Annotated in this window: 43 protein-coding genes (1 of these 43 cut by a window edge); 14 read left to right on the top strand and 29 right to left on the bottom strand. The window is 66.0% G+C overall.

The features are described 5' to 3' along the window. The 3 genes in view from FHT09_RS10205 to FHT09_RS10215 are tightly spaced (at most 26 nt apart) and all read left to right on the top strand, a layout consistent with a single transcriptional unit that may run on beyond the window. A protein-coding gene (locus tag FHT09_RS10205; protein ID WP_104538601.1) for an HlyD family secretion protein crosses the window boundary here: on the top strand, positions 1–760 show its 3' portion. The gene continues 329 nt to the left of window position 1, outside the view; 760 of the gene's 1,089 nt are visible here — the last part of the coding sequence; its start codon lies off the left edge, out of view; its stop codon occupies positions 758–760. Positions 761–786: 26 nt separating this feature from the next. Continuing rightward, positions 787–1,284, top strand: coding sequence for a GNAT family N-acetyltransferase (locus FHT09_RS10210; protein WP_104606527.1), 498 nt, complete (start codon positions 787–789; stop codon positions 1,282–1,284). Next, on the top strand, positions 1,281–1,736 hold the full coding sequence (locus FHT09_RS10215; RefSeq protein ID WP_104606528.1) for a nucleoside deaminase: 456 nt from the start codon (positions 1,281–1,283) through the stop codon (positions 1,734–1,736). Before FHT09_RS10210 ends, FHT09_RS10215 begins: the two co-directional genes overlap by 4 nt. Before the next feature lie 810 nt (positions 1,737–2,546). Here FHT09_RS10215 and hslU read toward each other — a convergent pair. From hslU to FHT09_RS10260, 9 genes are all read right to left on the bottom strand, one after another. Beyond that, complete coding sequence (gene hslU, locus FHT09_RS10220) at positions 2,547–3,914, bottom strand: ATP-dependent protease ATPase subunit HslU (RefSeq protein ID WP_104606529.1); 1,368 nt, start codon at positions 3,912–3,914, stop codon at positions 2,547–2,549. 109 nt (positions 3,915–4,023) lie between these two features. After that, positions 4,024–4,575, bottom strand: a complete 552-nt coding sequence (gene hslV / locus FHT09_RS10225; RefSeq protein ID WP_005997221.1) for an ATP-dependent protease subunit HslV — start codon at positions 4,573–4,575, stop codon at positions 4,024–4,026. A 300-nt stretch (positions 4,576–4,875) separates the two neighbouring features. Continuing rightward, positions 4,876–5,445: a DUF1203 domain-containing protein gene (locus FHT09_RS10230; RefSeq protein WP_243849005.1), complete on the bottom strand. Its 570-nt coding sequence runs from the start codon at positions 5,443–5,445 to the stop codon at positions 4,876–4,878. A gap of 162 nt (positions 5,446–5,607) precedes the next feature. Beyond that, entirely contained in the window at positions 5,608–6,495 is an 888-nt protein-coding gene (xerC, locus tag FHT09_RS10235; protein WP_104606574.1) for a tyrosine recombinase XerC, read from the bottom strand. A gap of 78 nt (positions 6,496–6,573) precedes the next feature. Further along, positions 6,574–7,245 (bottom strand): DUF484 family protein, encoded by a 672-nt coding sequence (locus tag FHT09_RS10240; protein WP_166775053.1) that lies wholly within the window; start codon positions 7,243–7,245, stop codon positions 6,574–6,576. Beyond that, the gene (dapF, locus tag FHT09_RS10245; protein WP_104606530.1) at positions 7,245–8,096 is read right to left on the bottom strand and encodes a diaminopimelate epimerase; all 852 of its coding nucleotides are present in this window, start codon (positions 8,094–8,096) and stop codon (positions 7,245–7,247) included. The genes FHT09_RS10240 and dapF overlap by 1 nt, the downstream gene beginning before the upstream one ends. Further along, entirely contained in the window at positions 8,086–8,340 is a 255-nt protein-coding gene (locus tag FHT09_RS10250) for a lipoprotein (protein WP_104606531.1), read from the bottom strand. The genes dapF and FHT09_RS10250 overlap by 11 nt, the downstream gene beginning before the upstream one ends. A gap of 38 nt (positions 8,341–8,378) precedes the next feature. Beyond that, the gene (locus FHT09_RS10255; protein ID WP_104606532.1) at positions 8,379–8,777 is read right to left on the bottom strand and encodes a YbaN family protein; all 399 of its coding nucleotides are present in this window, start codon (positions 8,775–8,777) and stop codon (positions 8,379–8,381) included. A 162-nt stretch (positions 8,778–8,939) separates the two neighbouring features. After that, complete coding sequence (locus FHT09_RS10260; RefSeq protein ID WP_104606533.1) at positions 8,940–11,081, bottom strand: S9 family peptidase; 2,142 nt, start codon at positions 11,079–11,081, stop codon at positions 8,940–8,942. A gap of 109 nt (positions 11,082–11,190) precedes the next feature. Here FHT09_RS10260 and FHT09_RS10265 point away from each other — a divergent pair, with 109 nt between their 5' ends. Continuing rightward, on the top strand, positions 11,191–12,378 hold the full coding sequence (locus FHT09_RS10265) for a pyridoxal phosphate-dependent aminotransferase (RefSeq protein WP_104606534.1): 1,188 nt from the start codon (positions 11,191–11,193) through the stop codon (positions 12,376–12,378). A gap of 61 nt (positions 12,379–12,439) precedes the next feature. Here the strand turns inward: FHT09_RS10265 and FHT09_RS10270 are convergent, their stop codons facing one another. After that, positions 12,440–13,387 (bottom strand): hypothetical protein, encoded by a 948-nt coding sequence (locus FHT09_RS10270; protein ID WP_146096536.1) that lies wholly within the window; start codon positions 13,385–13,387, stop codon positions 12,440–12,442. Between the two features lie 73 nt (positions 13,388–13,460). Beyond that, positions 13,461–13,988 carry a hypothetical protein gene (locus FHT09_RS10275; RefSeq protein ID WP_230620361.1) on the bottom strand — a complete coding sequence of 176 codons (528 nt, stop codon included), beginning with the start codon at positions 13,986–13,988 and terminating at the stop codon, positions 13,461–13,463. Between the two features lie 91 nt (positions 13,989–14,079). Here FHT09_RS10275 and FHT09_RS10280 point away from each other — a divergent pair, with 91 nt between their 5' ends. After that, positions 14,080–14,334, top strand: a complete 255-nt coding sequence (locus FHT09_RS10280; RefSeq protein WP_146094418.1) for a hypothetical protein — start codon at positions 14,080–14,082, stop codon at positions 14,332–14,334. Positions 14,335–14,902: 568 nt separating this feature from the next. Here FHT09_RS10280 and FHT09_RS10285 read toward each other — a convergent pair. Together FHT09_RS10285 and FHT09_RS10290 are read right to left on the bottom strand one after the other, a co-directional pair. Next, positions 14,903–16,996, bottom strand: coding sequence for a prolyl oligopeptidase family serine peptidase (locus FHT09_RS10285; RefSeq protein WP_104606536.1), 2,094 nt, complete (start codon positions 16,994–16,996; stop codon positions 14,903–14,905). Positions 16,997–17,063: 67 nt separating this feature from the next. After that, on the bottom strand, positions 17,064–17,375 hold the full coding sequence (locus FHT09_RS10290) for a hypothetical protein (RefSeq protein ID WP_104538612.1): 312 nt from the start codon (positions 17,373–17,375) through the stop codon (positions 17,064–17,066). Between the two features lie 283 nt (positions 17,376–17,658). Between FHT09_RS10290 and FHT09_RS10295 the strand changes: the two genes are divergently transcribed. Beyond that, the gene (locus FHT09_RS10295; RefSeq protein WP_104606537.1) at positions 17,659–18,228 is read left to right on the top strand and encodes a lipocalin family protein; all 570 of its coding nucleotides are present in this window, start codon (positions 17,659–17,661) and stop codon (positions 18,226–18,228) included. A 101-nt stretch (positions 18,229–18,329) separates the two neighbouring features. Here FHT09_RS10295 and FHT09_RS10300 read toward each other — a convergent pair whose 3' ends face one another. Next, on the bottom strand, positions 18,330–19,295 hold the full coding sequence (locus FHT09_RS10300) for a YafY family protein (RefSeq protein WP_024940221.1): 966 nt from the start codon (positions 19,293–19,295) through the stop codon (positions 18,330–18,332). 298 nt (positions 19,296–19,593) lie between these two features. On the opposite strand from FHT09_RS10300, the gene FHT09_RS10305 reads away from it, so the two are divergent. After that, positions 19,594–20,394 (top strand): DUF481 domain-containing protein, encoded by an 801-nt coding sequence (locus tag FHT09_RS10305; protein WP_104606538.1) that lies wholly within the window; start codon positions 19,594–19,596, stop codon positions 20,392–20,394. Positions 20,395–20,810: 416 nt separating this feature from the next. On the opposite strand, the gene hemC is transcribed toward FHT09_RS10305, so the two are convergent. The 8 genes from hemC to FHT09_RS10345 all read right to left on the bottom strand — a co-directional run bounded on the left by hemC (position 20,811) and on the right by FHT09_RS10345 (position 32,381). Beyond that, positions 20,811–21,725: a hydroxymethylbilane synthase gene (hemC, locus tag FHT09_RS10310; RefSeq protein ID WP_104538615.1), complete on the bottom strand. Its 915-nt coding sequence runs from the start codon at positions 21,723–21,725 to the stop codon at positions 20,811–20,813. Between the two features lie 104 nt (positions 21,726–21,829). Further along, positions 21,830–22,561, bottom strand: a complete 732-nt coding sequence (locus tag FHT09_RS10315) for a LytTR family DNA-binding domain-containing protein (protein ID WP_166775058.1) — start codon at positions 22,559–22,561, stop codon at positions 21,830–21,832. A gap of 32 nt (positions 22,562–22,593) precedes the next feature. Continuing rightward, positions 22,594–23,646, bottom strand: coding sequence for a sensor histidine kinase (locus FHT09_RS10320; RefSeq protein ID WP_104606539.1), 1,053 nt, complete (start codon positions 23,644–23,646; stop codon positions 22,594–22,596). A 4-nt stretch (positions 23,647–23,650) separates the two neighbouring features. Further along, positions 23,651–24,316: an alpha/beta hydrolase gene (locus FHT09_RS10325; RefSeq protein WP_104606540.1), complete on the bottom strand. Its 666-nt coding sequence runs from the start codon at positions 24,314–24,316 to the stop codon at positions 23,651–23,653. Positions 24,317–24,482: 166 nt separating this feature from the next. Further along, entirely contained in the window at positions 24,483–26,420 is a 1,938-nt protein-coding gene (mdoH, locus tag FHT09_RS10330) for a glucans biosynthesis glucosyltransferase MdoH (protein WP_104606541.1), read from the bottom strand. Positions 26,421–27,742: 1,322 nt separating this feature from the next. Further along, positions 27,743–29,371, bottom strand: coding sequence for a M28 family metallopeptidase (locus FHT09_RS10335; RefSeq protein WP_104606542.1), 1,629 nt, complete (start codon positions 29,369–29,371; stop codon positions 27,743–27,745). Positions 29,372–29,673: 302 nt separating this feature from the next. Then, positions 29,674–30,654, bottom strand: a complete 981-nt coding sequence (locus tag FHT09_RS10340) for a GGDEF domain-containing protein (RefSeq protein WP_181141356.1) — start codon at positions 30,652–30,654, stop codon at positions 29,674–29,676. 239 nt (positions 30,655–30,893) lie between these two features. Continuing rightward, positions 30,894–32,381 (bottom strand): SulP family inorganic anion transporter, encoded by a 1,488-nt coding sequence (locus tag FHT09_RS10345; protein ID WP_104606543.1) that lies wholly within the window; start codon positions 32,379–32,381, stop codon positions 30,894–30,896. A gap of 210 nt (positions 32,382–32,591) precedes the next feature. On the opposite strand from FHT09_RS10345, the gene FHT09_RS10350 reads away from it, so the two are divergent. Both FHT09_RS10350 and FHT09_RS10355 read left to right on the top strand, forming a co-directional pair. Then, positions 32,592–34,010 (top strand): glycoside hydrolase family 5 protein, encoded by a 1,419-nt coding sequence (locus FHT09_RS10350; RefSeq protein ID WP_104606544.1) that lies wholly within the window; start codon positions 32,592–32,594, stop codon positions 34,008–34,010. 271 nt (positions 34,011–34,281) lie between these two features. Further along, positions 34,282–36,414 (top strand): methyl-accepting chemotaxis protein, encoded by a 2,133-nt coding sequence (locus tag FHT09_RS10355; protein WP_184416967.1) that lies wholly within the window; start codon positions 34,282–34,284, stop codon positions 36,412–36,414. 1,027 nt (positions 36,415–37,441) lie between these two features. Here the strand turns inward: FHT09_RS10355 and FHT09_RS10360 are convergent. Then, positions 37,442–40,153, bottom strand: a complete 2,712-nt coding sequence (locus FHT09_RS10360; RefSeq protein ID WP_258077239.1) for a PAS domain S-box protein — start codon at positions 40,151–40,153, stop codon at positions 37,442–37,444. A gap of 141 nt (positions 40,154–40,294) precedes the next feature. Here FHT09_RS10360 and FHT09_RS10365 point away from each other — a divergent pair, with 141 nt between their 5' ends. Both FHT09_RS10365 and FHT09_RS10370 read left to right on the top strand, forming a co-directional pair. Continuing rightward, positions 40,295–43,174, top strand: a complete 2,880-nt coding sequence (locus FHT09_RS10365; protein ID WP_104606546.1) for a pitrilysin family protein — start codon at positions 40,295–40,297, stop codon at positions 43,172–43,174. 313 nt (positions 43,175–43,487) lie between these two features. Beyond that, on the top strand, positions 43,488–44,435 hold the full coding sequence (locus tag FHT09_RS10370; protein WP_104606548.1) for a GAF domain-containing protein: 948 nt from the start codon (positions 43,488–43,490) through the stop codon (positions 44,433–44,435). An 826-nt stretch (positions 44,436–45,261) separates the two neighbouring features. On the opposite strand, the gene FHT09_RS10375 is transcribed toward FHT09_RS10370, so the two are convergent. Both FHT09_RS10375 and FHT09_RS10380 read right to left on the bottom strand, forming a co-directional pair. Continuing rightward, the gene (locus FHT09_RS10375; RefSeq protein ID WP_181141357.1) at positions 45,262–46,275 is read right to left on the bottom strand and encodes a hypothetical protein; all 1,014 of its coding nucleotides are present in this window, start codon (positions 46,273–46,275) and stop codon (positions 45,262–45,264) included. Positions 46,276–46,556: 281 nt separating this feature from the next. Then, a complete protein-coding gene (locus FHT09_RS10380) occupies positions 46,557–47,309 on the bottom strand; it encodes a DNA-formamidopyrimidine glycosylase family protein (protein WP_104606549.1) in 753 nt (250 codons plus the stop codon). Positions 47,310–47,416: 107 nt separating this feature from the next. Between FHT09_RS10380 and FHT09_RS10385 the strand changes: the two genes are divergently transcribed. Together FHT09_RS10385 and treA are read left to right on the top strand one after the other, a co-directional pair. Continuing rightward, entirely contained in the window at positions 47,417–48,199 is a 783-nt protein-coding gene (locus tag FHT09_RS10385; RefSeq protein ID WP_104606550.1) for a DUF72 domain-containing protein, read from the top strand. 432 nt (positions 48,200–48,631) lie between these two features. Then, positions 48,632–50,305, top strand: coding sequence for an alpha,alpha-trehalase TreA (treA, locus tag FHT09_RS10390; RefSeq protein WP_047126106.1), 1,674 nt, complete (start codon positions 48,632–48,634; stop codon positions 50,303–50,305). A 146-nt stretch (positions 50,306–50,451) separates the two neighbouring features. On the opposite strand, the gene FHT09_RS10395 is transcribed toward treA, so the two are convergent. Both FHT09_RS10395 and FHT09_RS20410 read right to left on the bottom strand, forming a co-directional pair. Continuing rightward, positions 50,452–51,411, bottom strand: coding sequence for an arabinan endo-1,5-alpha-L-arabinosidase (locus tag FHT09_RS10395; protein WP_104606551.1), 960 nt, complete (start codon positions 51,409–51,411; stop codon positions 50,452–50,454). A 319-nt stretch (positions 51,412–51,730) separates the two neighbouring features. Next, on the bottom strand, positions 51,731–53,830 hold the full coding sequence (locus FHT09_RS20410) for an NHL repeat-containing protein (RefSeq protein ID WP_104606552.1): 2,100 nt from the start codon (positions 53,828–53,830) through the stop codon (positions 51,731–51,733). Positions 53,831–54,034: 204 nt separating this feature from the next. Here FHT09_RS20410 and FHT09_RS10405 point away from each other — a divergent pair, with 204 nt between their 5' ends. Further along, a complete protein-coding gene (locus FHT09_RS10405) occupies positions 54,035–54,730 on the top strand; it encodes an AIM24 family protein (RefSeq protein WP_104606553.1) in 696 nt (231 codons plus the stop codon). 376 nt (positions 54,731–55,106) lie between these two features. Here the strand turns inward: FHT09_RS10405 and FHT09_RS10410 are convergent, their stop codons facing one another. Together FHT09_RS10410 and cycA are read right to left on the bottom strand one after the other, a co-directional pair. Further along, complete coding sequence (locus FHT09_RS10410) at positions 55,107–56,018, bottom strand: CorA family divalent cation transporter (RefSeq protein WP_104606554.1); 912 nt, start codon at positions 56,016–56,018, stop codon at positions 55,107–55,109. A 186-nt stretch (positions 56,019–56,204) separates the two neighbouring features. Continuing rightward, the gene (cycA, locus tag FHT09_RS10415; protein ID WP_104606555.1) at positions 56,205–57,581 is read right to left on the bottom strand and encodes a D-serine/D-alanine/glycine transporter; all 1,377 of its coding nucleotides are present in this window, start codon (positions 57,579–57,581) and stop codon (positions 56,205–56,207) included. Between the last annotated feature and the right edge of the window lie 90 nt (positions 57,582–57,671).

The raw sequence follows: 57,671 nt of genomic DNA on the forward strand, positions 1-57,671 counted from the left end.
GCAGACCGCGCAGGCCAACCTGTCCAACTGGGACCAGCAGCGGCATAGCGCCGATGCCACCATCGCCGAACAACGCGCCGCACTGAACAGCAATCAGGCTCAGCGCGACCGCAGCCGCTCGGCGTATGCGCGCACGCAGCAGCTGGCCGACCAGAAACTGGTATCCGAACAGGATCGCGACACCGCCTTCGCCGCACGTGCGCAGGCCGATGCCGGCGTGGCACAGGCGCGCGCCGCCGTGCAGGCCGCCGAAGAGAATGCACGCAGCGTCACCGTCAACCGCGCCGCCCTGGAAGCGGCGGTGGCCAACGCGCAGGCGGCCGTACAACTGGCGCAGATCAATCTGGACAACACGCGCATCTTGGCCCCGCGCGATGGCCAGCTCGGCCAGCTGGGCGTGCGCCAGGGCGCCTACGTCACCAATGGCACGCAGCTGATGTCGCTGGTGCCGGACACGCTGTGGATTGTGGCCAATTTCAAGGAAACCCAGCTGGCCAAGATCCGCATCGGGCAGCGCGCCAGCTTCACCGTGGATGCGCTGGACAACGCGCGCCTGCACGGACGTGTGCAGGAAATTTCCCCGGCCGCCGGCTCGGAATTCAGCGTATTGCCGGCCGACAACGCCACCGGCAACTTCGTCAAGATCGCCCAGCGCATTCCGCTGCGCATCAGCGTCGATCCCGGCCAGGCGCTGGCTCCGCGACTGCGCCCGGGCATGTCGGTGGTGGTGGCGATCGACACCGACAGCGCGGTCGACTGACGCGACGCAGCCGCTATCATGCGGTGATGTCGTCCCCACCCCCACCTTCGCTGCATTGGCAGTGCCTGCGCTTCGACCAACTGAGCACCACGCAGCTGTACGCGCTGCTGCGGCTGCGCTCGGATGTATTCGTGGTGGAGCAGCAATGCGCGTATTCGGAGCTCGATGGCAAGGACAGCCTGCCGGGTGTGCTGCATCTGCTCGGCAGCACCGACGATGCGCTGGTCGCCTATCTGCGCGTACTGCCGCCCGGTGTGAGTTACCCCGAGCCAAGCATCGGCCGGGTGGTGATTGCCGCCGCGCAGCGCGGCCAAGGTTTTGCACACGTATTGCTGCAGGAAGGCCTGCGGCTGGTGCACCGGCTTTGGCCCGCCAGCGCCGTGCAACTTGGCGCGCAAGCGCACCTGCAGGCGTTCTACGCCGCACACGGTTTCACGCCCTCGTCCGCACCGTATCTGGAAGACGGCATTCCCCACATCGACATGCTGCGTCGCGCCGACGCCGCCACCCAGGAGCCTGCATGATCACCACCCCCGACTACCGCGCGCTGCTCGACACCGCCATTGCCGAAGCCCGCCAGGGCCTGGCCGAAGGCGGCATCCCGATCGGCGCGGCGCTGTACCACAACGACGGACGTCTGCTCGGTTGCGGCCACAACCGCCGCGTGCAGGAGAACGATCCCTCCGTGCATGGCGAAACCGATGCCTTCCGCAAGGCCGGCCGGCAACGCCGCTACAAGGACACCATCATGGTCACCACGCTGGCGCCGTGCTGGTACTGCAGCGGCTTGGTACGCCAGTTCAATATTGGCACCGTGGTGGTCGGCGAGTCGGTCACCTTCCAGGGCGGCGTGTCCTGGCTGCGCGAGCACGGCGTCACTGTCGTCGACCTGCAGAGCCAGGAATGCATCGACCTGCTGGGCGGCTATATCTCGGCCAACCCCGACGTGTGGAACGAGGATATCGGCGAGGACTGAGCGGTTTGTTGCAGGGTGGGCGGGTTGGATGTGCGGTGCAGATGACTGCCGAGGTGCTGCCTCCACCCACTCTTCGGGCGGCTTCCCCGGCACGTGAGGGAAGGAAAGACTGCAACGAGAAGGCCAGCCGCGTGGCGTGATGCTGTTCGCTAGGAGCTGCTGACAGACGACTTCAGGCAGTTGTATTGCAGAGCCGATGATTTGAGGTTATCGCTATAGGCGGCTGATCTGCGGCTCGGCTGCAGCGGTTTGGTCGCAGGGCGGCTGATCTGTCGCTTGGTCGCAGGGCCCCTGCCCGCCCACCATCGCGGGACACGCCGCAAGTACGTCCTTGTAGGCTCTTACGCAGCATCCATGCTGCGTAAGGTCCCGCGACGGTGGGCGGGCACGGACCAAGTCGAGATGGTCGGTGTGCTTACTTAAGAGCAGTGCGCGATGCGCACTGTTCGATACTGATGCGCCGGCAACGTCCGGCGTTAGTCGAGCGATAAGCAGCTTTTTGCGTGACAACAGACCAACTCCCTGGTGCGGTGTCCTCGCCGATTGCGGGACCCTTGGCGGCATGGATGCCGCCAAGGAGCCTCCACGGACGGATTCACGGCGTGTCCCGCGAGCGGTGAGGGCACCGCGCACTCGACCGACTCAGCGTTTGACTGCATCCGGGAGGATGCGGCCAACGACACCGCCGTGCTCACCGCCAGGCGAGCGCGGTCGGAGTCGGAAGCGGCATGTCCCACTCGTACACGCCGGCTCCGGTTACCTCCACATCGACCTGATAACTGTTGGCACCGGCATGCAGGTGTGCTGCGATCAGAGGATGTAGCGACTCAGGTCCGGGTCCTGCACCAGCTCGCCGAGCTGTGCATCGACATAGGCAGCATCGACAGTGACACTCTGCCCGTCGCGATCCGGCGCCTCATAGCTCAGCACATCGAGCAGACGCTCCAGCACCGTGTGCAGGCGGCGCGCGCCGATGTTTTCCTGCCGCTCGTTGACCTGCGCGGCGATCTCGGCCAGGCGCTCCACCGCATCCGCGCCGAAGGTCAGACTCACGCCTTCGGTCTGCAGCAAGGCTTCGTACTGCTTGATCAACGCCGCCTTGGGCTCGGTGAGGATGCGCACGAAATCGGCCTTGGTCAGCGCGGTCAACTCGACACGGATCGGAAAACGGCCCTGCAATTCGGGAATCAGATCGCTGGGCTTGGCCAGATGGAACGCGCCGGAGGCGATGAACAGGATATGGTCGGTCTTGACCGTGCCGTACTTGGTCGACACGTTGGAGCCTTCCACCAGTGGCAGCAGATCGCGTTGCACGCCTTCGCGACTGACATCGCCGCCATTGGAGCCGGCTTCGCCGCGCTTGGCGACCTTGTCGATCTCGTCGATAAACACGATGCCGTGCTGCTCGCAGGCTTCGATCGCCGCCGCGCGTACGTCGTCTTCGTTGACCAGCTTGCCGGCTTCTTCTTCGATCAGCAGCGGGCGCGCGGCCTTGATGGTGAGCTTGCGCTTCTGCGACTTGCCGCTGCCCAGGTTGGAAAACATCTGCCGCAGCTGCTGGCCCATTTCTTCCATGCCCGGCGGGGTCATGATGTCCATGCTGGCGTTGACCGCCACTTCCAGCTCGATCTCGCGCTCGTCCAGCTCGCCGCTGCGCAGCATGCGGCGGAACTTGATGCGGGTGTCGTTGTCCTGCGACGAGGGCTCGTTGCGCGCCGCCTCCGGGTCAAACCCGATGCCGGCCGCACGGCGCGGCAGCAACGCATCCAGGAGGCGGTCTTCGGCGCGTTCTTCGGCCTGGTTGCGCACGCGCACCTTGGCCTGTTCGCGATACAGCTTGACCGAGGTGTCGGCCAGGTCGCGAATGATCTGTTCCACATCCTTGCCGACATAGCCGACCTCGGTAAAGCGCGTGGCTTCGACCTTGACGAACGGTGCGTTGGCCAAGGTGGCCAGACGCCGCGCGATCTCGGTCTTGCCGACGCCGGTCGGGCCGATCATCAGGATGTTCTTGGGCATCACCTCGTTGCGCAGCTCTTCGGGCAGCTGCATGCGGCGCCAGCGATTACGCAGCGCGATGGCAACCGCACGCTTGGCATCGTGCTGGCCAACGATATGACGGTCGAGCTCCTGCACGATTTCGCGCGGAGTCATGGTTGAAGTATCGGAATTTGGCATTGGGGAATCGAGAATGGGGAAAGGGGAATCGCAAGCGCGAAATCAAGAGCCTATGTCGTCGGGGTGGAACCAAAACCGCTGTTGCGATTCCCGATTCCCCACTCCCGATTCACAGCTCTTCGACCACCACGTTGCGATTGGTATAGATGCAGATATCGCCGGCGATGTTGATCGCTTCGGTGGCGATGGTCTTGGCATCGAGTTCGGTGTGCGCCAGCAGCGCGCGGGCGGCCGACAAGGCGTACGAGCCGCCCGAACCGATGGCGATGATGCCGTCTTCCGGTTCGATCACATCGCCGGTCCCGCTGATGATCAACGAGGTTTCCTTATCGGCAACCGCGAGCAGCGCTTCGAGCTTGCCCAGGCGGCGCTCGGTGCGCCAATCCTTGGCCAGCTCCACGGCGGCACGGGTCAGTTGCCCATGCTTGTCCAGCTTGGCCTCGAACAACTCGAACAGGGTGAACGCATCGGCGGCGGCGCCGGCAAAACCGGCAAGCACCTGCCCCTCGCGGCCGAGCCGGCGCACCTTGCGCGCATTGCCCTTCATGACGGTGTGGCCGAGGGTGACCTGGCCATCGCCGGCAACGGCGACATGCCCACCACGCCGAACCGAAATGATGGTGGTGGCGTGAACGATGTTGGGGTTCTGGCTGGGGTCCATGGGTCCTCCGGGGGTTTCCAATGAGGTGGGGACGCCCCTGCCGGGTTCAAGCGCGCTGCGACGATGCGCCGCATCGAGTGGTGGAAACGCGTTCAAGCAGATGGATGAAGCGAGCTCACATGCGAGATAGCCTGCGCTGGTGAGCCAGCTTGACAACGCTTGCTCGAGATCGGCATTTGGCTGCGGAAGCGCTTGCAGGCGTTCCTCGTGCAGGCGTGCTTCTCGTTTCTATATGGTGTGTTGGGTCTGACGTTGCCTGATCCGTTGCCCAGGTCCAACGTCAAACCACACGCCGTCGCCTTACTCGACAATTCCATCAAGATCACCGCCTGCGATGCGATCCGCGCGACACGCATAACAGCCCTGACGTGCGTGATGCAAATGTACGTAGGCGATCTGCGCGTCGTCCAGACGCGCGTGCAGCCACGCTGCGACGTGTTCGCCTGCACACACCTCGGCGGTCACCAGATGATGGCGATGATCGTAAGCCCGTAGCGAGATCAGCCGCGATCGGATCGCAGCCGGCACTGCATCTGGTTCCAGCTGCGCAAGCACCGCTGCGGCACGCACAAAGATCGGCCCGCTCGCACGGTAGGGCGAATCGGCAGCTTGGTGCAGATACGGCAGCAGCAGCAACTGCTCACCTGCGCGCGCATCCTGCAGGCTGACACGACACGGAAATCCGTGATCGGCATCGGCGATCACGCGCACTGCTTGGTGATTGGTCAACGCAACGTCATCGAGTCCGTGCAGATGGGCGAACAAGGCCGGATCGAGTCCTGTCAAACGAAACGAGGTCATGGCGATCTTCCAGAGGTGGAAGCACAGCGTGACGCGCGCATGCCGGCCCTGCTCGCCGTCTTCGGACATGGCAGCGCCCGAGTGCGCTCAAGCCCCTCTCCGGGGGAAGGGCCTTGAGCGTGCGGTGGTCGGTCAGCGAGGTGCATCAACTGCCTGTGGCTGCACATCACGCAATCGGCAAATCCTTACGCTACGCACCAGTCAATCGCAGCATCGGGCACTGCGTGCCACTCACTCGGCAGCCTTCTTGCGCTTGGCCCGCGGATGCGCGGCGTCGTAGACCTTGGCCAGATGCTGGAAGTCCAGGTGCGTGTAGATCTGCGTGGTGGCGATATCCGAATGGCCAAGCAACTCCTGCACGCCGCGCAGGTCACCGGAGGATTCGAGGATGTGGCTGGCAAAGCTGTGGCGCAGCATATGCGGATGCACGTCCTTGAACATGCCCTGGCGCACCGCCAGTTGCTTGATGCGGATCTGCACTGCGCGCTGTGAAATCGCACCGCCGGCGCGGCCAGGGAATACATGCGTGTCGGCACGTCCGCCGCTGTCGCGCAGCCAGTCGCGCAGCGCGCCGATCGCATGCGACCCTACCGGCACCAGGCGCTGCTTGCCGCCCTTGCCGAGCACCATCACCAAGCCGCTGTCCAGATCCAGATCGCGCCAGCGCAGCGCGCAGAGCTCGCTCAGGCGCAGCCCGGACGAATAGAACAGCTCCAGCAAGGCGCGATCGCGCAGGCCCAGCGGCGCGTCGGTCGGCACTTCGACCAGACGCACCGCTTCATCGGCATCGAGCACCTGCGGCAATTTGCGGGGCGCCTTGGGCGCACGCAGCGCCGCCGCCGGGCTTGCGGCAATGCGGCCGTGCTTGAGCAACCAGGCGTAGTAGCTGCGGCATGCCGACAGACGCCGCTGCAGGCTCTTGGGCGACAACCCACGCCGATGCTCGGCCGCGACGAACTGCCGCAACCGTGCGCTATCGAGCTGCGCAACCTCGTCGATGGCCTGTTCCCCGGCCCAGCTCACCAACGCGGCAAGATCGCGGCGATAGGCATCCAGGGTATGCGCAGACACCTGCCGCTCGACCTGCAGGTACGCCAGGAAATCATCAGCCGACGCCACCTCAGACTTCTCGCCGCCGCACCATCTGCGCGGCCGTCCAGCGCAGGCCGCACGCATCGGCGCACCCCGCGCTGCGCATCATGTGTCGAAGCGCTGCAACGCCACGCTCAAGGACTCGCCCATCATGCGCAGGAACAAGGTACCCATGCCGGGATAGAAGCGGTTGGCATCGCCGCTGCCGACCGCAATCAAACCGACGCCCGGCAACGGCAGCAGCGCGGTGGATTGCACCTCGGCAGCCTGGTCGGCATACAGCAGCGCGTGTTTCTCTGCCTGCAGGCGGCCGCAGATCGGCTCGCCGTCGCCCAGGCAATCGCGGAACGGGGCAAGCCGCGCATCATCGGCGGCGATGACCTGCAGCCAGTCGGCATCCAGACCGGCGACCGGTTTGAGCAGCACCAGCCGCACCAGTTCGCCATTGAAATCTTCCGCCAGCGCGGCGGCCATCGCCTTGAGCGTGCCGGCCGCGCTGGTCTGGCGCATCAGCGCCAGGGTCAGTTGATGCGTGCGCACCGCCAGGCGCTCGTTGTCCTGCGCATTGTGGCCAAGCTCGTGCAGGCGCCGCGACAGCTCGCGGTTCTTGTCGCGCAGCACTTCCAGCTGATAGGTGGCCAGCGAGGCGGTGGGGCCGTCGTCGCGCGGCACCAGCAGACTCACCGCCAGATCCGGAAACTGCTTGAGGAAGGTTGGGTGGCGCCGCAACCAGGTTGCCACTTCGTGCGCGCTGAATGTGTCCGTGTTCTCGCTCATCAATTCCACTCTCCATCGAAGACGAACACGGCCGGCCCGGACATCACGACGTCCTGTTGTTCGCCGGCCCAACGGATGCGCAGGTCGCCGCCGGGCAAGGACACCTGCACGTCGCGCTCGACACGGCCGCGCTGCATCAGCACCGCCGCCGCCGCGCATGCACCGCTGCCGCAGGCCAGGGTTTCACCGACGGCGCGCTCGAACACGCGCAAGCGCACGTGCGTCGGGTCGACGACCTGCGCAAAGCCGACATTGACCGAATCGGGGAACGCGGCGTTCTGCTGCAACAAGGCGCCGACGCGCTCCACCGGCGCCGCGTCCACCCGCCCCACTTCCACCACGGCATGCGGGTTGCCCATCGACACCGCGCCAAAGCGCATGGTCTCGCCATGCACCGGCAGCGCGTATTCCTCGCGCGCACGCGCAAAGCCGGCCAGCGGGATCTGCGTGGGCTCGAACTGCGGCACGCCCATCGCCACCGCGTAGGTGCCGGCGTCCAGACGCTGCACGCGGTGTGAGGTGAGCGGACTGTCGATGACGAAATCATCGCCCTGCGCGGTGCCGTCGCGCACCAGCCAGGCCGCCACACAACGCGCGCCGTTACCGCATTGACGCGCGGCCGAGCCGTCGGAATTCCAGATCCCGTACGCGGCCACCGCCTCGCTGCTGCGCGGGGTTTCGATGGTCAGGATCTGGTCGCAGCCCACCCCGAAATGGCGGTCGGCCAGGCGCGCGGCCAGCGCGGCATCCGGCGGCGGCGTACCGTCGCGCAGGTCCAGCACCACGAAATCGTTGCCGGCGCCATGCATTTTGGTGAAACGCAGACGCCCGCTGCGGCCGTCAGAGCTCATTGCCGCTGCTAGCGGGCTGGTCGGTGGTGGGCGCGGGCTGCGTATCGTCGTTCACCGGCGCAGGCGCAGGCGAGGACTCATCCAGCGGTTGCGGCGCGTCCGGCGGCTGCAGCACGGGCTGGGCTTCCACCGGCACCGGCTTCTGCGGCATCACCAGCGGGCCCTTGTTGCCGCAGGCGGCAAGCAGGACAAAGGTCGCACCAACCAGTGCGAGACGAACAGACGGTCGGGACATGATGCTCATGGCCGAAGTATAGCCAGAACACCCTGACTGCCGTGCGCTCAGTGTGCGGGAGGCAGCGCGCGCGGCGGCGGCTCGGGGCGCAGCCACAGCCAGATCGCCACCACCGCCATGCTGCCGATCGACAGGCATTTGACCCAGAACACCGGCACGCACCACAGCATGATGCCGGCGCAGACGGCCATGGTCAGCGTGGCCATCCACTTGGCCTTGCGGCTGACCGCGCGATAGGTCTGCCACTCGACGATCGCCGGGCCGAAGCGCGGGTGCGAGAGCAGCCAGGTGTGCAGCCGCTCGGAGCCGTGCGAGGCGGCCCAGGCGGAAATGAGGATGAACACGGTCGTCGGCAGGCCGGGTACGAAGATACCGACGATGCCGGTCGCCAGGCTGGCGTAGGCCAGCAACCACCAGGCCCAGCGGAATCGAGTCGGTCGCGTCATGGGTAAATGATACGGCCAGCGGGCGCCGAGATGGTCCGGGCATCCCCCTTCTCCCAGCGGGAGAAGGTGCCCGAAGAGCGGATGAGGATACGTCTGCACGCAGGGCTGGGAGGGTCCTGCTTACCAATCCCCAATCCCGCCCCCCCAATCCCCGCCCCTCAACTACTTGACCCCGAGCTGATCCAGCACAAACGCATACGACTCGGCGAGTTCGCGGTAGCGACGGAAGCGGCCGGACTTGCCGCCATGGCCGGCTTCCATGTTGGTGCGGAACACGATCGGCCGGGCGCCGGTGTCGTCGTCACGCAGTTTGGCGACCCACTTGGCCGGCTCCCAGTACTGCACCTGCGAATCCCACAGACCGGTGCCGACGAACAGCGCCGGGTAGGCCTGCCTGGTCACGTTGTCGTACGGGGAGTAGGACAGCATGTAGTCGTAATAGGCCTTCTTTTCCGGGTTGCCCCACTCGTCGTATTCGTTGGTGGTGAGCGGGATGCTGGCATCGAGCATGGTGGTGACCACGTCGACGAACGGCACCTGCGCGACCATCACGCGGTAGTCCTGCGGGGCCATATTGGCCACCGCACCCATCAGCAACCCGCCGGCGCTGCCGCCGGAAGCGGCGACCCGTTCCTTGGCAGCGTAGCCCTGTTCCACCAGGCCGCGGGTGACGTCGATGAAGTCGGTGAAGGTGTTTTTCTTGTGCAGCAGCTTGCCGTCGTCGTACCACTGGCGGCCCATTTCCTGGCCGCCGCGGATGTGCGCGATGGCATACACCACGCCACGGTCCAGCAGGCTGATCGCCGGCAGATTGAACGCCGGGTCCATCGACATGCCGTAGCTGCCGTAGGCGTACTGGAACAACGCCGCAGTGCCGTCCTTCTTGAAGCCGCGCTTGTACACCAGCGACACCGGCACCTTGACGCCGTCGCGCGCGGTCACCCAGACGCGCTCGGTCACGTACTTGCCGGCGTCGTAACCGATCACCGGCTGCTGCTTGAGCAGCTTGCGCTCGCCGGTCCGCGTATTGAGTTCATAGGTGGTGGCCGGCGTGGTCAGCGAGGTGTAGCTGTAGCGCAACCACTCGGTGTCCGGCTCGGAATTGACCGCCAGGCCCATCGAATACGCAGGCTCGTCGGCCTTGACGTATTGCGGCTCCCCCGCAAGAGCCCCCGCATCCATGTGCGGACTGTTGAATTGAAGGCGCACGCGTTCCAGCCCGCCGGAGCGCTCTTCGATCGCAGTAAACCCATCGAACAGCTCGAAGTTTTCGATATAGACCTTGTCATCGTGCGCCACCCAGTCGGTCCACTGCGTGCGCGTGGTGGCATCGGTGGGTGCGGTCACCAGCTTGAAATTCTTGGCGCCATCGGCATTGGTGCGGATCACCCAACGGCCATCGAAATGCTCGGGGTGATACTCGACATCGCGTTCGCGCTTGGCCAGCAAGGTGAACCGCTCGGGATTGTCGGCCGGCGCATAACGCGTCTCCGACGACACCGTGCTTTCCACGCCGATGGTGATGTACTTGTCGTCGCGGGTACGGCCGATGCCCATGTAGAAGCTGTCGTCCTTCTCCTCGTAGACCAGCACGTCGTCCTTGGAGGGCGTGCCCAGCACGTGTTTTTTCACACGTACGGTGAGCAGCGTTTCCGGATCGTTTTCGACATAGAACAGGGTCTTGTTGTCGTCGGCCCAGACCACGTTGGCCGAGACGCCTTCCACCGTATCGGGATAGATCTCGCCAGTATCCAGATTCTTGAAACGGATCGTGTACTGGCGACGGCCCACCGCATCGTCGGCCCAGGCCAGGATGCGATTGTCCTGGCTCACTTCCGCATCGCCGACGCTGAAGTAGCCCTTGCCCTGCGCCATCTGGTTGACGTCGAGCAGGATCTGCTCCGGCGCCTCCATGCTGCCCTTGCGGCGCGCCTGGATCGGGTAGTCCTTGCCGGCCTCGAAGCGCGTGTAATACCAGTAGCCCCGCTCGCGATACGGCACGCTGGCATCGTCCTGCTTGATGCGCCCGACGATCTCGGTATACAGCGCGTCTTCCAGCGGCTTGAGCGGCGCCATCACCGTGTCGGTGTAGGCATTCTCGGCGTTGAGATAGGCCAGCATCGCCTTGTCTTCGCGCTTGTCGTCGCGCAGCCAGTAGTAGTCGTCGTTACGGGTGGCGCCGAACGGGGCCTTGACCACATGCGGACGCTTGGCCACGTCCGGCGGCGACGGGAGAGCTGCGAAAGCGGAAGGAACAGATGTGGTCATCAGGCTGGCGATCAGAAGAGTGAGGACAGGCTTCATCAGATTGGGGTCCGTTGGATGAACGCAATGCCATCCCAGTACCCGAGTGTGGAAGAGCCCGGCCGGGAGCGTCATGTGCCCGAGGTCATGCTGCTCTATCCTCTTCGGCATGGACTCCCTACATTCGCACGTTCCCCGCTACAGCCGCCGCAGCCGGGACATCGCCCCGTTTCATGTGATGGCGCTATTGGCACGCGCCAATGCGCTGGAGCAGGCCGGCCACGATGTGATCCATCTGGAGATCGGCGAGCCGGATTTCACCACCGCCGCACTGATCGTCGCGGCTGGGCAGGCCGCACTGGCGGCGGGACACACCCGCTACACCGCGGCCCGTGGCCTGCCCGCGCTGCGTGCCGCCATTGCAGGTTTTTATGCGCAGCGTTACGGCTGCGCCATCGATCCGGAACGCATCCTGGTCACCCCGGGCGGCTCCGGCGCATTGCTGCTAGCCAGCAGCCTGTTGGTCGACCCGGACAAACACTGGCTGCTCGCCGACCCCGGCTATCCGTGCAACCGGCATTTCCTGCGCCTGGTCGAAGGCACCGCGCAACTGGTGCCGGTCGGCGCAGGCACCGATTACCAACTGACGCCAGGCCTGGTCGAGGCCTGCTGGAACGCCGACAGCGTCGGCGCACTGGTCGCCTCGCCGGCAAATCCCACCGGCAGCGTGCTGTCGGGCGCGCAACTGGCCGGTTTGTCGCAGACGCTGCATGCGCGCGGCGGTCATCTGGTGGTGGACGAGATCTACCACGGCCTGACCTATGGCATGGACGCGCACAGCGTGCTGGAAGTGGATGACAGCGCCTTCGTACTGAACAGTTTTTCCAAGTACTTCGGCATGACCGGCTGGCGCCTGGGCTGGCTGGTCGCTCCGCCCGAAGCGGTGCCGGAGCTGGAAAAACTCGCGCAGAATCTTTACATCAGCGCCTCCACGATCGCCCAGCACGCCGCGCTGGCCTGCTTCACGCCCGACAGCATCGCCATCTTCGAGTCCCGCCGTGCCGAGTTCCAGCGACGCCGCGACTATCTGCTGCCGGCGCTACGCCAGCTCGGCTTCAACATCGCCGTCGAACCGCAGGGCGCGTTCTACCTCTACGCCGACATCAGCGCATTCTCGAACGATGCCCAGGCCTTCTGCGCGCACTTCCTGGAGACCGAACATGTCGCCTTCACCCCCGGCATCGACTTCGGCCACCACCGCGCCAACCAGCACGTGCGTATCGCCTATACGCAAAGCCTGCCGCGCCTGCAGCAGGCGGTGGCACGCATCGCACGCGGACTCGAGAGGTTTGTATAGCGCTTGACGCCGGCAATGGCCATTGTCGGCAGGATGGAGCCATAGGTTCTAGGCGGTGTGTTCACTCGCGAGAACGTTCAGCCAGCAAATCGCGCAAAGCCCGCCAATTGCCAGTCTTTGGCCAGCCGGAAAAGTGCGAGATCACATGACCTTCTCGCAGCAAATAGAAATTGGGGGTGGCCCATTGTTCGATCATGGACCAATCAGCGGTCGATCGGGCCAGCATGATTTCCTGGTCTGGGTGTTCAGCATTCCATTTTTTCAGCACATCATAGTAGATGCGCTGCCCTACCGGAGCCAACCACACGGTGGTGGTCTCTCGCAGCAATGGGCTGTTGCGAAGATCGTGCATCGCTCTCAGCGAAAACCCGCAAAGCGGGTGCACTATCGCCACCAGCACTTCGCCGCGGGTAGAGATATCGATCTCCCGCAACAGATCCTCCTTGGTATCGATTGCATACGCGTTTGATTTACCGCCGGAATCCATCAGTCGCACACCCGGCACGTTTTCCAAGTCGATCCCGGGATGTTCCTGCGCCAGCTTCGCTGCCTCGTGGAAACGGCGGAACTGGACCAGCGTCGTGTGAAATAGCCTCAAATCGTCGGCGCTCGCTGCTGAACGATTTTCCTTCATCACCAGCATCATATCGTCCAGATATCGGGGGTCATTGGTGTAATAAGCGAGACGGTGACTCGCTCGCAACAAGAAATGCAGATCACCCGAGGAGGCTCTGTTGAGACTGGCAGAACGGATGACAGGTAAAAAGTCCCTGGCATAGGCTTCGCTCAAGCGCTTTTGCCGCATATCATCAGAGATAGTGGCGGTCAAATCATCAAGCTGGACCAGATCGCTGTAGGCGTCATCCAGCGATGGTGCAACCTCTTTTGAGACTGCCGCACCCATGCTCGTGCAAAGCATGAGCCCCATTACCACCCCCCTTCGAGACTTCTTCCCATACATCCTGAACACCCTTAATACTTTACATATCAATGCGATGATCACACCCATGGAACAACTGAAAGCGTCAGACTCCATGGCGAGATGAAGCCAGCCCATGAAGCCTGACGCTTCTATCAACAGATCAGCAATTAGTTCCCAGACATATCCTCCCCGTGGCCGGGGAACAGGTGGCGGGAGCCTCACATTTCATATCTCGATAATCTGTGCCATCGTACTTAGGTGACGAAATGGATTTGGCCGAAGATACCGCGGCCTTACTGATTTCGTCTGGCTGCCTGAGCCCGGGAATGACTGCAACCGATGCTTGCTGACCGAAAAGAGCCAACACTTTATAGGCTTCGTATGCGGTCAATTCATACACTAAGTCATCGTAGGAATAGCTCGACAAGCCATTAGGCGAAAACGTCAGGCTACTGATAAATCTCTTGCGTGCTCCGGAAGAAAGCATTCTCAATGGAGAGTCTTGCGGTAGCAGGCGCACATATTTCTGCAGATCTTCGTTACTCCGGATAAGAGCAACGTCCTGATCGAGAATTCGCTGATCCACTTCGCGTGATTCATACCCCGGAGTCAAGGCATCTCGTGCCATGACATCGGCTCCGAAGAATAAAGCAAGTGCGGTGATTGCAGGCATCATCATTTTCTTCATAACAATCCTTATTTATTGTCCATGAGAATGCCGAGATAGCCCCATAGTCATCGGCACCAACGTTTTATGCCAGATAAAATTAGAAGTCAAGTTGAAATCCACCTATGATTCTGATCAGCACGAAGAATGGAATTCCTGCTTGCTGTTCCCGTCTTCGCACAAGGCTAAGCAGCGCGGCTTGAGCATTGAAGCCAGGCCGGAAGGGCGTTTACCTTCGCGCAACTTCATCGAGGACGTCCGGGCTTTTTGCGCGCGTGACTTGGAAAGCTCTGGCCGCACTGAGGCAGGAGCCGCAACCTACATCGGGTTGCAAGACATCAAATCGAGGAATTGCCGCGGTGCGTGATCCCGCGGCTCGGCCCCGTTGCGATACCACGGGGCCTCGTCCATCTCAGGCGGCAGGACGTGCGCTGGTGCCGGTTCGCCGCGCACGGGGACGTGATCGAGTACGTCGTAGCGCGTGTCCGTGGCTAGATAATCGATGTCGCCGAACTCACGGCTTTGCCCGCCATCGGACCCAGCCCCGCCCGGCCGGTCGCCTGGCGCACGGACACCAGGTGCTGACGGCCGTCGCTACCGCCGTTCCAGGGCAACACAGTAGCTGCGGCCCCTCGGAGAGAGGTCGAGACGCGCCACCAGGCTGGATGGCCAGCCTGGTGGCGCGGGCGATGAAATGCAGGGCGATGCCGAATACGCCGCGCAGCCGGTAGTCCGCACGTTCCACCGGGCAGGCTGGCTCGGCCGGATCGTCACGAGGACCAGCGCCGCCAGGGGAGCCATCGGGGTCAGTTTTTTTCCCCAGAGATGGAGCGCCGCGGACCTGCCGGCGCGCGGAGCGCCTGCACCCGGCAACCGACCCGGCGCGCGCTGCCCACCAAAAGCGGTGGTCATCGCTTCATGCCGGGCCCGGACCGTCAATCCGCCAACCGCTCCCACAGGAAGCTGTAGGCCAGCGCTGCCATGTGCGCGGCCTGCGCATTGTTGGCTGCACCGCCATGGCCGCCTTCAATGTTCTCGTAGTAGGTCACGTCCTTGCCGGCCTCGATCATCTTGGCGGCCATCTTGCGTGCGTGGCCCGGATGCACGCGGTCGTCGCGCGTGGAGGTGAGGAAGATCACCGGGGGATAGGTCTTCTTCGGGTCGAACAGGTGATACGGCGAGAAGGTCTGGATGAATTTCCAGTCGTCGGTATCCGGGTTTCCGTATTCGGCCATCCACGAGGCACCGGCCAGCAGATGGCTGTAGCGCTTCATGTCCAGCAGCGGCACCTGCACCACCACCGCGCCGAACAGCTCCGGATACTGGGTCAGCATGTTGCCGGTCATCAGGCCGCCATTGCTGCCGCCCTGTACGCCCAGATGCCTGGTCGAGGTGATCTTGCGCGCGACCAAGTCCCTGGCCACGGCGGCCATGTCTTCATAGGCCTTGTGGCGGTTCTGCTTGAGCGCGGCCTGGTGCCAGCGCGGGCCGTATTCGCCACCGCCGCGGATGTTGGCCACCACGTAGACGCCGCCCTTCTCCAGCCAGGCGCGGCCCAATCCGCCGGAATAATTCGGCGTCATCGAAATCTCGAAACCGCCGTAGCCGTACAGCAGGGTCGGCGCGCTGCCATCGAGCTTCAACGCCTTGGGGCGCACCAGGAAATACGGCACGCGGGTGCCGTCCTTGCTGGTGGCGAAGTGCTGCTCGATGCTGTCCTTGCCGGCATCGAAGAACGCCGGCATGGCCTTGAGCGGCTGCGGCGCGCTGCCCACCTCCACCCACGACAAGGTGGTCGGGGTCAGGTAGTCGGTGACGGTCAACCACAGCGCGTCGCTGTCGTCGCTGTCCACCGCGCCGACATCGACGGTACCGAACGCCGGCGCACCGACGAAGGCGCTCTTCTTCCAGCCATCCTGCCCAGGCGTGATCACGCTCAGGCGGTTCTTGACGTCTTCCAGCACGTTCAACACCAGGTGCGAACGCGTCCAGGCGATACCTGCCAGCGAGGTGCTGTCGGTAGGCTCGAACAGCACATCGAAGCTGCGCTTGCCGGCCATGAAGTCGTCAAAGCGCGTCGCCAGCAGCGAGCCGGCCTTGTAGGTCTTGCCGGCCACGGTCCACGGTTCGCGCAGTTCCAGGGTCAGCCATTGCCGCTTGACCGACTTGCTGGCCGAGTTGGGCGCATCCACCTTGACCAGCTTGCCGTCGGCACCCTTGAGATACAGCTCCTCGTTGTAGAAGGCCAGCGTGCGGCTGACGAAATCGCGCTCGAATCCGGGCGTGTCGTCGTGCATCGCGGCGATGTACATGTCGGTCGGCTTGCCCTCGTACACCACCGTGGCGGCGCTGAGCGGAGTGCCGCGCTTCCACTGCTTGGCGATGCGCGGATAGCCGGAGCTGGTCATCGTGCCGGCACCGAAATCGGTGAACACGTACACGGTGTCCTGGTCGATCCAGCCCAGCCCGCCCTTGGATTCGGGACGGAAGAAGCCGTCCTTGACCCACTGCTTGCCGGCCAGGTCGAACTCGCGGGTGACATCGGCATCGGCGCCGCCGCGCGACAGCGCGATCAGGCAGCGCTGGTAATCCGGGCGCAGGCAGTCGGCACCGTGCCAGACCCAGTTCTCGCCTTCGGCCTTGTTGAGCGCATCCAGGTCCAGCACCGTTTCCCACTTGGGTGCCGGCTTGCGGTATTCGTCCAGCGTGGTGCGACGCCACAGGCCGCGCTCGTGCTGCTTGTCCTTCCAGAAATTGTAGTAGTACTCGCCGATCTTCTGCACACCCGGAATCTTCGCATCCGAATCCAGCACTTCGCGGATGCTGGTTTCCATCTGCCTGAAGGCCGGCGTGGCGGCCAGGCGCGCCTCGGTCCTGGCGTTCTGGGCCTTGACCCAGTCCAGCGGCTTGGCGCCGGAGACCTCTTCCAGCCAGGCGTAGGGATCGTTGGACACGGCGGTTTCCTCTGCAGAGACGGCGCCAGCGGTGATCAGACCGGCAACCAGGCAGATCGAGGCGAGTTTGGACATGAATATTTCCGGGAGAACGAACGCCGGGAACGTAGCATAGCCCTCCGCCGCCCGACCCTGCCGAAGGTCAGGCCGCGCGCGCCTGTGTCGCCGCACGCGAAGTGCTGCGTCGGCGTTGCGCTTGCGGCCCGCGCCGACGTGGCGCGCCACGCCGCGCTCCGGGCCGCACCAGGGTCGGCAACGCAAAACGGTGCAGGCTCCACCAGGCCAGCATCGGCATGCCGACCAGCCACAGCGGCAGCCAGCCGATCCATTCGCTGTGGCCACGCGCGGCCGGCCACACCAGCACCAGGGCCAGGCCGGCCAGGGCGATCTGCCGGACCGGGCGCAGCACGCGTGGGTCGGGACGTTCGGAACGACGGGAAGGACGAATCGACATGGCGGCACTCCGTGGCAGGAAGGATCAGAACAGGCCGGCAGGATTGCCTGCGCCCATCTCACCGACTGCGACCTGGAGGCAAAACCCGAAAGACCGTCTGGCCGGACGACTGCGCCAGCCGCAATGCCGCAACCACCGCCTGGTCACCAAGTTGCGCTCTCCCGGATCCGGGCGCGCGGTTGCCGGCCTGAGGCAGCCGCGTGCGCCAGACCCGACCGTTGACGCGAACTTGCCCCCTGCATGCGGTAGTGTGCTGCTCCAACCGCCCCTTTGTGATGTTGCGATGCGCCTGACCGTTACGATCGCCCTCGCTTTTCTGTTCGTCCTCGGCCTGCCCATGGCATCGGCCAAGGACGCCCCTGCCAGCGAGCCGGCGGTTGATCTGTCCAAGATCATGGGCACCTGGTACGTGATTGCGCGCATGCCCAATCCGGTGGAGCGCGGTCACGTCACCAGCCGCGACGAGTACACCCTGGTCGAAGACGGCAAGGTGGCGGTGCGCTATCTGTACCGCGAGGGCTTCGGCGAGCCGGAGAAAGCGGTCAACGCACGCGCCTCGGTGGACGCCGAGAGCGGCAATCGCGACTGGCGGGTGTGGTTCTACAAGGTCATTCCGGCCAAGCAGCGCATCCTGGAAATCGCACCGGACGGTTCGTGGATGCTGATTTCCTACCCCGGCCGCGACCTGGCCTGGATCTTCGCGCGCAAGCCGGACATGAGCCGCGACCAGTACCGCCAACTGGTCGACAAGATGCGCGACGACTATTCCATCTACACCGACAAGCTCAAGCGCGTGCCGCAGTTGCGCGAGCAGGTGGACCGCCTGGGCTTTGAAGTGCCCAACAAGCGCTGATGTTGGGGTGCCGGCCGGCTGCCGGGCCGGATTCGGCTGTTTCGCACCTCAGCTGACCGGAGGCGCCAGGCGGGAATATTCGGCGCAATGCCCCGCCACGCTCAGTCGTAATTGCTCAACGCCAGCGACAGCAGCGCCTTGGCCTGTTCGCGCAGCGAGACCGGCTCGACGATCTCCGCATCCGAGCCGTAATGCAGCACATCCATCAACAATTCGCGCGAGTTGCTATACGGCACCTTGAGCTCGTAACGGCCATCGGCCAGAAAGCGGCCCTGCTGCTTGGAATGCCAATGCTCGTCGGCCACCCAGCGCGCGGCCTTGGCACTGAACACGATGGTGGCCCAGCCCTTGGGCGCGCCGGAAAAGATGCCGTAGCTGGCTGCCAATTGTTCGTCCAGCTCACTGTCGGGCACATCGCGCGGCACGCTCTCGAGCAGGCGTGCGTGATTGATGCGATCCACTGCAAAGCTGCGCACGCCATCGCGGCCGTGATCCCAGGCGTCCAGATACCAGTTGTCGCGGTAATGGGTGATGCGCTGCGGAGACACCGTGCGCTTGGTCGATTCGTCGGTGGAACGGGCGCGGTAGTCGAAGCTCAGCTGCTTGCGCTCCAGCACGCCGGAAGCGACGGTGCGGAAGCTGGCCTCGTCCAGCTTGCGGCCGCGGTGCGGAATCACCCGCACCCGGTCCACCGGCCATTGCGACACACCGGCCTGGGCGGCCAGCAGCCCTTCGATGCGTTGCTGCAACGGCGCCAGCATCGAGGACAACACCCCGCCGCCGGTGCGCGCGAGCAGTTGCTGTGACGCCAGCAATGCGTGCAGCTCCTCCGAACTCAGCCACAGACCGGGCAGTTCGAAGCGGTCGCTTTCGCCGGAGAGATAGCGGAACCCCGATTCGCCGTCGCCCTCCACCGGCGCCATCAGCGCATCGCGCAGGAACGCCAGATCGCGATACACGGTCGCGCGGGAACAGCTCAGCTCATCCTGCAGCCGCGCCACCGTGACCGGGTAGCGTGCCGACTTGAGCAAGCGATGCAGGGAATTGATGCGTTCGTAGCGGTCCATGCGTCGATTATGTCCGAGTCTTTGCGTGGCGGGGTGAGCGTCGATGCCTAGCGGCGATCATGCCTGCATCCACGCCGCTGCGACGCTGCCCGTTTGGCCCGCGCGTTCGTCTGCACCGCGTGCGGACCGGATCTGCCTGCGACGTGCGCGGCCCGGCCCGTCGCCGCTGTCCCGCAGCCAACGCCCCAACCTCTTCTGAAGCGCGGCATTCACCTGCTCATGACGCAGCCGCTCAGTCCGTTATCATGAAATCGCTTCCATCCTGTTTCGCCCCCTGTCTCTCCAAAGCGAGCCGCCCATGCCCCGCCGTACCCCGTTGTCTGCCCTGCTGCCGCTGTTGTTGATCACGCCCACCGTCTGGGCCCAGGCAGTCGCACCGGCGCCGGTGGACCCCGCAGCCGCCGTGATGCCCTCGCCGTGGAGCGGGAGCAGTGGCGAGCTCGGCTACGCCGCCGCCCATGGCAACAGCACCACCGACAGCCTCAACGGCCGGGTCCGCTTGCGTTATACCGACGGCGACTGGATCCACAGCCTGGATGCCACCGCGCTGCGCTCCAGCTCCGAATACACCAATACCAGCGACGACGGCAGCACCTCGCGCGAGCGCCAGACCACTGCCGAGCGCTACACCGGCAGCGCCGGCAGCGCGCTGCAGTTGGGCGAGCACCGCCAGCTCACCGCCACCGGCCGTTACGAACACGACGATTTTGCCACCTACGATCGCCTGGCCACCTTCGGTATCGGTTACGGCACGCGCCTGATCGACGCCGAGCGCTTCTACCTGGATGCGCAGATCGGCCCGGGTATCCGGCGTGCGCACAACAGCGACGAAGACCGCAACGAGACCGGCCTGATCGGACGCGGGCTGTTCGACCTCAAGTACACCGTCACCGACAACACCGATCTGATCAACACGTTGCTGGTGGAATCGGGCGAATACAACACCTACGCGCAGAACGATTTCGGCGTGCAGGTCAGCATGAACTCGCACTTCGCGCTCAAGGCCGCCTGGCAGATGCGCCACAACAGCGAGGTCAGCGACGGCGACAAGAAGACCGACACGCTGACCACGGTCAACCTGGTCTATACGTTCAAGTAAGCAACCGCGAAGGTAGGAGCGGACCTGGCCGCGAGAGCTTTCCCGGTAGAGCCTCTCGCGGCCGGGGCCGCTCCTACGCAGAGCGCGCCTTGCGGGACAGGCCTTGCGCGACGCGGTGGTCAATCGGGTCTACACGTCCGAATACGCAACCGCGCCCTGTAGGAGCGGACCTGGCCGCGAGGGGCTTTCCCGGTAAAGCCCATCGCGGCCAGGTCCGCTCCTACGAAGAGCGGCGCCTCTGGCGGATAGGTCTGCTCGACGCGGCGCTCGATCGGCCGTCGCGTTCGAATCCGCAACCGCGTCCTGTAGGGCGGGCGTTACGTGAGGGCGGGCATTGCTTGCTTGGTGGCGAGGTCTGGACTTGCACTTGCCGCCGCGCCGATGCCGGTTGCGTTACAGGTGACGCAGCGACGTGTTTACAGCTCGGCCAGCAGCTGCGCGGCGCCCTTGTCGAACAGACCTTGCGCGACCAGGCGGCCGAGTGCTTCGGTGTCGTCGGCGCTGCCGTGCGCGTCGGCGTGGATCAGGCGTCCATCGCTGGCGCTGCCGACCATGCCCTGCAGGAACAGGCCCTGCCCCTCCCAGCGCGCGAACGCCGCCACCGGCACATGACAGCTGCCGTGCAGCGCGCGATTCATCGCCCGCTCCGCTTCCACGCAGGCGCGCGTGCGGCCGGCATCCAGCACCGCCAGCAGGCCGTGGATGCGCGCATCGTCGCCACGGCATTCCACCGCCACCGCGCCCTGGGCCGGCGCCGGCAACCAGTCGGGGGCGTCCAGGCGCGCAGTGATGCGCGCATCCAGGCCCAGCCGCTGCAGGCCGGCGCAGGCCAGCACGATGGCGTCGTAACCGCCGTTGTCGAGCTTGGCCAGGCGGGTGTTGACGTTGCCGCGCAGGTCGATCAATTCCAGATCCGGACGTGCCGCGCGCAACTGCGCCTGACGCCGCAAGGAGGACGTGCCCACGCGTGCGCCCAGCGGCAGCGCCTGCAGGCTGGCATAAAGATTGGACACCAGTGCATCGGCGGCGTCGCCACGCTCCATGATCGCCGGCAGCACGAAGGGCGCGTCCAGCTCCATCGGCACATCCTTGAGCGAATGCACCGCGCAATCGGCCTCGCCGCGCAGCATCGCCAGCTCCAGTTCCTTCAGGAACAGGCCCTTGCCGCCGATCGCGGCCAGCGAGCGGTCCAGCACCTCGTCGCCGCGGGTGCTCATCGGCACCAGCGCGACCTCCAGCCCCGGGTGGTGCTGGCGCAGCGCTGCGGCGACGTGTTCGCTCTGCCAGAGGGCGAGCGGGCTCTTACGGGTAGCGATGCGGAGCGTGGTCATCGGGCCATTATCACGGACCGGGCGCGTAACTCCTACCTGGAGCGCACGTCGGCGCCCGCACCGCCGAGCACCAAGGCGCCCCACCGCACGCGGCATGCCACGCGCTAACGCAATTGCTCGCGCAGGCTGGCCACGCAGCGGCGGCTCACTTCCAGGGGTTGCGGCACATTGCGCAGGACCGCGTGCACCTGGCCATCGCCGCTGCGTCGCAGTTCCACCAGCTCGGCGCGCGCGACCAGACAATTGCGGTGGATGCGCACCAGACGGTCGGCGAATTCGTCTTCCAGCGATTTGAGCGACTCTTCGATCAAGTCCTCGCCACGGGTGTGGTGGACGATGACGTACTTTTCCTCGGCCTGCAGGTAGCGGATGTCGCCGATGGCGATCAGCCGCAGGCTGCCGCGCAGGCGCGCGCACAGGTGCGTGCGCAGCGGTGGCGGCGTGGCGCTGGGAGCGCGCCCGGCCAGAAAGGTGACCACCTTTTCCAGTGCGGCGGTCAGGCGTTCGGGGCGCACCGGTTTCATCAGGTAATCCAGCGCTGCGGCGTCGAAGGCCGACAACGCGTGCTGGTCGTAGGCGGTGCAGAACACCACCGCCGGCTGCGGCTGGCTCTGGCGCAGCAGGCGCGCGGTTTCCAGGCCGTCGACGCCGGGCATGGCGATGTCCAGCAACACCAGATCCGGATGCAGATGGTGGCACTGCTGCAGCACCTGCTGGCCGTTTTCGGCCTCGCCGATCACTTCGACGTGCGGATGTTCGCCCAGCAGCAGGCGCAGGCGCTCGCGCGCCAGCGGCTCGTCGTCGGCGATCAGCACCCGCACTTGCGTGGCCGTCATGGACATCCCCCTTCGCTGCAGCGACTCCCCCGTCACGGCAGCGGCAATGTGATCTCGCAGGCATAGTAGCCTTCGGCCCAGCTGGCCGCCATCCGTGCCCCGGCACCGAACTGGAACGCCAGCCGGTGCGAGATGCTGGCCTGGGCGTGCCCGGCCCCGGCCACCAGCGGCAACTGGGTCCCCGGCTGCGGGGCGGGATTGACGATGCGGATCTGCAACTGGTTGCCGCGCTGGCGCAGCGACAGGTACAGCGTGCCGCCCTCGGGCATGCGCGAGACGCCGTGCAGCACGGCGTTTTCCACCAGCGGCTGCAGCACCAGGCGCGGCATCGGCAGCTCCCACGGCAACGGCTCCTGGCGGTGCCAGCGCACTTGCAGGCGCTCGCCCAGGCGCAGTGATTCGATCGCCAAGTAGCGTTCGGCCAGTTCGCACTCGGCGCGCAGGCTGGACACGCCCTCGCCGGCACCGAGCGCGGCACGGAACAGATCCGATAGGTCCAGCACCGCCTGCTCGGCCACCACCGGGTCGCGGCGCAACAGGCTGGCGATAAGATTCATGCTGTTGAACAGGAAATGCGGGCGGATGCGTGCCTGCAAGGCATCGGCCTGGGCACGCGCATTGGCCTGCACCTGCGCTTCCCAGCGGTCGCTGACGTAGAAGTAGCGCAGCGCCAGCGCGGTGATCAGCACCACCGTCGCCGCGCTGCCCAGGGTGAACCGCCAGAAGCCGACCAGGGAACCAAGTGGCGCCTGGTCGAGCGCCGCATATAGGGCGTGCACGATGCCGGCGCCGAGCATGGCCACCACCGCGGCGATCGACAGCGCGGCCAGCGCCCCCACGCGTGGTGGCAGCCGCGACAACGAAGGCCGCAGCACGCACAGCAGCACGCTGACCGCCAGCGCCAGCCACAGCGCCAGGCCGCTGGCCGAGACAAAGCGCGACACGGTGATGCTGCGCGCCGCGCCGGCGTCGGGCACCAGGGTCACCACCAGCACCACCAGTTCGGCCAGGCCCAGCATGGCGCCCAACCGTGGCAGCCGGCACAGGTCCGGCATCCAGGCGATCCGGGGCGCGTGCTGGGCCACGGTCTCAGGCGGCGGTAAAGCGCGCCTGCATCCAGCTGCGCAGGGCGTCGATCTCTTCCAGGCAGACCTGGTGGCCCATCGGGTAGGTGTGCCAGTCCAGTTCGAAGCCGAGCGTGCGCAGGGTCTGCATGCTGGCCTGGCCGGCGCCGAACGGCACCACCGGATCGGCCGTGCCGTGGGCCATGAACAGCGGTTGGCGGGAAGCGGCCGGCTGCAGCTGACTGGCCGCCGCCGGGTCGGGCAGATAGGTGGACAGGGCGATCAACCCGGCCAGCGGTACGCTGCGCTGCAGCCCGACCGCCAGGGTCACCGCGCCGCCTTGCGAGAACCCGGCCAGCAGCATGCGCTCGGGCGCGATGCCTCGGGATTGCTCATGGGCGATCAACGCCTCGACCTGGGCCACCGATTCGGCGATGCCCGCCTTGTCGGCACGGGTGGCGAAATCCATGCCGACGATGTCGTACCAGCCGCGCATGCGCACGCCATTGTTGATGGTGATCGGGCGGATCGGCGCATGCGGAAACACGAAGCGCAGCGCCGGCCAATCCGGGCGCACCAGTTCCGGCACCATCGGGGCGAAATCGCTGCCATCGGCGCCCAGGCCGTGCAGCCACAGCACGGTCCATTGCGGGTTCGGTCCGGTCTCGCGTTCGATCACTTCCAGCATCATCCAGCTCCGCTTGCGGGCTGGGCATTATGCCTTGCGCCATCGGCCGGGCCGATCACGGACCGCCAAACCACACGTATCGCCCGTTCCCGACGCCTGTCGCGGCAGCTGGCGCGACAGGCACGGAGGCCGCCAGACGCATCGGTCCCGCCATGCGCCTGGCGCGCGCTCAGATCAGCGACGGCTCCAGTGCGGCGGCGCGGCGCAGCTCGGCCGCACGCACCAGCACCTTGGGCGGATCGAGCTCTTCGGGAATGCAGAAGATTCCCGCGCGGCGCAGGCCCAGGCCGATGCGGCGCAGCGAGGTCAGCGCCACCACCGGAATCGACACCGCCATGCCCACGATCACCGGCGCCATCCAGGCCGCCAGCGACGGCGACACCGTATAGGCCACCGCCCCCATGAACAGGCCGAACACGGTCAGCCCGCCATAGCTGCCCAACAGCGCCGGCCACGACAGCTTGCCGTCGTCGCGCACCTGCGCATCCCAGCCCGAATCCTTGCCGGCCAGCACTTCGAACACGCCGCGCGACTGCAGGTACATCACCACCGGCGCCATCAGGGCCGCCAGCACGGTTTCCAGCAGGATGCTCAGCAGCGCGCGGATCGCGCCGCCGCAGGCGCGCAGCTCGCGCGGGTTGAGCAGCAGCGCGATGTAGCCGAGCAGCTTGGGCGCCAGCAGCACGAACATGGTGCAGACGAAGATCCAGATCGCATTGCCCTGGCTGCTGCCATGCCAGTAACGGGCAGGCGAGAACGGCAGGTCGCCGGCCAGATCGATGCCGCCGCCGGCCAGCGGAATGCCGATGCCGATCAGCATCAGCAGGCCCCACATCGGCGCGGTGAAGTAATGTCCGATGCCGATCAGCATGTGCATGCGGCTGATCCAGTGCAGGCCTTTGGCGCCGACCACCTTGGCGTGCTGCAGGTTGCCCTGGCACCAGCGGCGGTCGCGGATCAACAGGTCGGTCAGCGTGGGCGGGCCTTCTTCGTAGCTGCCCTGCAGGTAAGGCACCATGTGCATGGCCCAGCCGCCGCGCCGCATCAGCGCGGCTTCGACGAAATCGTGGCTGAGCACATGGCCGCCGAACGGCTTGCGCCCGCGCAGCGACGGCAGGCCGGCGTGATCGGCGAAGGCCTGGGTGCGGATGATGGCGTTGTGGCCCCAGTAATTGCTCTCGGCACCGTGCCACCAGGCCACGCCGAAGGCGATGATCGGCCCGTACACGCGCCCGCCGAACTGCTGCATGCGGGCGAACAGGGTCTGCCCGTTGACCACCGCCGGCAGGGTCTGGATCAGGCCCACGTCCGGATTGTTTTCCATGCCGGCGACCAACCGCACGATGGTGTCGCCGGTCATTACGCTGTCGGCGTCCAGGATCAGCATCTGCGGGTAGTTGCCGCCGAAACGGCGCACCCAGTCGGCGACATTGCCGGCCTTGCGCGCGGCGTTGTCGGCGCGGCGGCGGTAGAAGATGCGCCCGTGTCCGCCGACGCGATCGCACAGCTCGTTGTAGACCAGTTCCTCGGCAGCGCCGATATGTTCGCGGGTGGTGTCGCTGAGCACGAAGAAATCGAAATGTGCCAGCTGGCCGGTCTCGGCCACCGATTCGTAGATCGCCTGCAGGCCGGCCAGCAGCCGGCGCGGGTCTTCGTTGTAGGTCGGCATCAGCAACGCGGTGCGCGTGTGCAGGGTCGGCAGCGGCGCATCCGGATCGATGCCGAGCTTGCGTCCGGCGCGCGCCACCACGGTGACGAAGCCGGCCACCGCGCTGGCAAAGGACATCGCGATCCAGGCGAACAGCAGCACGAACAGGCCAAGCAGGCAGCCTTCCAGCACGCTGAGGCCATCGGGCCACAGCACGCTGAGCATCACCCATACCGCTACCGCGGTAGTGGCGAAGGTGCCGCCGATCAGATAGAAACGCCGCAGGCCGATGCCGACCGGCGCGGTGCGCTGATGCGGCACCTGCAGACGGCCTTCGCGCAGGGATTGCTCGGGCATGGCCAGCGGCGCTTCCGGTGGCAGCGTGGGCTGACCGGCATCGAGGGCCGAAATGGGGGGCAGATCGGTTGGTGCGGGGGAAAAAGTCACAGTGCCGTCCATCAAGGCTGCCCGCCGCACGATCGCGGCAGTGTGGGCTGAAGCGGGAGATCCCTCCCCGCTAGGCGTGGCAACGTCGCCGCGTGCGCTGCGGTCCGGGCAGGCCCGACAGCGCGCGACCGCGTCGCAAAATTGGCAGCTCTAAGACCACTCCGATGCACAAGCTCTCCTGGCTGCGACGATGACGTCACGGCTCATCTTAAGGAATCGACCGTTAAAGGAAACGAAGGCCGCGCCGCGGTCTTCGCCCCACCCGACGAGGACCGCGCGGCAGACTACGCCGCAGCGACCGAACGCTACCCCAACAGATTGCAGTCTGGCACGCGTGCTGTCACGGGCGTCAAACCACGCTGTCGTGTCAGACAAATGCAATAGATGTGCCAGCAGGCGCAATCGGTTGTAGCGACAGCCTTGCCGGCGCTGGCGATCGCGGCGATGACGCTGACCGGGTTACGACGGCAGGCGCGCGTCATGGGGTCTCGAAATCAGCGCTATAGGCCCCGCGCCGATCTTGGTTCTGACCACGGACGGTGCGTTCCGCATTCTCTGATCGCTTCACGATAACCGGGATTTTCGAGTCGGTGCCGCGCTTTGAGGCAGTCAGAAGCTGAGGTCAAAAAGCCTGGTCAGCCGAGGGCACGGCGCCCTCACCGCTCGCGGGACACGCCGTGAACCCATCCCTGGGGGCTCGGTGGCGGCATCCATGCCGCCACACGGTCCCGCAATCGGCGAGGACACCGCACCAGACAGTTGGCCGGCTGTTTTCTTGAAAGCGTGTCGCTCGGCTTGCGGTGAGCAGACGAGGCGTTCGCAGGTCGCGTGTTGGAGGCCTGTCTGCTGCTCGGCTTGCGCGAGGAACTGATCGGACGCAACGTGATTCGAAAAACGCACGCCACGCCCTGTCTTGTCACTGCGCATACCGACCATCTCGCCTGGTCCTTGCCCGCCCACCGTCGCGGGACCTTACGCAGCATGGATGCCGCGTAAGAGCCTCCATGGACGGATTCACGGCGTGTCCTGCGATGGCGGGCGGGCAAGGGCCCTGCAGCCAACTCGCGAACCGCCGCTCTGGCGCCCTCGCCGCACGCCGATGTGCTGGCATTGGCTTGAGAGCCGGGCCTCTCATCAACCGCTCTGCAAACGACGCGTGCGTGGCACCTTAGCCCGCCAGGACAACCGCGACCTCACGGCATTGAAGCAGCCGAACAGACCTGGCGAGCACCGGGCACGTTGCGCGGGCCGGAGGCGGCATGCACACGTGGCACATGCCGCCTCGGGCAGCAGCGACGCCGCCGATGGACGCGCTGTCGTCGTGTCAGCCGGTCCTACTTGCGCGCCGCCTCGCTGGCATCGCGGGTGGCGCGGAACTCCGAATCGTTGCTCCAGTTCGGCCACTGGCGCGAATCGGCCAGCTGCTGGCCCAGCGCGTACAGCACACCCAGATCGCGCGCTGCACCGGCGAAGGTCCAGTCCGGCTTCCACTCATCGCCCTGCTGGTGATAGCGCTTGGCAGTGTAGTCGTCGGAGGCGGCCTTGCCCGCGGCCACGCCGCCCACTTCCCAATCCTGCCCGGCCGCATACGACAGCGCCGGCACGCCGCGCTTGGCGAAGGAGAAATGATCCGAGCGGAAAAAATATCCCGCCTGCGGCTTGGGATCGGGCGTGTAGCGCAGCTTCCGCTGGCCGGCGACGGTCTTGAGCTGATCGAGCAATTCGAGTTTTGCGGTGCCGTAGATGCCGAAATCGCGCGACGGCACGAACGGATTCATGCCGTCCATGTTGATCACCGCCACGGTGGTGTCCAGCGGGTACAGCGGCTTGGAGGCGTAGAACTCCGAGCCCAGCAGGCCCTTTTCTTCGGCGGTGACGGCCAAAAACACCACCGAGCGCTGCGGCTTGGGGCCGGCGGCAAAGCCGCGCGCCAGTTCCAGCAATGCGGCCGTGCCGCTGGCGTTGTCCAGCGCGCCGTTGAAGATGGTATCGCCGCGTGCGTCGGGCTTGCCGACGCCGATGTGGTCCCAATGCGCGCTGTAGATCAGCGTTTCATCCGGGTGGCTGCTGCCTTGCAGCCGCGCAACCACGTTGTGCGAGGTGATCACATCGGATTTGACTTGGTAGCTGGCGCTCAGCCCCTGCCCCTTGAGTTCAACCGGCTTGAAGCCGCGCGTCTGCGCCTGCTTCTTCAAGGCGTCGAAATCCAGCCCGGCCTGCTTGAACAGGTCGGCGGCCAGATCGCGCTGGATCCAGCCTTCCAGGGTGGGATGCGCGGCACGCGGATTGTCGCGCACCACATCGAACATGGTGTTGGTGTTGGAACTGGCCACGGTGTCCCAGCCGTAGGAGGCGGGCGCGGTTTCGTGCACCACCAGCACGCCGAGCGCGCCCTGGCGGGCGCCTTCCTCGTACTTGTAGGTCCAGCGGCCGTAGTAGGTCATGCCGGCGCCGTCGAAGGCGCCCTTGCCGGTTTCGAAATCCGGGTCGTTGATCAGCACCACCGCGATCTTGCCCTTCAGATCCACGCCCTTGAAGTCGTCCCAGTCGCGCTCCGGCGCCTTGACGCCGTAGCCGACGAACACCAGCGGCGCATTGGCAATGTCGACCTTGGACGAGCCGTCCAGCGCGGCGCGGATGGCGATCTGCTTGCCCTGGGCCAGCGTCTGCGGCTTGCTGCCGTTCTGCAGGGTGATGCTCGGCGTGCCGAGAATATCGGCACGGCGCAGCGGCACCGCCTGGGTCCAGGCACGCTTGCCGTCGGTCAGATCGCCGCCCGGTTGCAGGCCGGCAGCGGCGAACTGCTTGCTCAGGTAGGCAATGGTCTTTTCTTCGCCGGCGGTGGCCGGGCCACGCCCTTCGTAGGCATCGGAGGCCAGCTCCTTGACGTCGCGCGAGATGCGCGCGCCATCAAAGGTCGGCGTCGCCGCCATCAGTGCGGTCGAGACCGCCATCGCCAGCATTCCCGTTACAACGCGCTTGGTAACAACTCGCTTCACTGCAGCACCCAGGTAGTGTCCGAACAGCCCTGGAGTGTAGCCACTGCGGGGGCTGATCGGGTGTGCACGGCAGCGACCGATGCATGCCGTCGCACTGACACCACGTGCCTCGGCAGCGATGCAGCGTCGATCGATATGGCCCTGTGGCAGTGGGCACTGCCACAGGGCATGCCATCCACCTTGCGCCTCATGGCGCTGGATGCCGTCCAACTGCTACATGCTGCTGCGAGCTAAACCGCAGCACCGCCGACGAACGCCAGTGCCGCTCAGAACAGGTCGACGCTGCCGACCTGCTGGGTAGCCTGCTGCATCTGCCCACTGGTCACCAGTTCGGCATACACCTCGGCGCGATTGCGGCCGTGCTGCTTTGCCCAGTACAGCGCCTTGTCGGCCTCGTCGAGCAGTTGGCTGATCAACTGGCCGTCGGTCAGCTCGACGATGCCGGCGCTGAGGGTGACCTTGCCGACCTGCGGGAACACATGCTCGGCCACCGCCAGACGGAAGCGCTCGAACAGACTCACCGCGGTGTCGCGATCCACGCCGCGCAACACGATCACGAACTCTTCGCCGCCGAAGCGGAACAGCAGATCGTCCTGGCGGAAACAGCGCTGCATCAATTGCGCGACCAGCAGCAGCACCTCGTCGCCGTACAGGTGACCGAAGGTGTCGTTGACGCGCTTGAAGTGATCGACGTCCACGATCCCCAGCCACACCCCTTCGCTCGCCGCTGCATCGGTACCACCGGCGAACAGGCGCAAGATCATGTCGTCGAAGGTCTTGCGATTGCGCAGGCCGGTCAACGCATCGCGCTGGGCATCGTCGAGCAGGCTGCGGTAGTTCTGGAAGAAACGCGCAAAGCCCTGCAGCATCACCTGCTCGGCGGCGCCGGGTGCGCGTGTGCCGCCCACACGCAGGCAGGTGCGGATCCCGCGTGCTTCCATCATCGGATACACCAGCAGCGCGCGACCTTCCTGCTGCAGCTGCACCACATCGCCCGGCCCGTGCAGGTCGGCCAGTTGCGCGCGCATCTGCGCGTCGTGGATGTCGGCCACCGTCAGCGACAGCCGGCCATCCTCGCGCAGCCGCGTTTCGGCCATGGTGCGGCCATCCGGAGCGATGCGCAGCAGCGACAGTTCTTCGGACGCGCAGACCTCGCGCATGGTCCGCAACAGGCTGAGGTCGAGCAGATCGGCGTCGCGAATGGCGGTCAGGTCCACCATCCGTTCCAGCAACGGTGCCGTGGTCATTGCCGCACCATCCCGCGGGCGGACACTGGCACGCAGCGCCGGTCACGGCACGCGGGCACACCTCTCGGGCTGTAACGCACTGGCATCACGACGGGGGTTACCGGCAATCTCGATGCCGGTTCATCGGCGCTGCGCCCGCGAACTTGAGTCCGCCTGCCGGCCGGCGCCGCGCACGGCCAGCCGGCGTACACGGATGTGCAGGCGCGCGACCGGCCTGCGCCCTACGGCACCTACGGCACCTACGGCAGTGCAGACTCCAGCGCATCGTCGCCCAGCGCGTGCGCCTGCATCAGGCGCCGGCTACCGGCATTCAGGCCTTTGACCTGCACCTCCAGCGCGTGATGGCGCAGCCGCTGCACCACCTTGTCCAGCGCCGCCGCCGCGGTGATGTCCCAGAAATGCGCGCGACCGACATCGATCACCACCGCGCGGCCGGGCACCTGGCGCGCGTCGAAGGCGTCGATGAACACGTCGGCCGAGGCGAAGAACACCTGACCGCGCACGTGGTAGGTGCGCACGCCATCGTCGCCGTCGCTGTGCGTGATCTGCAGCAGCCCGGCCACCTTGAAGGTGAAGAACACCCCGCTCAACAGCACGCCCACCGCCACGCCGGCGGCCAGGTTGCGGGTGACCAGGGTCACCGCCACGGTGGCCAGCATCACCACGCTGGAGGTGCGCGGATGGATGACCACGGTGCGTAGCGAGCGCCAGTCGAAGGTCTCGGCCGAGACCATCACCATGATCGCCACCAATGCGACCACCGGCACCTGCGAGACCCACGGCTTGAGCAGCACCATCAGGATCAGCAGGAACGCCCCGGCGAACAGGGTCGACAGACGGCCACGTCCGCCGTACTTCACGTTGCCGACGGTCTGCCCGATCATGCCGCAGCCGGCAATGCCACCGAACAGACTGGCAGCGGTGTTGGCCAGACCCAGCCCGGTGCACTCGCGGTTCTTGTTGCTCGGGGTGTCGGTGAGTTCGTCGACCACGCGTGCGGTCATCAGCGACTCGAGCAGCCCCACCATCGCAATGGCCAGCGCCGGCAAGGCGATGATGCGCAGGGTCTCCAGCGTCAGCGGCACCGCGGGCCATTGCAGGACCGGCAGCGCGCTAGGCAGCTTGCCCAGGTCGGCCACCGTCTCCAGCGGCAGATGCAACGCCGAGCCCAGCACCGTCAGCACCAGGATGCACAGCAGCGGCGAAGGAATCGCCGACACGCCCGGCAGCGGCAGACGCGGCAGGCCGTAGATGATGAGCAAACCCAACGCCAACATGCTCCAGGTGGCCAGGCTGGCGTGCTGCAGATGCGGCAGCTGCGCGGCGAAGATCAGCACCGCCAACGCGTTGACGAAGCCGGTGCGCACCGAGCTGCTGACAAAGCGCATCAGCACGCCCAGCCGCAACAGACCGAACAGGATCTGCACCGCACCGGCCAGCAGCCCGGCCGCCAACAGATAGGGCAGCCCGTGTGCGGCCACCAGCGGTGCGGCCACCAGGGCCACCGACCCGGCCGCAGCGGAAATCATCGCCGGACGTCCGCCAAAAAACGCGATGACGATCCCGATCACGAACGACGCGAACAGCCCCACTTGCGGGTCGACGCCGGCCACGAACGCAAAGGCGATCACTTCGGGAATCAGCGCAAACGTGGCGACTGCGCCGGCCATCAGTTCGCGCGCAGGCGAGGCGCGCCATTGCGCCAGTTCGGCACGCAGCAAGGACATTGGAAGACACTCCGGGGACAGAAAGGACAGCTGCGGACAGGCGACAACGGCGATAGTGTGCGCGAAAGCGACCCGGCCCGCAGCCGGCGTGTGACCGGTGCGGCAATGCGCCTTTCTGTGGTCCGGATCACGCCAGACGATGCAGCCGCGGACCAAGATGCCCCCCTCACCGGGTTCGGGTGTCGAGCCGGGTTCGCTAGGGAGACCACCATGTCTATCTTCAGGACTGCAAGTACGCTCGCGCTGGCCACGGCACTGGCGCTCGCCGCCGCACCGGCCTTCAGCTATTCCATCAGCAACAACAAGGTCGTCGACGACAGCGGCAAGGTGGTCCAGCTCAAGGGCGTCAATGTGTTCGGCTTCGAGACCGGCAACCATGTCATGCACGGCCTGTGGGCACGCAACTGGAAGGACATGATCAACCAGATGCAGGGCCTGGGCTTCAACGCCGTGCGTCTGCCATTCTGTCCGGCCACCCTGCGCAGCAGCACGATGCCGACCAGCATCGATTACAGCCTCAATGCCGACCTGCAGGGCCTGAGTTCGCTGCAGATCCTGGACAAGGTGATCAACGAATTCAACGCGCGCGGCATGTATGTGCTGCTGGATCACCACACCCCCGATTGCGCTGCCATTTCCGAGCTCTGGTACACCGGCTCGTACTCCGAAGCGCAGTGGCTGGAGGATCTGCGCTTTGTCGCCAACCGCTACAGGAACGTGCCCAGCGTGATCGGCCTGGATTTGAAGAACGAGCCGCACGGTGCAGCCACCTGGGGCACCGGCAACGCGGCCACCGATTGGAACAAGGCCGCCGAGCGCGGCTCGGCCGCAGTGCTGGCGGTGGCGCCGAAATGGATCATCGCGGTGGAAGGCATCACCGACAATCCGGTCTGCTCAACCAATGGCGGCATCTTCTGGGGCGGCAATCTGCAGCCGCTGGCCTGCACGCCGCTGAACATTCCGGCCAACCGCCTGCTGCTGGCACCGCATGTGTACGGACCGGACGTGTACGCGCAGTCGTACTTCAACGACAGCAACTTCCCCAACAACATGCCTGCGATCTGGGACCGTCACTTCGGTCAGTTCGCCGGCACGCATGCGCTGCTGCTGGGCGAATTCGGCGGCAAGTATGGCGAAGGCGATGCCCGCGACAAGGTCTGGCAGGACGCGCTGGTGAAGTATCTGCGCAGCAAGGGCATCAACGAGGGCTTCTACTGGTCGTGGAACCCCAACAGCGGCGACACCGGCGGCATCCTGCGCGACGACTGGACCAGCGTGCGCGAAGACAAGATGGCGCTGTTGCGGACGCTGTGGGGCACGGTGAGCAGCACCGCGCCAACGCCTACTCCCACGCCGACGCCGACCCCGACGCCCGGCGGCAGCTTCAGCACCAAGGTGAGCGTGGACAGCCAGTGGAACGGCGGCTACTGCAATCGCGTGCAGGTCACCAACACCGGCACCGCCAGTGGCACCTGGGCGATCTCGCTGCCGGTCACCGGCACCGTCAACAATGCCTGGAACGCCACCTGGTCGCAGAGCGGCAGTACGCTCAAGGCCAGCGGCGTGGACTTCAACCGCACCCTGGCCGCCGGTGCGACGGCCGAGTTCGGCTTCTGCGCGGCAGGCTGATGCACTACAGCGGCCACGCAGTACGTGTCCGCCGTTGCATCGATGAATCAATGCTCATGACGTCGTAGGAGCGCACCCGGGCGCGACCAGGCGTTATCGGTAACCCCTCGTCGCGCCCGGGTACGCCCCTACATCGCATTGGCGCGTTGCGGCATCGCCCAAGCGGACGCTGCCGCAATTAGCATTCAATCCGCATGTGAATCAGCCGCTATCCATGACATAGCGCCGTGCGCGCGTTCCGGATGTCGTTGCCATGCCCGTCGTCTCCCTGTTGCGTCGTCACGTCGCCAATCTCCCGCTCACCCGCAAGTTCGTCCTGTTGTGCAGCTTGCTGACGGTAGGGGTGATCCTGCTGGCAGTGGCAGCGGCACGCTTGCAGTATCTGGACCTGATCGAGGCGCGCAAGCTCAGCGTCAAGACCGAGGTGGAGATGGGCCTGACCGTAATGCAGCACTATGCAGACAAGGCCAAGGCCGGCGAACTGACGGTCGAACAGGCCAGGGAAGCTGCACGCGCCACGCTAGCCGACATGCGGACCAACGACGGGGTGGATTACTTCTTCATCGTCGACCCGCAGATGCGCATCCTGATGCATCCCAAGCGCGCCGTCGGCACCGACATGAGCGACTACAAGAGCGACGCCGGGCAGTACGTCTATCGCGACATCAAGACTGCGATCGAGCGCGGCGACGGCTTCAGTTACTACGATGCGCCCAAGCCGGGCAAGAAGGAACAGTTGCCCAAGATCAGCTATGCCAAGACCTTTCCGGCCTGGAACTGGGTACTGGTGATGGGCGTGTACGCCGAAGACATCCAGGTGCAGGCCTGGGGCTTCACCCGCACATTGACGTTGATCGGCGGCGCGTTGGTGGCCATGGTGATCGGCCTGTGCTGGTTGATCGCCTCGGCGATGGCAGCACCGCTGCGGGCAGCATCGCGCACCGCAGAGGCGATTGCCTCAGGCCGCTTCGACAACGATATCCGGGTCGAATCACGCGACGAGACCGGTCAGCTGATGCACAGCATGCAGCAGATGCAGACCCAGTTGCAGCGCTTCAACGGCGAGATGCAGACCATGATCCGGCTGCAGCAGGGCGAGAACATCGCGCACCGCATTCCAGAGGATTTCCCAGGCGATTACGGCACCCTGGCGCACGGCGTGAACACGGTGGTGTTCGAGCATCTGGATGCCATCAACGAAGCGATGGACCTGATGGGCGAGTACGGCCGTGGCGACCTGCGCCGCGACATGCGTCGCCTGCCCGGCCAGCGCGCGGCGCTGCATGAAGCGCTGGACACGGTGAAGGGCAATCTGTCGGCGATCAACAGCGACATCGCACGCCTGGCCGACGCGGCCGCACGCGGCGATTTCTCCGCACGTGGCGAACAATCGCGCTACCAGTTCGCGTTTGCCGAAATGGTGCAGGCGTTGAACCGCCTGATGCAGCAGGCCGATGCAGGCCTGGACGATGTCGGCCGCATCATGGCCGCAATTGCCGATGGCGATCTGTCGCAACGGGTGGAATCGCACTACGAGGGCGCATTCGGCCGCCTGGCCAATGCGGCCAACCGCACGGCGATCCAGCTGACCACCATCGTGCAGGGCATCCAGCATTCGGCCGAGATGATCAACACGGCCGCCGGCGAGATCGCCAGCGGCAATGCCGACCTGTCCACCCGCACCGAGCATCAGGCGGCCAACCTGGAAGAAACCGCCGCCTCGATGGAAGAACTCACCTCCACCGTGCGCCAGAACGCCGACAATGCGCGCCAGGCCAATCAGCTGGTCAAGGGCGCCGGCGACGTGGCCGAAAGCGGCGGCCGCGTGGTGCAGGAAGTGGTCAGCACCATGCAGGCGATCACGCAATCGTCGGCACGTATTTCCGACATCATCGGGGTGATCGACGGCATCGCATTCCAGACCAATATCCTGGCCTTGAACGCGGCGGTGGAAGCCGCGCGCGCCGGCGAGCAGGGCCGCGGATTTGCGGTGGTGGCCACCGAAGTGCGCGCGCTGGCGCAGCGTTCGGCCGGCGCGGCCAAGGAAATCAAACAGCTGATCTCCGATTCGGTGGAAAAGGTGGCCCAGGGCTCGGACCTGGTGCAACAGGCCGGCAGCACGATGACCGAGGTGGTCAGTTCGGTGAAACGGGTAACCGACATCATGGCCGAGATCACCGCCGCCAGCACCGAGCAGAGCGCCGGTATCGAGCAGGTCAGCACCACGGTGATGCAGCTGGACGAAATGACCCAGCAGAACGCAGCGCTGGTGGAAGAAGCCACCGCTGCGGCACGCAGCATGGAAGATCAGGCGGCGGATCTGACGCGCGCAGTGGCAGTGTTCCGGTTGGTGCCGCAACAGGCTGCGCTGCCGCAGCGGCGCTCGGTCGTGCAGGCGGCTTGATCGGGGGATGTAGAGCGCCTCTCCCTCTCCCTGCGGGGCGAGGAGGCACGGCATGCACGCCGGTGGCGCACGTGACGCAAACGCGGGATCGGGGTGCGGAGCGGGAGTTCGGCTAACGCGCGCCCCGAAGGCCGCATCTGCATCAGAACCAGCGCGTCATCGAATCAAAAGAAGCTGGTCAGACCGCAACACATCAGACAGCCGCGCGAGGCAGAAGACTCGCAACCATGCACAACGACCATCCCGACGGGTCCTTGCCCGCCCACCGTCGCGGGACCTGACGCGGCATGGATGCCGCGTCAGCGCCTACAAGGACGTACTTGCGGCGTGTCCTGCGATGATGGGCGGGCAAGGGCCTTGCAGTGAAGTCACAGATCCTCCGCTCTGCAACCGAGCTATCCGTAGTGTCCACATCGATCGAAGCGCAATGCGTAGAGCCACCGAGACTCCGACCCGTGGCGGCGTTGAGGCGTGAGTGGATGCTGACGTCAAACGCTCGGCGAGTCGAGCGCGCGATGCCCTCACCGCTCGCGGGACACGCCGTGAATCCGTCCGTGGAGGCTCCTTGGCGGCATCCATGCCGCCAAGGGTCCCGCAATCGGCAAGGACACCGCGCCAGTGGTTTGGTCGGCTGCTTTCTTGAAAAACTAGCCGGCTTGCGCTGGGAAGATGACCCGACGCGTATTTATCCGAACAGTGCGTACAGCACACCGCTTGTGCCATGCGCACCGACCATCTCAACTGGTCCTTGCCCGCCCACCGTCGCGGGACCTTACGCGGCATGAATGCCGCGTAAGAGCCTACACGGACGTACTTGCGGCGTGTCCTGCGAGGGTGGGCGGGCAAGGGCCCTGCAGCCATGCCTCAGATCATCGCTCTGCAATCGATGCGTCCATACCCGTGCAACATCGTGGGTAGTGTGCATTTATCGATGCGATTGACGCGGCTTTATGGGTAAGCCCTAGCCGCGTTCGCCCTGTGCGTGCTTTCTCCGGCTGGAGAAGGAAGTGTTGCTGCATGCACGGCGTCAGCGCGCGGCGTCGCGTCCGGTGGTGGCGGTGCGGTTGCCGCAGCGGGCGCGTTTGACGGCGTACATCGCTTCGTCTGCCGCATGCATCAGACTGGCAGCGTCGGCGTGTTGGCCGTGTTGCCAGGCGACGCCGATGCTGCACTGGATCGGGAGATGTTGTTCACCGAACACGGCGCCCACTGTGGCAGCGGCGCGGATCCGGTCCGCCACTGCGGCGCATTCGGTCTGCGGATCCTGCAGGTTGTCCAGCAACACCACGAACTCGTCGCCCGCCAGGCGTGCCACCAGATAACGATCGCCGGCCGCCCGCTGCAGGCAGCGGCCGAAGGCGACCAGCACCGCATCGCCGGCGCGGTGGCCGTGTAGGTCGTTGATACGTTTGAAGCCGTCCAGATCCAGAAACATCACCGCGACCGCGCACTGCTGCTGTTGCGCCTGGGTCACCGCGACCTGCAGCGCCTCGGACCAGGCGTGGCGATTCGGCAGGCCGGTCAAGGCATCGCGGGTCGCGCGCTCGTGCATCAGCCGATGCAGAGTCTTGTGCGCGGTGACATCCTGCGCCATCAGGAAGAATCCCTGCGCCTGCGTCGCTGCACCCTGCGTTTCCGGCACCAGGGTGATTTCCGCATCGCGCGGCGTCGCGCCGCCACGCAGCACATGTTCGAAGTTGGCCCGTTGCCCGGCGCTCACCTGCGCCAGCGCAGCACGCGCGTCCGCACCGAGGTCCTCGCCCAGCACCTGGGTGATCGCGCAGCCGACCAGACTGGCCGGCTCCACGCCGAGCCAGTCGCGGTGCGCCTGGTTGGCGAACAGGCAGCGCTGCGCTGCGTCGTAATGCCCCACCAGGGTGGGTGTGGCATCGCTGATCGCACGCAGCCGCGCTTCACTTTCGGCCAGGCGTTCGGCGGCGACATGGCGTTCGGTGACGTCCTGGATCTGCGAGACGAAATGCACCGGCGCGCCACTGCTGTCGCGCACCAGCGACACCGACAATTGCGCCCAGATCACCGCGCCCTGCTGGCTGATGTAGCGTTTGGCCAGGCTGTAATTGTCGCGTTTGCCATCGATCAGCTCCTGCACCAGGCGCAGGTCCATATCCAGGTCGTCCGGATGGGTGATGGTCTGGAAGGTGGTGCGCAACAACTGCTCGCGCGGATATCCCAGAATGCTGCACAGCGATGGGTTGACATCGCGCCAGTCGCCATCCAGCGAGACGATCGCCATGCCCTGCGGGGCGGTTTCGAACGCGCCCCGGAAGTGTTCCGCCGCCAGCTGCGCGGCGGCCTGCGCCTGCAGCTCGGCGGTGACGTCGATGGCCATTGCCAGGTAGCCGGACAGTCCCTGCTGCGCGTCGTGGATGATGTTGAAGCACAGGCGCACGCGCCGCAGTCCACCGTCTTTGCGCACCAGGGTCCAGATTTCTTCTTCGAGCACATCGCCTGCGGCTGCGGCGGCCAGCTTGATATACGACGGCGGCGACAATGCCAGCGTGGCCATGTGCCGCTCCAGCTCGGCCGGCAGATGGAACCGTGCCGGGCAGCTCCCCAACACCTCCTCCGCCGCGTAGCCCAGCAGGCGCTCGGCGCCGGGATTGAACAATTCCACGCGCCCGTTGGGATCGAAGGCGATGATCGCCACATCCTGCGAGGCGTCCACCAACGACTGCAGGCGTGCGCGTTCGCCCGCCAGCGCAGCCGAGGCATCGCGCAGTTCGGTGATGTCGTGCATCACGCACACCGCACCCAGGGCAGCGCCCTGGTCGCTGACCACCGGGTCCGCGTTGCACAGCACGCTGCGTGCTGGCTGGCCGGTGGCGCGGATCACCATCTCGGCATTGCGCACATGCTCGCCGGCCCAGGCGCGCACCAGCGGAATGGCCTCGGTGGGCAGCAGCGCGCTGCCGTCGGCGTTGTAGAGATCGAAGTGCTGCGCCCATTGCATCGGCGGCAACAGGCGCGGATCGGTACCGTGCCATTGCCGTGCGGCGTGGTTGAATTCACGCAGCAACCCATCGCTGTCGCAGGACACCACGCCGTCGGGCATGGCTTCCAGCAAACGGCTCAGGGTCTGTCGCTGCGCTTGCGCGGCCAGCCGGTCGCGGCGCGCCTCCAGTTGACTGACGGCCTGACGCGCCAGACGGATCAGCCCTTGTTTCTGGTTCTCGTCGAGCACGCGCGATCGGGTGCTGAGTGTGCACAAGGTGCCGTAGGCATAGCCTTCGCTGCCGACCAGCGGCACACCCACATACGAGCGAATGCCCGGCGCGGCAGTGACCAGCGGGTTGAGCGCGAAGCGTGGGTCGGCCTCGGCGTCTGGCACTTCCAGCAGCTCGGTCCCCATCACCGCATAGGAGCAGAACGACACGCTGCGCGGGGTGCCTTCCAGATCGGTGCCGCAGCGCGCCTTGAACCACTGGCGGTCGGCGTCCAGCAGCGACACGATCGCCATCGGGGCGCCGGTGATGTGTGCGGCCAGCCACGCGATATCGTCGAATTCGGCCTCCGGCTCGGTATCCAGCACCCCCAACCGACGCACCGCTTCCACGCGCAAGGCGTCGTCGGCGGGAATGGGCACGGGCGGCAACAGGACGGTCATGGCGTGATCGGTGGGCAACGTCTGGGCAAGGTAGGTCGCCCCAGGTAACGGCGAGGCGATGATCAACTTGAGCGCTTGCGGCCGGGCCTGCTTGCTGACTGGCTGGCTGGCGATTGTGCCCGGCCGGCGCCGCAGTCAGCACCCCGTCGCACCGCCCTGCCGGCAGCCGCGCATGGCGCCCCCCTGCCGGACAGCATTTGCGAGGCCGCCAGGTAGCCACTACCCTCGGCCGATTGTCCTGCTCTGGAGTGTCACATGCTGCGTCCGCTGTCCCTGTTGATCGCCGGTATGCTCGGCGTCGCCGCCGGTGCCGTTGTTCCCGCCGTCGCAGCCGCCCCGGCCAGCCTGTCCAAGCCCGCGGCCAGCAGTGCCATTCCCGAGATCGGCTACACCCGCTTCACCCTGCCCAATGGCCTGACCGTGGTCGTGCACGAGGATCACAAGGCGCCGGTGGTGGCGGTGAGCATCTGGTACCACATCGGTTCCGGCGACGAGCCGGCCGGCAAGACCGGCTTTGCGCATCTGTTCGAGCATCTGATGTTCTCCGGCTCGGAGAACAACCAGGGCAGCTTCTTCGCGCCGCTGGAAAAGGTCGGCACCACCGACATGAACGGCACCACCTGGTTCGACCGCACCAACTATTTCGAGACCGTGCCGACCACCGCGCTGGACACCGCGCTGTGGCTGGAATCGGACCGCATGGGCCACCTGCTCGGCGCGATCGGCCAGGAAGAACTCGATACCCAGCGCGGCGTGGTGCAGAACGAGAAGCGCCAGGGCGAAAACCGTCCCTATGGCCGCGTGGACCAGAACATCCTGTCCAACCTGTTCCCGGCCAACCACCCGTACCAGCACGACACCATCGGCTCGATGGAAGATCTGGACGCGGCCTCGCTGGCCGACGTCAAACAGTGGTTCAACGACAACTACGGCGCCGCCAACACCACCCTGGTGCTGGCCGGCGACATCACCGTGGCGCAGGCGCGCGCCAAGGCGCTGCAGTATTTCGGCGACATCCCGTCCGGCAAGCCGGTGGCGCGCCAGCAGCCGTGGGTGACCCCGTTGGCCGCGCAGAAGCGTGGCGTGCAGCACGACCACGTCTCGCAGCCGCGCATCTACCGCACCTGGGCCGCGCCGCAGCTGGGCAGCGATGCGGCGATCCAGCTGGATCTGGCCACCACCGTGCTCGGCGGCGGCAAGACCTCGCGGCTGTATCAGCGCCTGGTCTACCAGGACAATCTGGTCGATGACGTGTCGGCGGCGATCCAGCCGTTCGCGCTGTCCAGCCAGGTGCAGATCCAGGCCGACGTGAAGGACGGCGTGGACCCGGCCAAGGTCGAGGCGATCATCGACGAGGAGCTCAAGAAGTTCATCGCCCAGGGCCCGACCGCCGACGAACTGCAACGCGCGCAGGTGGCTTACCGCGCCGGCTTCGTGCGCGGGCTGGAAAAGGTCGGCGGCTTCGGCGGCAAGGCGGTGATCCTGGCCGAGGGTCAGGTCTACCGTGGCGACCCGGGCGCCTACAAGCAGGATCTGCAGCGCGGCCAGGCCGCCACCGTGGACAGCGTCAAGCAGACCGCCGCCACCTGGTTCGGCAAGGGCGACTATCTGCTCACGGTGCTGCCGGCCGGCAAGGATTTCGACCCCGCCGCCGAAGACAAGGCAGTGGTCGCGCGTGGCGACGAACCCGGCAAGCCGGCACCCAGGCTGCCGGCCGCCGGCAAGTACACCGTCACCGCCTCCACGCTGGACCGCAGCAAGGGCGTGCCGCAGACCAGCCAGTTCCCCGACCTGAGCTTTCCGCAGCTGCAGCGCGGCAAGTTGAAGAACGGCATCGAGGTCATCCTGGCCGAGCGCCACACCATCCCGGTCACCCAGGTGGAGCTGCTGTTCGATGCCGGTTATGCGGCCGACCAGGGCAACAAGCTCGGTACCGCCAGCTTCAGCGCCGCGCTGATGAACGAGAGCACCGCCGCGCTGGATTCGGTGGAAGTGGCGCAGCGTCGCCAGCGCCTGGGCGCCATCACTGCGGTCGGCTGCGATCTGGACAGCTGCAGCGCCTCGCTGGATGCGCTCAACGACCAGCTGCAGCCGTCGCTGCAGCTGTTCTCCGACATCGTGCGCAACCCGGCCTTCAAGGCGGCCGACATCGAGCGCATCCGCGGCCAGTGGCTGGCCGGCATCGCGCAGGAAAAGACCCAGCCCAACAGCCTGGCACTGCGCGCGTTGCCGCCGTTGCTGTTCGGCCAGAGCCACCCCTACGGCATCCCGCTCACCGGCAGCGGCACCGAGGCGGCGATCAAGAGCCTCAACGCCCAGGACCTGCAGGCCTTCCACCGCCAGTGGCTGCGTCCGGACAACCTGCGCATCCTGGTCGCCGGCGACACCACGCTGGCGCAGATCATCCCGCAGCTCGATGCTGCCTTCGGCGACTGGAAAGCACCTGCCACGCCGTTGCCGAAGAAGAACCTGGTCCAGGTCGCCGCGCAGCCCAAGCCGCGCGTGTACCTGATCAACCGCCCGGATGCGCCGCAGTCGGTGATTCTGGCCGGCCTGCTCGCACCGTCCACCAAGGCGCCGGACAACCTGGCGATCGGCGTGGCCAACGGCGCCTTCGGCGGCACCTTCACCTCGCGCCTGAACATGAACCTGCGCGAGAACAAGCGCTGGGCCTACGGTGCCGGCACCCGCATGCTGGATGCGCAGGGCCAGCGGCCGTACATGTTCTCCGCGCCGGTACAGACCGACAAGACCGCCGAGTCGGCCAACGAGATCCTCAAGGAAGCCACCGCGCTCATCGGCGACAAGCCGCTGACCACCGACGAGATCGAGAAGATCAAGAACCAGCGCATCCGCGCCCTGCCCGGCAGCTTCGAAACCACTGGCGCGGTGCTGGGTGCGATCGAAGGCATCGTGCAGTTCGACCGCCCCGACGATTACGTGCAGACGCTCAAGCCGCGCCTGGAAGCGATCGACCAGCCAGCCGCGCAGAAGGCCATCAAGCAAATCATCGCGCCCAACGCGATGACCTGGGTGATCGTGGGCGACCTGAAGAAGATCGAAGCCCCGGTGCGTGCGCTCAAGCTGGGCGAGGTGCAGGTACTGGACGTGGACGGCAAGCCGGTCAAGCGCTGAGGCTGGTCAGCCGCACACCGACGGCGCGGCCCTCGAGCCGCGCCGTTGCCAGATGCGCGGCACGCAATCGCGCGTGTGCGTATGAGTACTTGGTTCCTGCGCGCACTGCGCAGGCATGGCACGCGGGTCGGCAAGCGCGCGCCAGCGCTTCAGCCCGCCGGTTGCAGGCTTGCTCGCCTGCGCAGTGTGATGCGGATTGGATCTGGAGCCGTCGTTCAGGCCATGCCGCGGCGCGTGGCCGATATCCACGCTGCGTTATCGGCAGTGTCGATATCGTGGCATCCCCCTCGCTCGCGCTTGTCCGACTTACTCGATGAAGCAAATGCCCCCGGCTGACGAAGCCTCCCGCCAACAGGTCCTGGACGGCTACCGCATTGTCGACAGCCTGCCCGAGGACACCTACCAGGACGTCGTGCAGGTGGCGGCCTGTCTGTGCAACACGCCGATCGCCTTGATGTCGCTGGTCGATCGCGACCGCCAATGGTTCAAGGCCCAGCTCGGCCTGGGCATGCAGCAGACCGACCGCAGCCAGGCAGTGTGCGATCACGCCATCCGCAGCCCCGAACAATTGATGGAAGTGCGCGACCTCACCCAGGACAGCCGCTTTGCCGATGTCTCGGTCGTCACCGGCGAGACCGGCGCGCGCTTCTATGCCGGCATGCCGCTGGTCACCTCCGATGGCGTGGCATTGGGCACCGTCTGCGTACTCGACACCGAGCCGCGCACGCTCACCGACATTCAACGCACCGGGCTGCAGGCATTGGCGCGCGTCACCATGCGCCTGCTGGACGAGCGCAAACGCCAGTTGCAGCTCGAGCGCGAGGCAATCCTGCAGCCGGTGGCACCGGCGGCCGTCCCGGTGGCCGCCGACATCGGTTATTGCCTGGTGATCCTGGAAGTGCAGGAGCTGGCCGCGCTGGCCGAAAAACAGAGCGAGCGGCTCCTGGGCCGCGCCTTGCAACAGCTCGACCAGGCCCTGGCCGCGCAGGCGCAAGCCAACGGCGACAGCGTGGACCGCGTGACCGACAGCGCCGAATTCATCGCCGTGCTGCGCGGCCCCGATGCCGAACAGAAGCTGCAGCACCTGCGCGACATCGCCCAGCAGCAGCATGCGCACGGGCTGACGGTGCTGATCGGCCAGGCGCAGGCGACCCGTGGCGACGAGCCGATCGGGCAGGTGTTCCTGCGCGCGGAAGTCGCGCTGAGTGTCGAGAAAGACCGCTATCGGCAGAGTCTGGCGCAGGACGGACTCAGCGCCTGATGTAGCGCGGGGCGACCGTCCGGCTGCCGGCTGATCCGCCGTTTCATGGACGTGCCCTCACAACTCCTGCTGCGCGCCTCCAACCGCGCTTGCGTCGCGGGTGCTCCAAGGTACACGCGCCCTCGCCGCGAGAGCCGTGCCTTCTCGCCCCGGCGGGAGGGGTTCTATTCGCGATACTTGACGAAGACTGCCTTACGTCTTCAATTCCTGTCGGGACGCTTCCCTTCTCCCACCGGGAGAAGGTGGCGCGCAGCGCCGGATGAGGGTGCGGTTGCCACGCGCTCGTGCGGCGCGCTTGGCGTGCAAGCTTCCATCGCTCCTGGCTGTCTCCGACCACAACACCTCCCTCGCTCGTCCACTTCCACGTCGCGCGGCGACCAGGTGATTGAGCGGTGTGGGCGAGTCGGGTGCAGAGCTGCGGATCTGCGGTTTGGCTGCAGGGCCCTTGCCCGCCCACCCTCGCAGGACACGCCGCAAGTACGTCCGTGTAGGCTCTTAAGCGGCATCCATGCCGCGTAAGGTCCCGCGACGGTGGGCGGGCAAGGACCAGCCAAGATGGCAGGCGTGCAGGGTTTTAAACGAGGCAACCAATCAACTCTCTGGCGCGGTGCCCTCGACGATTGCGGGACCCTTGTCGTGGATGCCGTCAGGGAGACGCCATGGACGGATTCACGGCGTGTGCCGCAAGCGGTGAGGGTACCGCGCACTCGCCGTCACGCGTCAACGGTGCGAGTGTGGCCGATACGTTGCCGCCATCGATAAAGCGTCAGAGAGGTTTTGCTCGCCACTGCTGGCCAGCTGCCCCCAAACGCATTCACCGCCCCACTCACCCGATCGCACACTGTTTCAACTGGCGGTCGGCGTACCACAGAGCGCGGCGGGCCAGATCGTAGGCGCTGTCGGCCTGGCGCGGCAGCATCTGTGCGGCCATCACCGGGTCGGCGCCGTTGTTCAAGGCGTGCTCGGCACGTTCCAGATCGCCCAGGTGCGTGCGTACCGGCGACAACAGGGATTTGCGTTTGGACGCATCGCACCGCGCGCTGCGTTGCTCCAGCGCTGCCAGCGCCTCGCGGATACGACGGCTGGCTTCGCCCTTGAGATCGGGCGGCGTCTCGTGCGCGATCGGCGCAGCCTTGTAGGCGTCGCCGGTCGCCTCGCTGCCCATCTCGGCCTGATTGCCCGCCAGCGCGGGGTTGAAGCGCACATCCGGCGGTGGTCGCGCCTTGGCCACCTGCGTCTGCGGCCCGTTGAGCATGTCGTTGAACTTCTTCATGCCGCGATTCATTTCCTGCATCGCCACATCGCCCAGCGTGCCATCGCTCTTCCAGTCCTTGGCAAAGCGCGTGTCCTGGTACTGCACCGGGTTGACCCGCTCCATCACATTGCGCGCCTTGGCCTGCGCGCGTTCGTCGGCCATGCCTGGCGGCACTGCAGCGCCTGCCTGCGCCATCGGGTCGACCTGCGCATCGCGCGGCATGCGCACGCGGCCTTCGCGGGTGTAGAGCTGGGCCGCCATCGATTCGCCAGCCGGCGCGTTGGCGGCCGCCACCTGCCGCTGCGGCGGTGGGGTGCGTGTCGGCGGTGGCGCACTGCGCGCGGCAGAGGCCGCGGCCGGCGCAGCGCGCTGTGTGGAATCGCGTTGCTGCGGCGGTGTTACCGGCGCCGGCAGGGTCAACTGCGGGCGCGGCACGAAATACACCTGCAAGCTGTCGTCGTGTCGCACGGTGTTGCGCGGCGGTGGCATATACAGCAACAGGCAGGCAAGAAAGAACAGGATGGCGCCCGTGCATGCGACAGCGGCGACATGCGGGACAAGCGTTTCCTTCCTGCGGGTAATCACAATGCGGGAGACCGATAGATGAGAGATGCGCACGCCGCACCGTGAACCCGATGCAGGACGCGCAAATCTAGCGGGCGTGGCGTCTGCGCGCGTTTGAAATTCGTTGTCTGGGCCGCAGGCGCCAGCCGCCATTCACATTAGCGAACACGGCGACCGACGTCCGGCGCTTGCCGACAGACGCTGCGGTTGCCCCGTCGGCATGGCTCCTGTGTGCCGTGGCGGCGGGCGTCCGGCCAACATCCGGTCGATGACGGCCTGCGCAGGTGCGGGCCGCACGTAGCTCAGCCATCCTCCGGGCGGTACAGCCGCTGGCAGACCTCGCAGAAGAACGCCCGCCGCCCAGCCTTGCCCAGATGCTTTCGATACTGCAGCGGCGCGCCATCGCGCGGGCAGCTGGTCTTGGTATGCACCTGATAATGCTTCTTCAGCACGAAGGCTTTTTTCCAGGTGTAGAAGTCGAAACTGTAATCGCGCGCCTGGGTGACCAGCTCGCCGAGCTTGCGCGCCGGCAATGCGCCTATTGTGCTTTCCGGATGCACACGGATGCGATGCAGCACTTCGTTCTTGATGATGTTGCCGACGCCGGCAAAGATGGTCTGGTCCAGCAACGCATCGGCGGCAAGCATGCCGGGTGCGGCGCGTAACTTGCGCCGTGCCTGCGCGCCATCCCAGTGCGGGTTCATGACATCCGCCGTCCAGTCGTAGACCTCGTCCAGCGGGCGCTCGATGAACTGCACCGAGCAGGCATAGAAATTCAACCGCTGGCCCTTGGAAAACTCCAGACACAAACGCGGCACCGCATTGGGCTTGTCTTCGTCGATGCGATAACTGCCGAACAACAGAAAATGGATGCGCACGCTGAACTGCGCGCACTCGATCAGGAAGTGCTTGCCCCAGCTGCGTAACGCCAGCACCTTTTGCTGCTCCAGCCGCGCGATGTCCTGCTTGCTGTTGCCGGACACGCGCAGGATCTTGCGGCCGACAAACGCCTCGGTCTGTTCGCGCAGGATGACAAGGGAAGGACCTTCTGGCATGCGCCCAGTATCGAAGTCGTCGGTGAGTCGGCCGTGAGCGCAGTGCACACACGACGCTGACACGCGCGCATGCATAGAGTGCTGCCCACCCGTCTTGCGCACACCTCATGCAGGCTCGTTCATCCATCGCCCTGCCGCGTGTGCGCTGTGGCTGCGCAGGCTGGTCGATTCCGGCCGCCGACCGCGCCGCATTCGGCGATGGTGCCAGCGTCTTGCAGCGCTATGCCACCCGTTTTGATGCAGTGGAAATCAACTCCTCGTTTCATCGCCCGCACCGTGCCAGTACCTACGCACGCTGGGCCGACAGCGTGCCGGAGGATTTCCGCTTTGCGGTCAAGCTGCCGCGCAGCATCAGCCACGATGCACGCCTGCAGGGTACCGGTGCGTTGCTGGATGCCTTCCTGGCCCAGGCCGGCGCACTGGGCATGCGGCTGGGCTGCCTGCTGCTGCAACTGCCGCCCAGCGCCGTGTTCGATGCGCCGGTGGCGGCCAGGTTTTTCGCCATGCTGCGGCGGCGCTGGGACGGCGGCGTGGTCTGCGAGCCGCGCCATGCCAGCTGGTTTCTCCCGAAGGCACAGGCGCTGCTGGCGCGCCACCGCATCGCACGCTGCGCCGCCGACCCGGCGCCGGTGCCGGACGCCGCCACACCGGGTGTGGCAGCCGGCCCGCAGTACTGGCGCTGGCATGGCGCACCGCGCATTTACTACAGCAGCTACGACGACAGTGCGCTGCAGACACTGGCCGACGCGGTCCGCGGCGCAGCGCACGACGTGGCGCAGCTGCAGGCGGAACGCTGGGTGATCTTCGACAACACCGCCGCCGGGCTGGCAGTGCCCAACGCGCTGCAGCTGCAGCGTTTGCTGCAGGCCGATCGCCCGCGCCAAGGCTGACGCGCGAAGACGGCACGCCACCTGGCTTTATTCGGCGTGCCGCCGGGCGCGTCCACGCCGCGCTGCAATCGGTCAGGCGGGCAGGGCCGCCCTGCCCTGGCCCTGCCCCATGTTCGCCAGCTGCCATGCACTGGCAGTGCCGCCCGCCCGTCGCTCGCCACGCTGCGCCCGCCGCGCGCTGTGGCGCGCATCTTGCAGCGACGTCGGCAATCCGACGCGGTCCGCACGCGGCTCAAGCTGCCTCGATCCGGGCCGATAGGCCTGAATCGGCAACGCAACCCGCGCAACCACCTGCAGCACCGCGCCGGATCACCTTGCTGAATCCAGTCGTCCCCGTGCGAAGCCTGTCGGCCTGCCGACACCGTCGTCCGGCCCCGCCCGCCACTTCGGTCGTTTACCATGCCGCACGTCACTGCCCGTTCTGGAGATGCCATGAGTTCTGCCGCGCCCCCGTGCTGCACGTCGCTGCTTGGCCTGTCGCTGAGCATGTTCGTGGCGCCCTGCACGCTGACCGCCGCGCCCATGGACACTCCGGTCGTCAACGCACCGGCGGCCACACCGCCCACGCCCGACCTGGCCTACCCGGAGCTGTTCCAGGCGGTGCAGAGCGGCGAGCTGTTCGACGACCAGAAGCACTTCGTCGACTTTCTGCCGCTGCGCGACCCGGCCCTGATCAACGCCGACTATCTGGCGCAGCACGATCACCCCGGCTTTGACCTGCGCAAGTTCGTGGACGCCAATTTCGAAGAGTCGCCGCCGGTGCAGACCGACGCGATCCGCCAGGACACCGCGCTGCGCGAACACATCGACGAGCTGTGGCCCAAGCTGGTGCGCAGCCAGACCCACGTGCCGCCTTACAGCAGCCTGCTGGCGCTGCCGCATCCGTACGTGGTGCCGGGCGGACGCTTCCGCGAGGTGTATTACTGGGATTCCTACTTCACCATGCTGGGCCTGGTGAAGAGCGGCGAGACCACGCTCAGCCGCCAGATGCTGGACAACTTCGCCTACCTGATCGACACCTACGGGCATATCCCCAACGGCAATCGCAGCTACTACCTGAGCCGCTCGCAGCCGCCGTTCTTCTCCTACATGGTGGAACTGCAGGCCGGCGTGGAAGGCGAAGCGGTTTACCAGCGCTACCTGCCGCAGCTGCAGAAGGAATACGCCTACTGGATGCAGGGCAGCGAAGACCTGCAGCCCGGCCAGGCCGCGCGCCATGTGGTGCGTCTGGCCGACGGCAGCCTGCTCAACCGCTACTGGGACGAGCGCGATACCCCGCGCCCGGAAGCCTGGCTGCACGACACCCGCACCGCCGCCGAGGCCGGCGACCGCCCGGCCGCCGAGGTCTACCGCGACCTGCGCGCCGGTGCCGAGAGCGGCTGGGACTACACCAGCCGCTGGCTGGCCGATGGGCAGAACCTGCGCACCATCCGCACCACCGCCATCGTGCCGATCGACCTGAACAGCCTGCTGTATCACCTGGAGCGCACCCTGGCCCAGGCCTGTGCGCAGCCGGGTGCCGAATGCACGCAGGACTATGCGGCGCTGGCACTGCGCCGCAAGCAGGCCATCGATGCGCACCTGTGGAACGCGGCCGGTTATTACGCCGACTACGACTGGCAGACCCGCAAGCTCAGCGACCAGGTCACCGCCGCGGCGCTGTATCCACTGTTCACCGGCCTGGCGACCGACGCGCATGCCAAACGCACCGCCAGCACCGTGCGTGCGCGCCTGCTGCGCCCTGGTGGCCTGGCCACCACCGCAGTGAAGACCGGCCAGCAGTGGGACGAGCCCAACGGCTGGGCGCCGCTGCAATGGGTGGCGGTGGACGGCCTGCGCCGTTACGGCGAAGACGCGTTGGCGCGCACCATCGGCGAGCGCTTCCTCACCCAGGTGCAGGCGCTGTTCGCGCGCGAGCACAAGCTGGTCGAAAAATACGGCCTGGAAGCCGACGCGGCCGGCGGTGGCGGTGGCGAATACGCGCTGCAGGACGGCTTCGGCTGGACCAACGGCGTCACCTTGATGCTGTTGAACCTGTATCCGGACACCGCGACCAGGCCGGCGCCGGCCAAACGCGTGCGCAAGCCCGAAGCGGCCACGCGCTGAGTGTGCGCCAGCGCTGCCGGGCACTGCTCGGCAGCGCTGGCGGCCTTGCGGTTCTGGCAGTCGGCAACGTCGGCGGATCGCTGCGCCACACATCGCCTGATCGCTGCGCCATTGCATAGCGCAGCAGCGCGTTCGATTGGTTGCTGCTACTGCACCACCGGCCATGCACTGCCGTCATAACCCAGCCGGTTGATGCCCAGGCGCGCGTCGCCGCGGTCGTCGTAGTAGTGGTAGACCAGGATGTCGCCGTCGCCATCGCGGAACACCGATTGCCCGCCTGGCCCATGCGTGCTGCCCAACCCGGACTGGATCACCGTGCCGCCGCCGTTGCGCATGTCCACCCCGGCGCGATCCAGATACGGCCCGGTCACCGAGCGAGCGCGCCCCACCGCAATCTTGTAGGTGCTGCTGGCGCCCTTGCAGCACGCATCGAACGACACGAACAGGTAGTACCAGCCATTGGCCTGCTGGATGAAAGGCGCCTCCACCGCGCCCGGGGACGGCCGGCTCGCCAGGCTGTAGCGCGTGGTGTTGCCGGACAGCTGCTTGCCGGTGCCGGGATCGAGCTGGATCAGCTTGATCCCCGACCAGAACGAGCCAAACGCCAACCACCACTTGCCATTGCCATCCACCACCAGATTGCCGTCGATGGCGTTGTAGTCGTCGCTGCTCTTGGAGGTGTAGACGATGCCTTGATCCTTCCACGAGCCAGGCTTGCCGGTGCTGCTGCTGGCAAGCGCAATCGCCGAGGTATTGGTGGCGAACTTGGAGGCGGTGTAATACATCAGATACTTGCCGCCGTGGAAGGACACATCCGGTGCCCACAGCTGGTTGTCCGGGTTGTAGCTGCGCACCCAGCTCGGCATGCTGATGAAGATCGCGCCCGCATTGCTGAACTTGGTCCGGTCGGTACTGGTGACCACGCCGGTGGTGGCATAGATGTAGTAACGCCCATCGCTCAGCTTGAGCATCGACGGGTCGTGCACGATGGTGTCACCGCTCACCACACCTGGCCCCACTGCCGCTTGCGCAGGTGCGCTATGCAAGCCAGTGGCAGCAGCGGCCAGGGCCAACAGCGACGCGATCGCGTCACCACGCAGCGACATTCCAGACCAGCCTCCTTCCACTCGACTGCCACCGACAACGCGCATCGCCCCACTCCTTGAACAACGTAAAGACGTTTTCTGTAGGAGCAATCTAGCCCGGCAGCAATGCCACGAATCCGACGCCGATCTCAGAAGCACGGTGCAGGCGAGTTGGCACTGCGTTTTGCGACGCGCCTTCGTAACGGAGCGTGCGATGCAGCCGAGTGCCGGGCGTGAGTCTGTGGATCGAATCTCGATAGCAGCGAGGTAATGCACAGGTACCTGCACCCCGCATGCGTCACCGATACGCTATGTCATCATCAACGCAACGCTGTACGCGTCATTCCACCCGCACGCGTAGATCCCGATTGGCGTTCGCCTCATTGCCGCTGTAATCACGCGCGGTTATGCGGAGTACGTAGTCGCCCGGCGGCAGCGCGCCGGCCTGCCACTGCCCATTGCCGATGCGACCATCGCGCACCATGTTGGTGACCAGATAGAGGAAGCGCGTCACCGCGTTGCCATGCACGGTGATGCCGCTGTCGGGCGCGTAGGCGGTGAGCACCGCAGCCGGATCGGCCGGCATGCGATCGAATACGATCGTCATGCGTGGCTCCGCTTCGCCGGCCAGCGGCACGCCTTGCGCATCCAGCACCTGATACCCCAGCGCATACAGCCCCAGGCGACGACGCGGCAGATTGCGATCCACCTGGTCCCAGGCCTCCACCACAATCTGCACCGCAGTCCCGAGCGGTACGTGCACCCTGCCGCTGGTCATCGGCAGGGCTTGGCCAGCTGAGTCGAGCAGACTCACCCGGTCGATATGCGGCGCCACATGGTCGGCATAACCGACAAAGCCCAGTTGCACCGCATTGCGTTCGAAGCCGTTGGCACCTGCGGTCAGATGCACATGCGCCATGCCGTTGAGCGTACCCAGTGCATCTCCGGCACGGAAACGCGTGCCGCGCAGCACACGCATGCGATCGGGCTTGCCATCCACATCCGTCACCAAATGGAAGCGCTGCGGATCCAGCGGCGTCCCTTGTGCGGTGCGGCCCACGCGCATATGGGTGTAGCCGATCGTGTCCAGTGCCAACCATTCGCCCAATTGCCCCACCCCCCAGGTCGGGGACGGGCTGGAAACTTTGGCATCGGCAATGGCGTGCACGGTTTGGCCGACATCGCCACGGATATCCAGGCCCGCATGCAGATGATCGCGGCTGAGACCCTGGTAGTTGCCACGCACCTCGCCAAGCGTGCCGACCACCTCATGCCACCCGGCCTGCGGCTGCAACGGCCAGCGGCCCTGGGTGACGGGCAACGGCTGCGTGGCAGCCGGCCCGACCACGGGCGCGGCGTTCGCGTTCGCCGCAGTGGCCGGCACCAGCCGATGCACGCGTGCGCTGCCGGCATCGCTGACATACACCGCACCTTGCGCATCCACCGCGATCCCCGCCGGGCGCGACATGCGTTGCATCACGTCCTCGCCACTCATTGTCACCACATGCCCGGCACGCGTCACCTGCAGCACGCGCCCGCTTGCATCGCCCACGTACATCACGCCGTCGTGGGTGAGCGCAAGCGTCATCGGGCGATGCAACAGCGGGCTAAGGTCGGCAGGATCGCCACCGATCAAGGTGCTGACGCTGCCATCCGGTGCAATACGGCGAATCGCGTCGTTACGCATGTCGGCCACCCACACCACACCGTGCGCATCCACCTTGAGGTCGGTCGGCGTATCGAAGCGCGCCTGATCACCAACACCATCGGCCATGCCCGGCAAGGCGCCGCCGGCCAGGGTGCTTACCTGCCCATCTGGCGCGATCACGCGGATGCGATCGTTGTAGGTATCGGCGACATACACGCGCCCTTGCGCATCCACCGCCACGCCGATCGGGCCATTGAAGCGTGCCTGCGCAGCGGCACCGTCGCGAAACCCGGCACTGCCATCGCCGGCCAGCGTGGTCACCACGCCTTGTGGCGTGCGTTTGCGGATCGCATGGTTGCCGGTGTCGGCGATGTAGAGATTGCCGGCCGTATCGAAGGCGATACCCGATGGCGTATTGAATTCCGCCGCCGCGTCAACGCCGTCGGCGAATCCTTCCTGCCCACCGGCCACGGTCTGCACGCTGCCGTTGTCGAGCAGCCTGCGAATGCGGTTGTTGTCGCCGCCATCGGCGATGTACAGCGCGCCGTGTGGATCGATCGCCAGTCCGTAGGGATCGGCAAACCGTGCATCGGCAGCACGGCCATCCACTGCGCCACGCACACCGCTGCCGGCAACCCATTGCAACTGTGCCTTCCAGCCCAGCGGCGTTGCCGTGGGACCTTGTGTCTGCGGCAGCGCATCGGGTGCCGGCGCAGACCACCAGCTCGCCAGCAACGCCGCCGCGCCTGCCAGAAGAACTGCGCAGATCCATAGCGCGTATCGTTTTGTCATGCCGGTCGCGGGTGTCGGAGGACTCGCACTTTAAGCGCTTCTTGCGGGTTGCAGCGACTGGCGGGCAGTGGTGCGTGAAGCACAAGACGCACTGCGCCACTACCGTAACGCCGGCATCCCACTGCCCAAGAGCGCTTGCACGTGCTGCTGACGCACAGGCCTGCCGCGTATCATGCGCACTCTTTCATCCTCCAGGACGGACCCATGGCCGTACGCACGCTCAACGAATTTCTCGCCCATTCCAAGGAAAAGGACGTCAGCCCCGATCCGTTCGAACTGGAAAACCCGCACCTGCTGGAAGTGCGCCTCGACGGCATGGTGTGGTCCAAGGCCGGCGCCATGGTCGCGCGTACCGGCAACGTCAAGTTCACCCGCGAGGGGCTGCTGGAACAGGGCCTGGGCAATCTGCTGAAGAAGGCGGTCAGCGGCGAAGGCATGCAGTTGATGAAGGCCGAAGGCCAGGGCCGGGTGTATCTGGCCGACCTCGGCAAGCTGGTGACCTTGCTGCGTTTGAATGGCGAGGCGATCTTCGTCAACGGCAACGACGTGCTGGCGTTCGAATCCGGCGTCCAACACAAGATCACGATGATGCGCAAGGTGGCCGGCATGCTGTCCGGCGGCCTGTTCAACGTGCGCCTGAGCGGCCACGGCATCGTGGCGATCACCTCGCACTACGAGCCGCTGACCCTGCCGGTCACCGCCGCCAGCGGCCCAGTGTTCACCGACCCCAACGCCACCGTGGCCTGGTCGGGCACGCTGACCCCGGAACTGGTCACCGACGTGTCGATAGGCACGCTGTTCGGCCGCGGCTCGGGCGAAAGCCTGCAGATGCGTTTTGCCGGCGAAGGCTGGGTGGTGGTGCAGCCCTACGAGGAAGCCAGCTTCCAGGCCAAGGGCTGATCCAGGCCGCCCGGCAGCAATCAACACGGCGCATCGCCTGGTTGCATGCTACGCAGCTGGGCATTTTTCCAGTCACGGCGCAGTGCGCAGTGGCAGCTGCGCATCCCAGCCCAGCCTGTAGGAGCGCTCCGGGGCGCGAGGGCCTTGCCGGTAACGCCATATCGCGCCCCGGTGCGCTCCTACGGGGTTTCCTGCATTCTGCCGCGAGCTGCACAGCTACCGAGCTGCCCTAGCTTGGCATTGCGTAGTCACGCAACCGTAGGCAACAGATGATTGCGCTGACGGCACTCGTAGGAGCGCCCCTGGGCGCGAGGGCCTTGCCGGTAACGCCGCATCGCGCCCTGGTGCGCTCCTACGGGTTTCCGGCTCTGGTGCATCACACCCATCCGCGCTTGCGGAACCATGCCAGCGGCACCAGCATGCTCAGCACGATCACGCCCAGCGCCCAGTAATACGCGTCGTGCCACTTGAGCTCGGGCATGTAGGCGAAGTTCATGCCCCAGATGCCGACCAGCACGGTGGGCGGAATGCCGACCACCGAGGCCACCGCCATCACCTTCATCACGTTGTTCTGGTCCATGTTGATCATGCCCAGCACGCTGTCGAGCAGGAACTCGATGCGGTCGTCCATGTGCTGCTGGAACTCGCTCAAGGTGGTCAGGTCCTTGTGCAGCAAGCCGATGCGTTTGGCCGCATCGGCACCGAACCAGTCCGGCGCGGCGTCGTCCAGATAGGTGACCAGGCGCAGCAGTCCCTGCCCGGCATTGTGCAGCCCGCCCAGTCGCCGGCCCATGCCCCCGACCTGATGCAGCATGCGTTCCAGATCACGGGTCTTGTGCGGGTTGTCGAACACCTGCCGGGTGGTATCGGTGACCTCGGCTTCCAGCGATTCGAGCCGGTCCGCCAGGCGCCCCACCAGCTGGTCGAAGATGCGCAACAGCAGATCGTCGGCGCTATGGCAGGGCGCATGCGCAAGGCGCGCGGCCACCGCATCCAGCGAGCCCATGTGCTGCTCGCGCAGGGTCACCAGCATGGTCGGCGACAGCGCAAAGCCCAGCGGCGCAGTCGGGCCATCGTCGTCCTGAAAGCGCGGCACGTTGAGAAACAGCACCTCGCCCTGGCGCCGCACCCGGCTGGAGAATTCGATCTCGCCGATGACCGCGCGATCCGGCAGCGCGAACCCCACCTTGTCTGCGGCCTGCGCCAGTTCCTGCGCGCTGGCCTGGCACAGGTCGACCCAGCACCCTTGCGTGTGCTGCGTTCCGGCAATGGGGTGCGTCGTGATCATGCGATGGGCCGTGGCGATGGATGGCGGCGAGCATCCCGTTCCGCCCAAGCCGCGTCAACGTCGCGCGCATCGCGTGCTTAGCTGCCAGTGGCCTTTATCGCGGCGCCGTGCAGCCACAGACGCCAGGGCCCCGCAGTGCGGGGCCTTGATGAGGTCTTCGGTGGATGTCTTGGCTGATACGCGCGCTCAGCCGCTGCGCGTCTGCTGCCGCTTCACCGCATAGCCGATCGCCAGGATCAGGAACCACACCGGGCTGGCCAGCAAGGCCTGGCGCGTGTCGGCCTGCAAAGTCAGCAGCACGATGACGAAGGCGAAGAACGCCAGGCACACGTAGCACATCAACACGCCACCGGGCATCTTGAACGCCGATGCCGCGTGCTGCTCGGGCCGCTTGCGCCGGTACGCGATGTAGGCGCACAGGATCAGCGACCATACGAACATGAAGAGCACCGCCGACAAGGTGGTGACCAGCGTGAACGCAGTGACCAGGTTGGGGATCAGGTACACCAGCATCGCGCCCAGCAACAGGCACAGGCAGGAGAACAGCAGGCCACGTGCCGGCACCGCTGCACGCGAGAGCTTGGCAAAGCCCTTGGGCGCGTGCTGCTCCTCGGCCAGGCCGTAGAGCATGCGGCTGGTGGAGAAGATGCCGCTATTGGCCGAGGAGGTGGCCGAGGTCAACACCACGAAGTTGATCAGGCTCGCCGCCGCCGGCACGCCGGCCAGCACGAACAGCTCCACGAACGGGCTCTTGTCGGCCACCACCTGCCGCCACGGTGTCACCGCCATGATCGCGATCAGCGCCAGCACGTAGAAAATCAAAATGCGCACCGGGATCGAGTTGATCGCCTTGGGCAGGTTGCGGCGCGGGTCGGCAGTTTCTGCGGCGGTGGTGCCGACCAGCTCGATGCCGACGAAGGCGAACACCGCGATCTGGAACCCGGCAAAGAAGCCGCCAATGCCCATCGGGAACATGCCGCCGTCGTTCCACAGGTTCGACAACGAGGCCACATTGCCCGACGGCGAGCGGAAGCCCCAGGCCACCAGCCCGGCGCCGGTGAGGATCAAGGCGCAGATGGCGATGATCTTGATCAGCGCGAACCAGAACTCCATCTCGCCGAACAATTTGACCGTCACCAAGTTCAGGCCCAACAACAACAACACGCAGGCGATGGCCGGAATCCACGGCGCCAACCCGGGGAACCAGAATTGCGCATAGGCGGCGATCGCGATGACGTCGGCGATGGCAGTGATGATCCAGCAGAACCAGTACGTCCACCCGCAGAAGAACCCGGCCCACGGCCCGAGCAGATCGGTGGAGAAGTCGATGAACGACTTGTACTCCAGGTTGGACAGCAGCAACTCGCCCATCGCGCGCATCACGAAGAACAGCATTGCGCCGATGATCAGATAGACGAACAGGATCGACGGGCCGGCCAGGCTGATCGTCTTGCCCGAGCCCATGAACAGCCCGGTGCCGATCGCGCCACCGATGGCGATCAGCTGCAGGTGGCGATTGGAGAGACTACGTTGCAGATGATCGGGCGCGGACGGGTCTGACATGGGGCACGGCACCGGCAAGTGACAAGCCGTCAAAAATACGAGATCGCGGCAGCGCGCACCAGCGGTTTGCACAGCGGCCACGGGTAGGCC

It is taken from the genome of Xanthomonas sp. CFBP 8152 (assembly GCF_014199025.1).
GTDB lineage: Bacteria > Pseudomonadota > Gammaproteobacteria > Xanthomonadales > Xanthomonadaceae > Xanthomonas > Xanthomonas arboricola_B.

Bases quoted from the DNA above. Each gene is read 5' to 3' on its own strand.
- FHT09_RS10210 (WP_104606527.1), top strand. From the start codon at position 787: ATGTCGTCCCCACCCCCACCTTCGCTGCATTGGCAGTGCCTGCGCTTC.
- FHT09_RS10215 (WP_104606528.1), top strand. From the start codon at position 1,281: ATGATCACCACCCCCGACTACCGCGCGCTGCTCGACACCGCCATTGCC.
- hslU (WP_104606529.1), bottom strand. From the start codon at position 3,914: ATGCCAAATTCCGATACTTCAACCATGACTCCGCGCGAAATCGTGCAG.
- hslV (WP_005997221.1), bottom strand. From the start codon at position 4,575: ATGGACCCCAGCCAGAACCCCAACATCGTTCACGCCACCACCATCATT.
- FHT09_RS10230 (WP_243849005.1), bottom strand. From the start codon at position 5,445: ATGTCCGAAGACGGCGAGCAGGGCCGGCATGCGCGCGTCACGCTGTGC.
- FHT09_RS10240 (WP_166775053.1), bottom strand. From the start codon at position 7,245: ATGAGCGAGAACACGGACACATTCAGCGCGCACGAAGTGGCAACCTGG.
- dapF (WP_104606530.1), bottom strand. From the start codon at position 8,096: ATGAGCTCTGACGGCCGCAGCGGGCGTCTGCGTTTCACCAAAATGCAT.
- FHT09_RS10250 (WP_104606531.1), bottom strand. From the start codon at position 8,340: ATGAGCATCATGTCCCGACCGTCTGTTCGTCTCGCACTGGTTGGTGCG.
- FHT09_RS10255 (WP_104606532.1), bottom strand. From the start codon at position 8,777: ATGACGCGACCGACTCGATTCCGCTGGGCCTGGTGGTTGCTGGCCTAC.
- FHT09_RS10260 (WP_104606533.1), bottom strand. From the start codon at position 11,081: ATGAAGCCTGTCCTCACTCTTCTGATCGCCAGCCTGATGACCACATCT.
- FHT09_RS10265 (WP_104606534.1), top strand. From the start codon at position 11,191: ATGGACTCCCTACATTCGCACGTTCCCCGCTACAGCCGCCGCAGCCGG.
- FHT09_RS10270 (WP_146096536.1), bottom strand. From the start codon at position 13,387: ATGGGTGTGATCATCGCATTGATATGTAAAGTATTAAGGGTGTTCAGG.
- FHT09_RS10275 (WP_230620361.1), bottom strand. From the start codon at position 13,988: ATGAAGAAAATGATGATGCCTGCAATCACCGCACTTGCTTTATTCTTC.
- FHT09_RS10285 (WP_104606536.1), bottom strand. From the start codon at position 16,996: ATGTCCAAACTCGCCTCGATCTGCCTGGTTGCCGGTCTGATCACCGCT.
- FHT09_RS10290 (WP_104538612.1), bottom strand. From the start codon at position 17,375: ATGTCGATTCGTCCTTCCCGTCGTTCCGAACGTCCCGACCCACGCGTG.
- FHT09_RS10295 (WP_104606537.1), top strand. From the start codon at position 17,659: ATGCGCCTGACCGTTACGATCGCCCTCGCTTTTCTGTTCGTCCTCGGC.
- FHT09_RS10300 (WP_024940221.1), bottom strand. From the start codon at position 19,295: ATGGACCGCTACGAACGCATCAATTCCCTGCATCGCTTGCTCAAGTCG.
- FHT09_RS10305 (WP_104606538.1), top strand. From the start codon at position 19,594: ATGCCCCGCCGTACCCCGTTGTCTGCCCTGCTGCCGCTGTTGTTGATC.
- hemC (WP_104538615.1), bottom strand. From the start codon at position 21,725: ATGACCACGCTCCGCATCGCTACCCGTAAGAGCCCGCTCGCCCTCTGG.
- FHT09_RS10315 (WP_166775058.1), bottom strand. From the start codon at position 22,561: ATGACGGCCACGCAAGTGCGGGTGCTGATCGCCGACGACGAGCCGCTG.
- FHT09_RS10325 (WP_104606540.1), bottom strand. From the start codon at position 24,316: ATGATGCTGGAAGTGATCGAACGCGAGACCGGACCGAACCCGCAATGG.
- mdoH (WP_104606541.1), bottom strand. From the start codon at position 26,420: ATGGACGGCACTGTGACTTTTTCCCCCGCACCAACCGATCTGCCCCCC.
- FHT09_RS10335 (WP_104606542.1), bottom strand. From the start codon at position 29,371: ATGCTGGCGATGGCGGTCTCGACCGCACTGATGGCGGCGACGCCGACC.
- FHT09_RS10340 (WP_181141356.1), bottom strand. From the start codon at position 30,654: ATGACCACGGCACCGTTGCTGGAACGGATGGTGGACCTGACCGCCATT.
- FHT09_RS10345 (WP_104606543.1), bottom strand. From the start codon at position 32,381: ATGTCCTTGCTGCGTGCCGAACTGGCGCAATGGCGCGCCTCGCCTGCG.
- FHT09_RS10350 (WP_104606544.1), top strand. From the start codon at position 32,592: ATGTCTATCTTCAGGACTGCAAGTACGCTCGCGCTGGCCACGGCACTG.
- FHT09_RS10365 (WP_104606546.1), top strand. From the start codon at position 40,295: ATGCTGCGTCCGCTGTCCCTGTTGATCGCCGGTATGCTCGGCGTCGCC.
- FHT09_RS10370 (WP_104606548.1), top strand. From the start codon at position 43,488: ATGAAGCAAATGCCCCCGGCTGACGAAGCCTCCCGCCAACAGGTCCTG.
- FHT09_RS10380 (WP_104606549.1), bottom strand. From the start codon at position 47,309: ATGCCAGAAGGTCCTTCCCTTGTCATCCTGCGCGAACAGACCGAGGCG.
- FHT09_RS10385 (WP_104606550.1), top strand. From the start codon at position 47,417: ATGCAGGCTCGTTCATCCATCGCCCTGCCGCGTGTGCGCTGTGGCTGC.
- treA (WP_047126106.1), top strand. From the start codon at position 48,632: ATGAGTTCTGCCGCGCCCCCGTGCTGCACGTCGCTGCTTGGCCTGTCG.
- FHT09_RS10395 (WP_104606551.1), bottom strand. From the start codon at position 51,411: ATGTCGCTGCGTGGTGACGCGATCGCGTCGCTGTTGGCCCTGGCCGCT.
- FHT09_RS20410 (WP_104606552.1), bottom strand. From the start codon at position 53,830: ATGACAAAACGATACGCGCTATGGATCTGCGCAGTTCTTCTGGCAGGC.
- FHT09_RS10405 (WP_104606553.1), top strand. From the start codon at position 54,035: ATGGCCGTACGCACGCTCAACGAATTTCTCGCCCATTCCAAGGAAAAG.
- FHT09_RS10410 (WP_104606554.1), bottom strand. From the start codon at position 56,018: ATGATCACGACGCACCCCATTGCCGGAACGCAGCACACGCAAGGGTGC.
- cycA (WP_104606555.1), bottom strand. From the start codon at position 57,581: ATGTCAGACCCGTCCGCGCCCGATCATCTGCAACGTAGTCTCTCCAAT.